Genomic DNA, 56,082 nt, shown 5'->3' on the forward strand with positions numbered 1-56,082 from the left:
AAGACTTCGATGCGCGGGAAGCGGCCTGCGGTGTTGCCGGGCAGCGTCCAGGAGACATCGACCACGCCGTCCTTGGCCTGGTCGTACAGCTGCACCGGGGTGCCGCCCAGCTGCATGGCCGGGTAGCCCTCGAACTTGATGCGGCCGCCCGACTCTTTCTCGACCTTTTCCATCCACGGCTTGTGCATGGTCAGCCACACGTTGGACTGCGGCGCCATGAAGGTGTGGAACTTGAGGGTGACGGCTTGCTGGGCGAGGCCGCTCAGCGAGGAACCGCCGAGGGCCGCGGCGGCGCCGGATTTGAGCAGGGTACGACGTTGGATCATTTGAATCTCCTAGGCTGCAAAGTAAAACGCAAAAGCGTCCGCCGCAGGTCCGGGGCTTTCCCCTAAGAGGCCCTGCTACTTGATGAATCCCACCAGCCAGAGCGGGATGATGGGGAAGAAGAGGAACAGCATGGTCCGGAGGACGTCGCTGATCAGGAAAGGCATGACCCCGCGGTACGTCTCGCCCATGGGAACGTCCTTGGCCATGCCATTGACGATGTAGACGTTCAGCCCGACCGGCGGTGCGATCAGGCCGAAGCCCACGGTCATGAGCACCATGATGCCGAACCAGATGGCCGTCAGGTCCTTGGACATGCCGAAGTCGAGCGCCATGATCATCGGGAAGAAGATCGGGATGGTCAGCAGCAGCATCGACAGCTCGTCCATCACCGCGCCCAGCAGCACGTAGAACAGCAGGATGGCGACGACGACGATGAGTGGCGACAGGCCCCAGCTGCCCACCACGGCGGCCAGCTGGTTGGGCACCTGCGTCAGTGCCAGCGCGGCGTTCATCAGGTCGGCGCCGAGGAAGATCAGGAAGATCATGGCGGCGCTGGTCGCGGTGCCGTAGAAGCACTCCTTGAATTTATCGATCGTCATCTCGCCCTTCAGGAGCGCGGTGAGGAAAGTTGTTGCCGCACCCACCGCCGCACCCTCCGTCGGCGTGAAGAAACCGCCGTAGATGCCGCCGAAGACCAGCAGGAAGATGACCGCGATGGGCGCCACGCCGGCGATGGCGCGCGCCGTGAGCGGCGGCGGCGCGTCCTCGACTTCCGGCGCATGCCCCGGGGAAACACGGACGTAGATGGCCACGGCCAGCATGTACCCGAACATCGCAATGATGCCGGGCACGATGGCCGCGGCGAAGAGCTTGCTGATGTTCTGCTCGGTCAGGATGGCGTAGATGACCAGCACGATCGAGGGCGGCAGCTGGATGCCCAGGGTGCCGCCCGCGGCGAGCGTCCCGGTCGCGATGCGTCCCGAATAGCCATGCTTGCGCATTTCCGGCAAGGCGACGCTCGTGATGGTCGCGGCCGTTGCGACGGACGACCCGCTGATGGCGCCGAAGGCCGCGCAGGCCAGCAGCGAGGCCATCGCCAGGCCGCCCTTGAAGCGGCCGAGCACCGCCGCGGCGAATTCGAACAGTGCCTTGCTGATGCCGCCCTTGGTAGCGAAATGCCCCATCAGGATGAAGAGCGGGATCACCGACAGGTCGTAGTTCGCGAACCGCGCGAAAGCCTGCGTGTTGAGAAAGTTCGAGAACGGCAACCAGCCCGTCTGCGTCACATAGCCGATGGCGCCGGCGGCAAACATGCTCACCGCGATCGGGATGCGGATGGCCATGCAGGCCAGCATGATCCCGAAGATCAGGCCCGTGAGCCCCAATGAGCTCATATGGCCGCCTCGGGTTCTTCCGCGCCGCCGAAGCCGAACACGGCTTGGTACAGCGAGATCACGCCTGCCAGGATGAACGGCGGAACCATCGTGGCGTAGACCACCCATTCGGGGAAGCCCATGATCTGCGTTTCAGAATTCGAGGAGTAGCTGTTCAGGCCGCCCAGGGTGGTGCGCCAGGCCAGCAGCGCGAAGATCGCGGCGAGAAGAAGGCAGCCGAAGCGGTCCAGCTTGTCGTTGACCGAGGGCCGCAAGCCCGCGGTGAAGAAGTCGACGATGATGTTGCCGCGCCGCAGCTGGCACAGCGGCATGAACAGCGCGATGGCGGCGCCCGCCGCAACGGCGGTGAGCTCGAACGCGCCGACGATGGACACGCCCACCGTGTTGCGCCCGATCAGGCTGCCGCATGTCATGAGCGTGATGCCCGTCAGCAGCACGCCGGCCAGGATGGCGCAGAACCTGGCCAGTGCATCCAATATCCGCAAGCGGCGCTCCTTCGTTGTTTTGTTTCTCTGGTGCGCGCGAACCCGGGGTCACGCAGCCTGGATTTTCACCGAAAGCGTGCCGAGGCCGCCGACCCCACCAACCAGGGTGTCGCCGGCCACGACGGCGGCCACGCCCTCGGGGGTCCCGCTATAGATCAGGTCGCCGGGCTGCAGTTCCCAGGCGGCCGACAGGTGTTCGATGGTCTCGCCGATGTTCCAGATCAACTTGGACACGTTGCTGCGTTGCCGGTCCGAGCCGTTCACCTGCACCCAGATGTCGGCATTGGCGACGTCACCGGCCTGGGCCACGGGCGTGATCGGGCCGATCGGCGCCGACTCGTCGAAAGCCTTGCCGATGCACCAGGGGCGGCCCTGCTTCTTCATCTCGCCTTGCAGGTCGCGGCGCGTCATGTCGAGGCCGACGGCATATCCGAAGATGTGCTTGTGGGCGTCCGCGGCCTGGATGTTCCTGCCGCCCGTCCCAATGGCCACGACGAGTTCGATCTCGTGGTGCAGGTCCTTGGTGAGGCTCGGGTAGCGCATCGTCCCGGTTTCACCGGCGTTCACCACCACGACGGCGTCGGCCGGCTTCATGAAGAAGAACGGCGGCTCGCGCCCGGTGAAACCCATCTCCTTGGCATGCTCCACGTAGTTGCGCCCGACGCAATAGATGCGGTGCACCGGGAACCGCTCGGCGCGGCCGGTGACGGGCACGCTGGCGGCGGGCGCTGGGGGGAAAACGTAGCTCATGACAACCTTTCTTCGCGGTGGATGCCCAGCGCCTGGTGCACCGGACGGTCTGAAAAACTGAACAGCACGCAGCCCCGCGCGGAAGTGAGGCGCGCAGTGTGCCATGAGGGAATCACGAAATGATCGCGCGGGCCGAAGCGGAACGCATAGCTGTTATCACCATGTTCGATGGCCACTTCGCCTTCCCCCTCGACCACGCTGTACACGGCGCCGTCGGTCTGGCGGAAACCCTTTCCGTGGAAACCCGCAGGCAAGCGCTGCATGAAGGTGGCGATGGTCGGCATCGGCCAGCCGCCGGTGAGCGGGTTCACGTAGCGCAGCTTGACGCCATCCCAGGCGTCCACGGGCGCGTGGCGCTCCAGTTGCTCCAGCGCCTCGCGGCTGCGGTCGTAGGGGTAGCTGAAGATCGGCGAGGTGGCGCCGAAGGGCGGCTCGTGCCGCACGGGGACCATGTTGTGGCCATAGCGCGCGAGGCTCGTCCCTTCTGGCCGGCTCACGTCCTGCGAGCGGGCGGCTCCGTTCTCCGCGAAACCGGCGTCGAAGAAGCGGACCATGGGGATGTCGAGCCCATCCAGCCAGACCACGGGGCCATCGGCCTCGCTCCCGTGATCGTGCCAGGTCCAGCTGGGCGTGATGATGAAATCTCCCGGGCGCATGGTCGTGCGCTCGCCGTCCACCGCGGTGTAGGCGCCCGAACCCTCGACGATGAAGCGCAGGGCGCTCTGCGTGTGGCGGTGGCTGGGGGCCACCTCGCGCGGGAGGATCAGCTGCAGGCCCGCGTAAAGGGATTGCGTGACGGCGGACTGGCCGCGCAGCGACGGGTTTTCGAGAATCAGGACGCGGCGCACGGCTTCCTCGGCCGTGATCGCTTCCCCGGCGCGCATCAGGAACGGCCGGACGTCCTCGTACTTCCACAGTGCCGGTACGCACGGAGTGCCGGGTTGGGGCGGTACCAGGGCATGCAGCACCTCCCACAAGGGCGTCAGGTGGTGCGGCGCCATGTCGCGATACAGCTGCTGGCGCAGCAGGGTGGCGGGGTGGGGTGCGTTCACAAGATCTCCTACCAGCTGCGGCCCAGATAGGCGCCGCCTTGTTCCAGCCGCGCCTGCAAGGCGGTCACGTCGACCTTGGCCGCGGCCACATCCGAAGCGATGGCCAAATGCGCGGCTTCGCCCGCCGCCTGGCCCATGACGAAGCAGGCGCCCGTGACGCGCGCAGCCGACTGCGCCTCATGGCTCATGGAGGCGCAGCGGCCGGCCACCCAGACGTTGTCGAGTCCGACCGGCACGGTCATGCGGTAGGGGAGGTGGTTGAAGCCGCGGCTCTCGGGGATCTTCGGCCAGCGGAATTCCACGTCGCCCTTCATGTGCAGTTCGAGCGGCCAGCCGTTGACGCCGATCGTGTCGTCGAAGCTGGCGCAGTCCAGCACGTCGGACTCGGTCAGCTCGTAGTGGCCGCGAACGCGTCGCGTCTCGCGGATGCCGACCTGCGGCGCGATGTCGACGATGTAGCTCTGCTCGAAGCCGGGCACCTCGCGCAGGAAGCCGGCCACGCTGGCGATCTGGCGGCGGCCGAGCACCTCGGCTTCGCTCAGCTCCAGGGCATCGGTCCCGTCCATCGCATTGCCGTCGCGGTTGGCGAGCTGCGTCAGGTTCACCCGCCATTCGATGCCGCTTTTCTGCGGCCGCACGATGGGCGTCTTGCGGGGAAACTGGTAGCGGCCTTCGGCCTCGGCCCGCAGCATCAATTGCGGAATCACTTCCCAGGCCTTGCCGGCGCGCGCTGGATCGATGCCGTTCAGGCGGAACATCGTCGAGGGGTAGAGCATGTTGCCTTGCCCATCGCCTTTGGCATAGGGCACGCCGGCCCAGGCCGCGAGGTCGCCGTCCCCGGAGGCGTCGATGAAGGTGCGACCCAGCACGGCACGCCGGCCCGACTTGGTTTCCACCAGCAGCGCGGCCACGCGCTCTGGCGAGGCCATCACGACGCCGGCGGCGAGCGCATGGAACAGGATCTCCACGCCTGCCGACAGCAGCAGGTCGTCGGCCGCGATCTTGTAGGCCGCCGTGTCGTAGGCCTGCGCCACCGTCTTGCCGAACAGGGCGTGCGGTTCGTTCAGCCCGCCCAGGTGCGCGATCCGTTCCAGCAGGCCGTCGGCCACGCCGTGCACCACCTGACGGATGTCGCCATGGACGTTCGCATGCAAGCCGCAGAAGTTGGTCACGCCAGCCGCGGTCCCCATGCCACCGAGGAAGCCGTAGCGTTCCACCAGCAGGGTCTTGCGTCCGGCGCGCGCTGCCGCCACGGCGGCGGCCATGCCGGCCGGCCCGCCGCCCAGCACCACCACCTCGTACTCGCCGTGGACTGGCGTCTCACGGCTGGGCTCGGTCAGGGTGCGCTGCATGGGGTGGTCTCGTCCGCGGAATTGATAAGCATACTTACGAATGACGATGCTGGCAAGCTCGGCCCGACGCTACACTGCCCGCATGGGGAAGAGCTACGATTTCCGGCATGCGCCCGGCCACCTGATCCGGCGCGCGCACCAGGTCGCGGTCGCCATCTTCATGGAAGAGACGAGCGACTTCGAAGTGACGCCGGTGCAGTTCGCGATCCTCAACACGCTGATCGAGGCGCCCGGGGAAGACCAGGTCACGCTGGCGCGCAATGTCGCATTCGATGCGGCCACGTTCGGCTCGGTGATCGCGCGGATCGAAAGCCGCGGCTGGGTGCGGCGCGAAGCCGACGCCGCCGACAAGCGGCGCAAGCTGCTGTGGGTCACGCCTGAGGGCGAGGAGGCGGCCCAGCGCATGAAGCGCGCCGTGGCCAAGGCGCAGAGCCGCATCCTCGGCCCGCTCGAGGCGGCAGAGCGGGAACAGTTGCTGCGGCTGCTGCAGCGCCTGGTGGACGGGCATGATCCGGCGCCGCCGGATGCCACGTGAGGCCTGGCTTCAGTCCGACTTGGTGACCAGCGTGAAGTGCTCCACCACCGGCGGGCTGGCGAAGAACGGCCCGATGATCGCGCGCCATTCGGCGAACAGCGGCCCCTGGCGGAAATCCACGGTGTGGTTCTCCAGCGTATCCCAGAAGATCTGCAGCACGTAGCGCTCGGGGGATTCGATGCCCTTGTTGACCTTGTAGCCGCGCATGCCCTTCGCGCGAACGGCCACGGTCGTGATGGCGCGCTGGATGGCTTCCTCGAAAGCGGCCTGCTGGCCGGGTGCGATGCGGATCTCGGCGATCTCCAGGATCATGTCTGCCCCTCAGTGTTGTGCGTCGGGCAAGTCTACCGTCAGGCCGTCCAGCTCGTCCGCCAGCGTGATCTGGCAGCTCAAGCGGCTCGTGGGGCGGCGCTCGGCCGCGGTGAATTCCAGCATGCCCGCTTCGTCGTCCTGGGGTGGCGGCAGCTGCGAAGCGAAGGGCTCACGCACATAGACATGGCAGGTCGCGCAGGTCATGAGGCCGCCGCAGTCGGCTTCGATGCCCGCCACGTTGGCGCTGACTGCCGCCTGCATCAGGCTGTCGCCGGTCTTGACCTCCAAGGTCGAAGTTGCGCCATTCGCGGCGACCAGGTGCACGGTGATCATCAAATCCTTCCGAAGTATTCGCGGCGCTGGAACTCGTCCTTGTCCTCGGCCTGCTCGAAGCGTATCTGCTCGGACTGCTTGAGGCGCGTGTAGTAGTCGATGAAATTGGCGCCGAACGCGGCGCAGAGGCGCTCGTCGGCGCGCAGCGCGGACAGAGCCTCACCCAGGCTCGTGGGCAGTTGCTCGCCCTCCCCGCCGTAAGGTGCTGCCGTCGCGGCGGGGGCGCGCAGGCCCCGGGCGACGCCGTCCAGGCCCGCATGGATCTGCGAGGCGAGATAGAGGTAGGGATTCGCCGCCGGCTCGCCGATGCGATTTTCGATGCGCGTCGCGCCGTCGCCGCATTCGCCGATCACGCGCAGCATCGCACCGCGGTTGTCGCGGCCCCACAGCACGGCTTGCGGCGCGAGTGCGTTCGGGCGGAAGCGGCCGTAGCCGTTGGCGGTCGGGGTGCAGAACACCGCCATGCCGCGGGCATGCGCCAGCAAGCCAGCCAGGAAGTGCTCGCCGGTTTCCGACAAGGTCGATTGCGCGTCCGCCGCCGTGCTGCCTGCAGCGGGCGTGTCACGGCGGAACACGTTGCGGCCGGACGCCGGGTCGACCAGCGACTGGTGCAGGTGCCAGCCGCTGGACATGATGTTGGGGAAGGGCGGGCGGCACATGAAGGTCGCGTGGTAGCCAGCGCGCCGGAGCGCCATCTTCACCGCGTTGCGGAACAGCACCATGTTGTCGGCGGCGGTCAACGCGTCCGTCGCCTCGAACACGGCTTCCACCTGGCTGGGCCCGAGCTCGATCTCCAGCGAGATCAGAGGCAGGCCCAGCGCCTGCGCGGTGTGCTGGACGATGCGCATCGGCTCCTCGGCCAGGTCATACCAGGCTTCCGCCAGCAGGTTGTAGCCGGGGTGCACCAGGCTCACGGCGGGGGGCGGCCCCGGCCACGCGGCTTGCAGGGGATCCAGTTGCGCCTGCGTGTCCTCGATGCGGTAGATGTGGAACTCGACCTCGAGCCCGCACTTCATCGCGAATCCCGCCTCGCCCAGCCGTTCCAGCGCGCGTTGCAGCACGCGGCGCGTGTCGAGCTCGACCGGCTTGCCATCCTGGAACCACGGCTGCGCGCGCAGCACGCCGGTGGACGGCGTCCATGGCAGCCGGCGGAAGCTGGCCGGGTCCGCCAGCAGCAGCAGGTTGTTGGCGAAGCCGAACCCAGGCAGCGTCGCGGTGCCTCCGGGCTCGAAGACCTTGAAGGCGGTGCGGTCCGAGGTGTCCTTCAGCATGAGCGTGCTGACCATGCCCACGCCTTCGCGCAATGCACCCACCACCGCCGATGCCACGAGGGTCTTGCCGCGCACGACGCCATGGGCGTCGCACCAGCCGATGCGCACGAGTTCCAGGCCGCTGGCTTCGATCTCCCGCGCCAGGTCGTGCAGCGCTTGCTCGCGCGCCGCGTCATGGATGCCGCAGCGCTCGGCGAATGAAGTCATTCCCCGGAATTCCCAGCCGTCGCGGTGGCGTCGGCCTCAACCTGCGCCCACTCCGCACCGGCCCGCTTGGCCTCGGCCTGCTCCAGCCACCATGTGCCCCAGGCCCCGGCGGGCGCGATGCCGTCGACGGTGTCGGGCCCGCGCATGGCGGCTGCCTGCGAGGCGTCCGCAACGCCCGGCGCCACGCCTCCGGCCTGCACCGTCTCGATCGCTTTCAGCAGCGTGCGCCGATTCGCCATGATCACCTTGTCGCTCGTCCCCAGGTGCTCGCGCGTGCGGTCCTGGATCGCACCCATGCTCTCCACCGCCCACTGGTCGTGCACGTTGATGTCTTCCTCGCCCATGCCGAGGTAGGTTTCGGTGCGCTGTTCCTCGGCGTTGAAACCCCAGTTGTTGTGGCGCCCGGACTTCGGGATGTAGTCGGGCAGCGAGATGAACTGCAGCCGCTGGTTGCGCATGGCTTCCTTGTCCACCGGACCGCCGAAGCTGGTGAACACCGAATACCAATAGGTGCGGGTGTCGTCCACCGGCACGTGCATCTGCGTGATGGTCAGCGTCTCCGACAGCGGGATCACGAAGGTGTGCGGGAAGATCGCCTGCGTCACGCGCACGTGTGTCAGCGCCGGCGTCATCGGCCGCAGCGCCGTCAGCTGCACGCCCCAGGGCTTGGGCTCGAAGCTGATGTCAGGCTGGTGGAACTCGCGCATGATCCGCGTCATCGGCCAGCGCTCGCCGTCGAACTCGCCGGCGCTGGCGCTGCGGAACTGCTTGCCGGCCGCGTTGTCGCCGATGGCGTCCAGCGCCGCATCGTTCAGGAAGCGATGCAGGAAGGACGGGTGGGCCGGGTCGATGCCCACCTCGAAGGCCTGCAGCCAGTTGGCGTTCCACAGCCCCTTGAAGGCGAAGGTGTGGGTCGAGGGCGCGGCGAAGCAGTCGAATTCCGGAAAGGGCGGTGCCTGGCCCTCGTCGCCGAACCAGCCGAAGAGGATCCCGCTTTTTTCCAGCACCTGATAGCTGCGCTGGCGAACGCGTTCGCACAGCTTGCTGCCCGTGGGCTCCGCCGGCGTTTCCAGGCAGCGGCCGGTCGCATCGAACTTCCAGCCGTGAAAAGGGCAGCGCAGGCCGTCGCCCTCGTGCCGGCCGAAGGAGAGATCTGCACCCCGGTGCGGGCAGTCCTTGTCGAGCAGGCCCCAGCGTCCCTCGGCATCCTTGAAGAGAACCAGGTCCTGTCCTAGCACGCGCAACGCCTTGACCGGCCGCTGCGCCATGCGCGGGTCGAGCTTCGGGTCGAATTCGTCGACCAATGCGACCGGCTGCCAGTAACTGCGCAACACGGCGCCACATGGCGTGCCCGGGCCGGTGCGGGTGAGGAGCTCGTTCTGGTCTGCTTTCATGGCGTTCCTAAAACGGTATACCGTTATTGAGATTCAGTGTACAGTGGGCGGCATGAGCTTGCAAGAAACCGTCTTGATGCAGTTGCGCGACCTGATCCTGCGCGGTGAATTCGAGCCGGGCCAACGCCTGGCGGAGCAGCAACTGGCGGAACGGCTGGGCGCGTCGCGCACCCCCGTGCGCGCCGCGCTGGTCACGCTCGAGCAGGAAGGCCTGGTGCAGGTCAACGAGACGGGCGGGTACGTCGTGCGGCAGTTCACGGCACAGGAAGTCGCCGACGCCATTGCCGTGCGTGGGCATCTCGAGGGGATGGCGGCCCGGCTGGTCGCTGAACACGGCGTGTCGCGTCAACTGGAAGGTGCGCTGCGCGCCTGCCTGCAGGAGGGCGACGAGGCGCTGGCCGCGAATCCGCTCACCTACGAGAGCTACGCGAAGTACGCGGGCGCGAACGACCGCTTCCATGCGCTGGTGCTCGAGGCCTGTGGCAACCGCGCCCTGCAACGCGCCGTGACGCTGAACGACAAGCTGCCGTTCGCGCCGGCTTCGGCCATGCTCCCCATGCAATCGGCGCTGGAGCAGGACCGCGAGTGGATGCATTACGCCCACCGCCAGCACCACATGCTGTTCGACGCGCTGAAGCGGGGCGAAGGCGCCCGGGCACAATCCCTCGCCAATGAACACACCGAGGTGGCCCAGATGAACATGCGGATGGCGCTGGAACGGCGCGCGGAGACCGAGCAGGTGATGCCTGCGCTGCGCCTGGTGGTCGGGCGTTGAGCGGCGAAGCGCCCACCACGTTCACCCCCGCCGGCGTTCGCCGCGGCTTCCTGCAAGCCCAGCCGCTCGCGCCGGGCGCGTTCATCTACGGCATGGTGTTCGGCGTGCTGGCCAGCGAGCGCGGACTGGCCTGGCTGGAGGCGCTGCTGATGAGCGTCTTCGTCTATTCCGGCAGCGCGCAGCTGGCGGCGCTGCAGGGCTGGAGCAATTCGCCCGCGATCGCGCCACTCGTGGCCACCGTTCTGCTGATCAACGCGCGCTACGTTCTTTATAGCGCCTCGATCCAGCCCTGGCTGTCCGGCGCCACGCGCCCGCAGGCGCTGGGCACCTTGTTCTTTCTTGGCGACGGCAACTGGGCGCTGGCCATGCGCGAATACCACGCAGGCTATCGCGATGCGGGCTTCGTGCTGGGATCCGGTGTCGCGATGGCGCTGCCCTGGGTGCTGGGCACGCTGGGTGGTCACGTGCTGGGGCACAGCGTGCCGAATCCCGCGACCTTCGGGCTCGATTTCATGCTGGTGGCTTTCGCGGCGGCCATCGGGGTGGGCGTGTGGCGGGGCAAGGGCGACATCGCGCCCGCGCTCGTCGCGGTTCTGGCCGCGCTCGTGTTGCACCGTTGGGTGCCGGGCGGCTGGTACATCGTCGGCGCGGGGCTGGCCGCGGGCCTCGTCGGAGCCATGCGCCATGAAGATTGACACGGTGTTCCTGGTCGCAGTGGCGGCCATGGCGCTGGCTTCCTACGCATGCCGCGTCGGTGGCTATGTGCTGATGGGATACATCCCGATCACGCCCAGGGTGCAGGCGGCGTTGAAGGCGATCCCGCTCGGCGTGATGATCGGCATCGTCACGCCTTCGGTCGCGGCCGGCCGCGTGCCGGAGATCGCCGGACTCGCCGCGGTGGTCGCCGCGATGAAGCTCACGCGCAACGACCTGGTGGCGGCGCTGGGCGGTGCCGCCATCGTTGCGCTTTGTCGCTGGGCGGGGCTCTAGCGATCCAGGGCGTGCCGCAACTGTGCGGCACACATCTGCACGGCGACGTTCGCTTCGTCCAGCACCCGGCCCATGGTGATGAAGCCGTGAATCTGCCGCTCGAAGTTGACCAGCGTCGAGCGGCTGCCCGCCTCGGTGAGCTTTTGCGCGTAAGCCAGTCCCTCGTCGCGCAGCGGGTCGTAGCCGGCGATCAGCACGAACGCCGGTGGCAGGCCCGCGTGGTTCTCGTGCAGGAGGGGGGATGCGCGCCAGTCCAGCTGGTGGCCGGCATCCGCCAGGTAGTGGCCGCGGAAGTACGCGATGGTTTCCTGCGTCAGCAGGTAGCCCTGGCCGTTGGTGGTGTGGGAAGGCGCCACGCAGCGCCAGTCGGTGCCCGGATAGATCAGCAGCTGGAAGGCGATCGGCAGGTCACCCGCATCGCGCGCCGCGAGGGTGACGACCGCCGCCAGGTTGCCGCCCGCGCTGTCGCCGCCCACCGCGAGGCGCGCGGCGTCGATCTTCAAGGCGCCGGCGTTGTCCCGCACCCAGCGGGTGGCGGCGATGCAGTCATCGGGGGCGGCGGGAAAGGGCTGCTCGGGTCCCATGCGGTAATCGACGGCGATCACGGCGCAGCCTGACAGGTTGCAGAGCTCGCGGCACAGCGTGTCGTGGGTGTCCAGGTCGCCGATCACGAAGCCGCCGCCGTGGTAATAGACGAGGGCGGGCAGCAAGTCCGTGGCGGAGCTACCGAGCGGGCGGTAGGCGCGCAGCGGGATGGGGCCGCCAGTGCCGCGCGCTTCCAGGTCGCGCACGTCGGCCACCCGCGGCGGATCGGGCTGGGTGAAAAAGCGGCGTTCGCGATAGAACTTGCGCGCGTCCGCGGGCGAGAGCGTGTGCGTCGGCGGAAGCTTGCGCTCTTCGATGAGGCGCAGCAGCGCCTGGGCCTGGGGATGGAGCATGTGCGCTTGCCTCTTCTAGGAGCCTGACAGTGTAGGCGCGGCAGCGTGCAGCCGCTGTCGCGCGGGTTTATGCTTGGCAGATGAAGCTGTACAACTACTTTCGCTCCTCCGCGTCCTTCCGCGTGCGCATCGCGCTCGAGCTGAAGGGTCTGCCCTACGACTATGTGCCGGTGCACCTGGTGAAGGGCGAGCACAAGCAGGACAAGTACGCGGCGGTTTCGACGTCGGGCCTCGTGCCCACGCTGGAGACCGATGGCGGGGAACGTCTCGGCCAGTCGCTGGCCATCATCGAATACCTGGACGAGACGCACCCGCAGCCGCCGCTGCTGCCCAGCGAAGCAACCGAACGTGCGCACGTGCGCGCCCTGGCGCAACTGATTGCCTGCGAGATCCATCCGCTGAACAACCTGCGCGTGCTCAAGTACCTGGTGCACGAACTGAAGGTGGAAGAGGAAGCCAAGAACACCTGGTACCGCCATTGGGTGCGCAGCGGGCTGGAACTGTTCGAGCGCGAGTTGACGCGGTTGCCCTCCGGCACCTACTGTTTCGGTGACACGCCGACCCTGGCGGATTGCTGCCTCGTGCCGCAGATCTTCAATGGCCAGCGGTTCAAGGTCGATTTCAGCGGTCTGCCGCGCACCATGGCCGCGTTCGATGCGTGCATGGGGCTAGACGCGTTCCAGAAGGCCCAGCCTTCGAACTGCCCCGACAACGAGGGCTGAATTGCTCACGCCAGACTGGCCCCTGATCCCCGGTGTGCGGGCAGCTTGCAGCCTGCGGACGGGCGGCACCTCCAAGCCGCCGTATGACAGCCTCAACCTTGGTGACCACGTGGGTGATGACCCGGAGGCCGTCGCGGAGAACCGCAGGCGTTTCGCGGCCGCGCTCAGTGCCCGGCCGGTGTTCCTGAAGCAGGTGCACGGCTGGAACGTGGCGCGCCTGAATCTGGAATCGGTGGACGGCACGGAAGCGGATGCCTGCATCACGACGCAGCGCGGCATCGCCTGCACGATCATGGTGGCCGATTGCCTGCCGGTTCTTTTCGCGGATCGCGGCGGCAAGGCGGTCGGCGCTGCCCATGCGGGTTGGCGAGGCTTGGCGGGGCAGGGTGGCCAGGGCGTGCTCGAGGCCCTGTGGACGGCCTACTGGCCGCTGGTCGCGCCGTCCGCGACCGAAGCAGCGTCGGTGACGCAAGTGTGGCTGGGGCCTTGCATCGGCCCGGAGGGGTTCGAAGTCGGGCCCGAGGTGCGCGACACCTTCGTTGCCTCGGACGCGGGCAGCGTTGAAATGTTCCGGCCCGGCACCGGAGGCAAGTGGTTCGCCGACCTCGCCGGCCTGGGCCGGCGCCGGCTGGAGCGCCTCGGCATCGCCGCGATCTACGGAAACGACAGCGCGCCCGGCTGGTGCACGGTCTCGAACCCTTCAAGGTTCTTTTCGCACCGGCGCGACCGCGTCAGCGGGCGTTTCGCCGCCAGTGTCTGGCTCGCGTGAGACCGCCGGCGTCTCCGCCGCCTCACGGGCTTCGCGCCTGCGCCGGCGCGCCGGCCGGCCCATCAGGTACACGACAAGCGCCACGGGACCGACGCCATAGAGTACAAAGGTGACGATGGCGCCAAGCACAGACCCCCGCGCGTGCGTCGCTTCCGCCACGGCCATCATGAGCGCGACGTACATCCATGCGATGACGATCAGGTACAAGCCGTGCCCTTGAATTCGATGTTGCACTGCAGCATTTTTGGTGGGATACTTCGGGGAAACCCGAATAAGACAGCAGGAGACAAGCATGAATTCTGACGCCAACTGGCTGGGCCAGGCGCAGCAGTTCCAAGGGGAACTGACGCAGCGCTGGCAGCAAGCCCTTCAATCGTTCCAGCAGGCCGGCGAAGGCGCAGGTGCCTTGCCGGGCCTGGGCTTCGCGCCCGACAAGCTGAAGGCGCTGCAGGAGGCCTACGTGCGCGAGGCCACCGAACTCTGGAACCAGGGCCTCACGGGCAACCCCCTCTCGGGCGACAAGCGTTTCGCCAACGACGCCTGGTCGCGCAATCCGGTCGCTGCGTTTTCGGCCGCGGTCTATCTCCTCAACGCGCGTACCTTGCTCGGCCTGGCCGAAGCCACCGACGCGGACCCGAAGACCAAGGCCCGCCTGCGCTTCGCCGTGGAGCAATGGATGGCCGCGTCCGCGCCAAGCAATTTCATGGCGCTGAACGCCGAGGCACAGCAGAAAGCGATCGAGTCCAAGGGCGAGAGCATCGCGAAGGGCATGCAGAACCTGCTGGCGGACATCCAGCAGGGCCACGTCTCGATGACTGACGAAAGCGCTTTCGAAGTCGGCAGGAACGTGGCGACGACGGAAGGCGCGGTGGTGTTCGAGAACGAGCTGTTCCAGCTGATCGAATACAAGCCGCTCACGAAGCAGGTGCACGAGCGGCCGTTCCTCTTCATCCCGCCTTGCATCAACAAGTTCTACATCCTGGACCTGCAGCCGGAGAACTCGCTGATCCGCTACGTGGTGGAGCAGGGGCACCGCACTTTCGTCGTGAGCTGGCGCAACCCGGACGCGTCGCTGGATGGCAAGACCTGGGACGACTACATCGAGGACGCCGCCATCAAGGCGATCTCGGTGGTGCAGGACATCACGGGCGCACGGCAGATCAACGCGCTGGGTTTCTGTGTCGGCGGCACGATCCTCGGGACGGCGCTCTCGGTACTGGCCGCGCGCGGCGAGAAGCCGGTGGCGTCCGCCACTTTCCTCACCGCCTTGCTCGACTTCGGCGACACCGGCATCCTGGACCTCTTCATCGACGAGAACTTCGTCAAATTCCGCGAGATGCAGATGGGCCAGGGGGGCATGCTCAAGGGCCAGGAGCTCGCGTCCACCTTCAGCTTCCTGCGCCCGAACGACCTGGTGTGGAACTACGTGGTCGGCAACTACCTCAAGGGCGAGACACCGCCGCCGTTCGACCTGCTCTACTGGAACAGCGACTCGACCAACCTGCCGGGGCCCATGTACGCCTGGTACCTGCGCAACACGTACCTCGAGAACAACCTCATCAAGCCGGGCAAGTGCACGGTCGCCGGGCAAAAGGTCGACCTTGGCAAGCTGGACCTGCCGGTGTACATCTACGGCTCGCGCGAGGACCATATCGTTCCGATCACCGGCGCCTACGGTTCGACCAGGCACCTGCCCGGCAAGAAGCGCTTCGTGATGGGTGCCTCCGGGCACATCGCGGGCGTGATCAACCCGCCGGCGAAGAACAAGCGGTCCTACTGGACCAACGACAAGCTGCCCAAGAGCCATGAGGAATGGCTCAAGGGCGCGAAGGAACATCCCGGCAGCTGGTGGCCCGACTGGGCCGCCTGGCTGAAGGGGCACGCGGGCAAGCAGGTGGCTGCGCCCAAGAGCTACGGCAAGGGAGTCAAATACAAGGCCATCGAGGCCGCGCCCGGCCGGTACGTCAAAGTGAAAGCCTGAAGGGCTTTCATCCCCGCCGCAGAGCCTGCCCCCGCGTAGGCGGGGGCGGGGACCCAGTTTCATCTTCAGGAGAGACATTCATGGAAGACATCGTCATCGTTTCCGCCGTGCGTACCGCAGTCGGCAAGTTCGGCGGCTCGCTCGCCAAGATCCCCGCCACCGAGCTGGGCGCCATCGTGATCAAGGAAGCGCTCGCGCGCGCCAAGGTCGACCCGTCACAGGTCAGCGAAGTGATCATGGGCCAGGTGCTCACGGCGGGCTCCGGCCAGAACCCGGCGCGCCAGGCCACGCTGAAGGCCGGTCTGCCCAAGGAAGTGCCCGCGCTCACCATCAACGCCGTCTGCGGCTCCGGCCTCAAGGCCGTCATGCTCGCCGCGCAGGCGATTGCCTGGGGCGATGCGGAAATCGTTGTCGCCGGCGGCCAGGAAAACATGAGCGCCGCCCCGCACGTCCTGATGGGCTCGCGCGACGGCCAGCGCATGGGCGACTGGAAGATGCAGGACACCATGATCGTCGACGGCCTGTGGGATGTCTACAACCAGTACCACATGGGCGTGACGGCCGAGAACGTCGCCAAGGCGCACGACATCAGCCGTGACGCGCAGGACAAGCTGGCGCTCGGCAGCCAGACCAAAGCGGCCGCCGCGCAGGAAGCCGGCAAGTTCAAGGACGAGATCGTCGCCGTGAACATTCCCCAGAAGAAGGGCGACCCCATCGTCTTCAATGCCGACGAGTTCATCAACAAGAAGACCAATGCGGAAGCGCTGGCCGGGCTGCGCCCCGCGTTCGACAAGGCTGGCAGCGTGACGGCCGGCAACGCGTCCGGCCTGAACGACGGCGCCGCGGCGCTGGTGCTGATGAGCGCGAAGAAGGCGGCCGAACTCGGCCTGAAGCCGCTGGCACGCATCAAGTCCTTCGGCACGAGCGGCCTCGACCCGGCCACGATGGGCATGGGCCCCGTGCCGGCCACCAAGAAGGCGCTGGAGCGCGCGGGGTGGAAGGCCTCGGAGGTCGACCTGTTCGAGCTGAACGAAGCCTTCGCCGCGCAGGCCTGCGCGGTCAACAAGGAACTCGGCATCGATGCCGCCAAGGTGAACGTGAACGGTGGCGCGATCGCCATCGGGCACCCGATCGGTGCGTCCGGTGCGCGCATCCTGGTCACGCTGCTGCACGAGATGCAGCGGCGCGAGGCGAAGAAGGGCGTGGCCGCCCTGTGCATCGGTGGCGGCATGGGGGTTTCCCTTGCCGTCGAGCGTGTCTGACACGCGCACAATGGCCTGACAACAGCAACTGAAGAAGACAAGGAGAACCACATGGCCAAGAAAGTGGCATACGTCACCGGCGGAATGGGCGGCATCGGCACCGCCATCTGCCAGCGCCTGCACAAGGAAGGCTTCACTGTCATCGCGGGCTGCGGCCCGACGCGTGATTTCAACAAGTGGCTGGGCGAACAGAAGGCGCTGGGCTACGACTTCCACGCCTCGGTCGGCAATGTCGGCGACTGGGACTCCACCGTCGAGGCGTTCAGCAAGTCCAAGGCCGAGCACGGCAGCATCGACGTCCTGGTGAACAACGCCGGCATCACCCGGGACCGCATGTTCCTGAAGATGACCCGCGAAGACTGGGACGCGGTGATCGAGACCAACCTCAATTCCATGTTCAACGTGACCAAGCAGGTCGTGGGCGACATGGTCGAGAAGGGCTGGGGCCGCATCATCAACATCTCGTCCGTCAACGGCGAAAAGGGCCAGGCGGGGCAGACCAACTACTCGGCCGCCAAGGCCGGCATGCACGGCTTCACGATGGCGCTGGCGCAGGAACTCGCCAACAAGGGCGTGACGGTCAACACCGTGAGCCCGGGCTACATCGGCACCGACATGGTCAAGGCGATCCGCCAGGACGTGCTCGACAAGATCGTCGGCACCATCCCGGTCAAGCGCCTGGGCGAGCCGAGCGAGATCGCTTCCATCATCGCCTGGCTGGCGGGTGATGAGGCGGGCTACTCCACCGGCGCCGACTTCTCGGTGAACGGCGGCCTCCATATGGGTTAGGGCGCGCAGCGCCCCCTCAAGGACAAGGCCCGCTCCGCGGGCCTTGTTTTCGTCCGTTATGTTTCCAGGTCTTCGATCACCAGGTGCCGGTACTTCTGCCCGTACGACATGTTCGTGCCTTCGAGCAGGGCCATGACGCGATCGGATTCCTTCGCCGAGGGTGCGTGGATCATCAGGGCGAAGTGGCCCTGGCTCGCGAGTTCGGTGAACTTGCGGACGGTGTCCGCCTCGGTACCGGCCGACGGCAGCGGGATGTCGGCGTTGCCGACCGTGCGCGCGACCTCCTCCTGGAACATCTGCGGCGAGACCAGCGAGACCTCGCCCTCGTCGATACCGTCGTCGACGAGCTTCTGCATGGCATTGCGCGCGTCCTGCTCCCCGGGGAACATGAGGATCATGTAGCCGGTCGGGTAAAACACGCCGCGCATGGTCAGCATGCCGGGTTCGATGTGAAAAGGCTTCATTCTTTGGCTCCTTCCAGGGTGGCAGAGAGCATTCGAGCCCATACGGCCGGGCTTCGATGTCAGCGCCGTAGGCAACGGCGTGTAGGAGCGGGGCGCTGGGCCTTACAGTTCCAGGCGTGAACGACGAGACTTCTAACCCGTGGCGCCTTTCGGTGGCGCCGATGATGGACTGGACAGATCGGCATTGCCGCTACTTCCACCGCCTGCTGAGCAAGAGGGCCAGGCTCTATACGGAGATGGTGACCACCGGGGCCTTGCTGCACGGCAACGTGCCGCGCCACCTGGATTTCGATGCCGCGGAGCACCCGGTAGCGCTGCAGCTCGGCGGCAGTGAACCGGCCGACCTCGCGAAATGCGCGCGGCTGGGCGTGGAGTGGGGCTACGACGAGATCAACCTCAACTGCGGCTGCCCCAGCGAACGGGTGCAGCGCGGCGCCTTCGGGGCCTGCCTGATGGCGGAGCCGGCGTTGGTGGCGGACTGCGTCAAGGCCATGGCCGATGCGGTCAACGTGCCGGTGACGGTGAAGCACCGGATCGGCATCGACAAGGGCGAGAGCTACGAATTCGTGCGCGATTTCGTCGGCACGGTGGCCGAGGCTGGCTGCCGGGTCTTCATCGTGCACGCGCGCAATGCCTGGCTCAAAGGCTTGTCGCCCAAGGAGAACCGCGAAGTGCCCCCGTTGCGCTACGCCATGGTCCACCGGTTGAAGCAGGAGTTCCCGGATCTGGTCATCTCCATCAATGGCGGCATCACCAGCGATGCGCAGCTCGCCGAACAGCTGCAGCACGTCGACGGCGTGATGCTGGGGCGTGAGGCGTACCACCATCCCTGGTGGCTGGCAGGGTGGGACGCGCTGTGCGGGGATGAGCCACCACCGCGCAGCCGCGAGGAAGTGGAGGCCGCCATGGTCGGGTACATGGAACGCCAGGCGTCCTCGGGCACGCCTTGGCACTCGGTGGCCCGGCACATGATGGGCTTGTACAACGGCCTGCCGGGCGCGCGGCGCTGGCGCCAGGTCTGGAGCGACCACCGTCTCAAGGACCGGCCGCCGCGCGAAGTGATGGCGCTCGCCCACGAAAAGCTTTAAACTTAAAATATCCAGGTCTGGAGCAACAAGCGAACGGAGCGCGCATGGATATCGTCTGCATCGGCGGCGGCCCGGCGGGCCTCTACTTCGCCCTGCTCATGAAGAAGCAGGACCCTTCGCATCGCGTGCGGGTGGTGGAGCGGAACAAGCCCTACGACACCTTCGGCTGGGGAGTCGTGTTCTCGGACCAGACGCTGGGCAACCTCCAGCAGGCCGATCCGGAATCGGCCGGCGAGATCCTCGGCGCGTTCAACCACTGGGACGACATCGAGGTCCACATCCGCGGGCGCAAATTCCGCTCGGGCGGGCATGGCTTCTGCGGCATCGGCCGCAAGCGGCTGCTGAACATCCTGCAACGGCGTTGCGAGGCCCTGGGCGTGGAACTGGTGTTCGAAGCCGACGTGCAGGACGACCAGGCTTATGCCGAAGCGGACCTGATCATTGCGAGCGACGGCCTGAACAGCCGCATCCGCACGAAGTACGCGTCGACCTTCCAGCCCGACATCGACCTGCGGACCTGCCGCTTCGTCTGGCTGGGCACCCACAAGCGTTTCGAAGCGTTCACCTTCGCATTCGAGGAAACAGAGCACGGCTGGTTCCAGGCGCACGCCTACCAGTTCGACGACGAAACCTCGACCTTCATCGTGGAAACGCCGGAGGAGGTGTGGAAGAAGGCGGGGCTCGACACGATGGAGAAGGAAGACGCGATCGCGTTTTGCGAGAAGCTCTTTGCCAGTCACCTGGACGGCAACCCGCTGATGTCGAACTCTGCGCACTTGCGCGGTTCTGCCCAATGGATCCGGTTTCCGCGCGTCGTCTGCAAGACCTGGGTTCGCGACGAAGGCGGACCGCCCATCGTGCTGATGGGTGATGCGGCGCATACGGCTCATTTCTCGGTGGGCTCGGGGACGAAGCTGGCGCTGGAGGATTCGATCGAGCTCGCGCGCTGCATCAGTCAATCGCCGCGCGACCTCCGGGCGGCCCTGCAACGCTATGAGGCCGTCCGCAGCATCGAGGTGCTGAAAATCCAGAACGCCGCGCGCAATTCGACCGAGTGGTTCGAGAACGTGACGCGCTACGTGAACCTCCCTCCCGAGCAATTCGCCTATTCACTGCTCACGCGCAGCCAGCGCATCAGCCATGAGAACCTGCGGCTGCGTGACCGCGGTTACGTGGAAGACTACGAGGACTGGATGGCTGAACGCGCGGGCCAGCCGCGGCCGCCGGAGCGCCAGCCGATCCCGCCGATGTTCACGCCGTTCACGCTGCGTGAAGTCACGCTGAAGAACCGCGTGGTGGTGTCGCCGATGGCGCAGTATTCCTGCGCCGACGGCCTGCCGGCCGACTATCACCTGGTCCACCTCGGTGCCCGTGCCATGGGTGGGGCCGGCTTGGTCTTCGCCGAGATGACCTGCCCCACGCCCGACGCGCGCATCACCCCCGGCTGCCCGGGTCTCTGGAACACGCAGCAGCGCGACGGCTGGAAGCGCATCGTGGATTTCATCCACGCCAGCACCGAAGCGAAGGTCGCGATGCAGTTGGGCCACGCCGGTGCCAAGGGTTCCACCCGCGTCCCCTGGGAGGGCGAAGACCAGCCGCTGGCATCCGGCAACTGGCCGCTCATTTCGGCGTCGCCTCAGCAATACCTGGACGGCGTCAGCGACTGGTCGCGCGCCATGACGCGGCAGGACATGGAGCGCGTGCGCGACGACTTCGTCCGCAGCACCGTCCTGGCGGCCGAGGCCGGCTTCGACTGGCTCGAACTGCACTGCGCGCATGGCTACCTTCTTTCCAGCTTCATTTCGCCGCTGACCAATCAGCGGACCGATGAATACGGCGGCTCGCTGGAGAACCGTCTGCGCTACCCGCTGGAAGTCTTCGCGGGCATGCGCGCCGCCTGGCCCGATCACTTGCCGATGTCGGTGCGGATCTCGGCGCACGACTGGGTGGATGGCGGGATCACGCCCGACGACGCCGTGGCCATCGCACGCGCCTTCAAGGCAGCGGGCGCCGACCTGATCGATTGTTCGTCGGGCCAGGTCAGCAAGAAGCAGCAGCCGGTGTATGGGCGGATGTACCAGACCCCGTTTGCGGATCGCATCCGCAACGAAGCGGGAATCGCCACCATGGCGGTGGGTGCGATCTCCGAAGCCGATCACGTGAACAGCATCATCGCCGCGGGCCGGGCCGACCTGTGCGCCGTTGCGCGCCCGCATCTGGCCAACCCCGCCTGGTCGTTGCTCGAGGCGGCGAAGATCGGCTACGGAGACGTGCAGTGGCCCGTGCAGTACCTTTCGGGCAAGAACCAGCTCGAACGCAACCTCGAGCGAGAGCGGGCCATGCAGCCCCAGGAGACCAAGATTGAACGATTCAACTGAGCGCCTGGACCCGGCGCTGGCCGCGGGCAATCGCCAGCAACTCGCCGGCTACCGCGCGCAGCACTTTCTCTGGGAGGTGGAGCAGGGTGTGGCGACGGTCACCCTGAACCGCCCCGACCGCAAGAACCCGCTGACCTTCGACTCGTACGCCGAACTGCGCGACCTGTTCGGCCGGTTGAAGTACGCCACCGACGTGCATGCCGTGGTCGTCACGGGTGCCGGCGGTAACTTCTGCTCGGGCGGCGACGTGCACGAGATCATCGGGCCCCTGGTCAAGCTGAAGGCGCCTGAGCTGCTGATGTTCACCCGCATGACGGGCGACCTGGTGAAGGCGATGCGCGCCTGCCCGCAACCCATCGTGGCCGCCATCGACGGCATCTGCGCCGGCGCCGGCGCCATCGTCGCCATGGCCTCGGACCTGCGCTTCGGCACGGCGCGCAGCAAGACGGCATTTCTCTTCAACCGCGTCGGCCTGGCCGGCTGCGACATGGGCGCATGCGCCATGCTGCCGCGCATCGTCGGCCAAGGGCGTGCGAGCGAGCTGCTCTACACCGGCCGCGCGCTGGGTGGCGAAGAGGGCGAGCGCTGGGGCTTCTTCAACCGGCTCTGCGCGCCCGAGGCCGTGCTGGCCGATGCGCAGGCGATGGCCCGCGATCTGGCAAGCGGCCCCACCTTTGCCAACGGCATCACCAAGACCATGCTCCACCAGGAGTGGGCCATGACGATCGAACAGGCGATCGAAGCCGAGGCGCAAGCCCAGGCGATCTGCATGCTCACCGAGGATTTCAACCGCGCTTACGAGGCGTTCGTGGCCAAGCGCAAGCCGGCCTTCGAAGGGAATTGAGATGCGTGACCTGAGCCACCTCGACTGGCCGTTCTTCGAGGAGCAGCACGGCCATCTCGCCGCCGAACTCGACGAATGGGCGAGCACCCACGTTGCCCATCTGCATGGCCCGGATGTCGACAGCGCCTGCCGGCAGCTGGTGCGCGAACTCGGGCGCGGGGGCTGGTTGCGCCACGCCGTGGGCGGCAGCCAGGGCCACCAGGACGTGATCGACACGCGCGCCATCTGCCTGATCCGCGAGACGCTGGCGCGGCACAACGGCCTGGCCGACTTCGCGTTCGCGATGCAGGGGCTAGGCTCCGGTGCGATCAGCCTGCAAGGGTCGCAGCAGCAGAAGGAACGCTACCTGGGCCGCGTCGCCGAGGGCGACGCCATCGCCGCCTTCGCGCTGTCGGAACCCGATGCGGGTTCCGACGTCGCCAACCTGCAGTGCGCGGCGCATGTCGAGGGCGACCACGTGATCCTGGAAGGCGAGAAGACCTGGATCTCCAATGGCGGCATCGCGGATTTCTATGTCGTGTTCTGCCGCACCGGCGAAGCGCCGGGACCGCGCGGCATCTCCGCCTTCATCGTCGATGCCGACACCCCAGGCTTCGAGATCGCCGAGCGCATCGAGGTGATCGCGCCGCATCCGCTCGCGCGCCTGCGCTTCCAGAACTGCCGCATCCCGCTGGCCAACCGGATCGGCGCCGCGGGCGAAGGCTTCAAGGTGGCGATGCGCACGCTCGACGTGTTCCGCACGTCGGTGGCCGCGGCCGCCCTGGGCTTCGCCCGGCGCGCGCTCGACGAGGCACTGGTCCGCACGACCACGCGCAAGATGTTCAACCAGACGCTGGCGGATTTCCAGCTGACGCAGGCAAAGCTGGCGCAGATGGCGACGACCATCGACAGCTCGGCCCTGCTGGTCTACCGCGCGGCCTGGCAGCGCGACCAGGGGCGCAACGTCACCAAGGAGGCCGCGATGGCCAAGATGGTGGCGACCGAGGGTGCGCAGCAGGTGATCGACGCCGCCGTGCAGATGTTCGGTGGACTGGGCGTGAGGAGCGGTGAAATGGTGGAGCAGCTGTACCGGGAGATCCGGTCGCTTCGCATCTACGAAGGAGCAACCGAAGTGCAGCAACTGATCATCGCGCGCGAAATGTTGAAGGAGGTGCGTGGATGAGCGCCGCCCGGCCGCCCGAAGGCGCTCGCACCGAAGTGCGCAGCACGGAGGTTTCTTCTATCCCCGGTTCTCCCCACCAGGCCATCCTGCCGGAAGGCTGGCCGCGTCCCAAAGGCTATGCCAACGGGGTGCTGGCCCAGGGCCGCACGCTCGCCATCGCCGGCATGATCGGCTGGGACCCGCAATGCGTGTTCCACACCGACGATTTCGGCGGCCAGGCCCGCCAGGCCCTGCAGAACATCGCCGACGTGCTCAAGGCCGCGGGTGGCGATGCTTCGCACATCGTGCGCATGACCTGGTACGTCACCGACAAGCGCGCGTACCTGGCCGCGAGCCGTGAGATCGGCCAGGCCTATCGCGAGATCATCGGGAACTACACGGTGGCGATGACCGCGGTGCAGGTGAGCGCGCTGATCGAGGACCGGGCGAAAGTGGAAATCGAGGTGACTGCCGTCCTGCCGGGATAGCTCGCGTCCCCTACGAAGCCGCTTCCGCGAGCAGCCAGTCGCGGAAAGCCACCAGCGGCGGAAACTGCGCCTTCTCCGGTGCATAGCAGAGGTAGTAGGCGCGCCGCGTGGGCACGGGGATGTCCAAGGCGATCACGAGCGCGCCGCTTTTCAGTTCTTCCTCCACCAGCGTCCGCGCCACCAGTCCGATACCGATGCCGGCGGTGGCGGCCTGGATCATGTGCGCCACGTATTCGAACTGCGGCCCGTTCTGCATGGCGCGCAACGGCAGGGCCTGGGCCTGCCACCATTCACGCCAGGCTTGCGGCTGCGTCGCCACCTGCAAGAGCAGGTGGGCGGGAACGTCCTGCGCGGAGCGCAGCGGCTGCCGCCGCAGCAATCGCGGGCTGGCAATGACCACGCGCCGGTCTTCGACCAGCTCGTGCGACAACAGGCCGGGCCAATGCCCGTCGCCGATCCGGATGGCGACGTCCATGCCCGACAGGTCCATGTCGAAATCGGCGATGCGGGAATGCATGTGGACGAGCATGCCGGGGTGTAGCGCATAGAAGTTCGCCAGGCGCGGCAGCAGCCACTTGGAACCGAAAGTCGGCACGGTGGCGAGGTGCAGCGAACCCACGCCGGTCCGGAACGCCGCCACCTGCGCGGTGGCGCTGCGGATGCGCTCCAGCGCCGCCGCCGTCTCCTTCGCGTACATCGCGCCGATGTCGGTCAGTGCGATGCGCCGGCCCGCGCGGCGGAACAGTTCCACCTCCAGCAGGGACTCGAGCGCCTGGACTTGGCGGCTGACCGCGCTTTGCGTCAGCGACAGTTCCTCCCCCGCACGCGTGAAGCTCTGGTGGCGCGCGGCCGCCTCGAAAGCCTGCAGGAGCGACATCGAAGGCAGCAAGCGGTGCTGGTTCATTCGGAAAACTCATGCATAAGGCCAGGATTTTACGTTTGTCCCCCTTAATCGGCGGCCTTAAACTCACCAGAACATTCCCGCAACCTTCCTCCCGAGACACGCTGCCATGGCATCCAAAGCATCCTTCCAATGGGCCGACCCGCTGCTGCTGGACCAGCAGCTCACCGATGACGAGCGCGCCGTGCGCGATGCGGCGCAGGCGTACTGCCAGGAGAAGCTGCTGCCGCGCGTGACCGAAGCGTTCCGCAACGAGCACACCGACCTGGCCATCTTCCGCGAGATGGGGGAACTCGGCCTGCTGGGTGCGACCATCCCCGAGCAATACGGCGGGGCCGGCCTCAACTACGTTTGCTACGGCCTGATCGCGCGCGAGGTCGAGCGGGTCGATTCGGGCTACCGTTCCATGAACAGCGTGCAGTCGTCGCTGGTGATGGTGCCGATCCACGAGTTCGGCAACGAACAGACGAAGCAGAAATACCTGCCCAAGCTCGCCACGGGCGAGTGGATCGGCTGCTTCGGCCTCACCGAGCCGAACCACGGCTCCGACCCCGGCAGCATGGTCACCCGCGCCCGCAAGGTCGATGGCGGCTACAAGCTGACCGGCAGCAAGATGTGGATCACCAACAGCCCCGTGGCCGACGTGTTCGTGGTCTGGGCCAAGGACGACGAAGGTGCCATCCGCGGCTTCGTGCTGGAAAAAGGCTGGAAGGGCCTCTCTGCCCCCAAGATCACCGGCAAGGTAGGGCTGCGCGCTTCCATCACCGGCGAGATCGTCATGGAAGACGTGTTCTGCCCGGAAGAGAACGCATTCCCCGAAGTGCGCGGCCTGAAGGGCCCGTTCACCTGCCTCAACTCCGCGCGCTACGGCATCGCCTGGGGCGCGCTGGGCGCGGCCGAAGACTGCTGGTTCCGCGCGCGCCAGTACGTCCTGGACCGCAAGCAGTTCGGCAAGCCGCTGGCCGCCAACCAGCTGGTGCAGAAGAAGCTGGCCGACATGCAGACCGAAATCACGCTCGGTTTGCAAGGCTGCCTGCGCCTGGGCCGCATGAAGGACGAGGGCACGGCGTCGGTGGAGATCACCTCCATCATGAAACGCAACTCCTGCGGCAAGGCGTTGGACATCGCGCGCGTCGCGCGCGACATGCTGGGCGGCAACGGCATCAGCGACGAGTTCGGCGTCGCCCGCCACCTGGTGAACCTGGAAGTCGTGAACACCTACGAGGGCACGCACGACATCCATGCCCTGATCCTGGGTCGGGCCATGACGGGGATCGCCGCGTTTTGACCGGCGCGGGCGGCCTGCGCCTGCTCGAAGACCGGATCTGGGCAGAACTCGCGCAAGCCCCACGCGACCGGGAGCATGGGTGGCGCACGCCGGTCCTGGCGACAGTCGCTGCCGATGGTGCACCCTCGGCCCGCACCGTGGTACTGCGCGATGCGGATGCCGATGCTCGTACCCTGGCGATCTTCACCGATGTGCGCAGCCCCAAAGTCGGAGAGATCGCCGCCGAGCCGCGCGCGAGTCTGGTGTTCTGGAGTGATTCGCTGCAGTGGCAATTGCGGGTGGCCGCCAGGGTGGTCGTGCAGCGCGAGGGTGTGGCGGTTGCGCTGGCCTGGGACCGCATCAGCCGCTCTGCGGGCGCGCGCGAGTATCTGTCACATGCAGCGCCCGGGGCATTCCTGCACGCCGAGGCGCCCCCCGCCATCGAAGGCCATCATTTCGCCATTCTTCGTGCGCACGTCCTCGCGATGGACTCGCTCGAACTGCACAGTGACGGACCGCACCGGCGCGTCCAATTCACGCGGGATGCGGCCAGTGAGCGTGTGCCCTGAGCCGTGCGCGGGCATGCATTCAAGATGGCCTCCATCGGAGTGAGTCCGGCGCCCGCGCACTTCTGGCCCGCCCGCAGGCGCTCAGGCCGCCAGCAGCATCGCCTCAGGCGTGTCGTTGATGGTGGTGCGGCGCAGTTCGCGCCGTTCCATCACGTCGTAGCGCCGGCCGCGGTGCAGGGTGGCGCGGTTGTCCCAGATCACCAGGTCACCCACCTGCCACTCATGCACGTAGACGCGCTCGCGCTGCGTGGCATGTTCCAGCAGATCCTGCAGGAACATCCGGGATTCGGCCGTCGGCCAACCCAGGATCTGCCGCGCATGCACGCCGACGAACAGCACCTTGCGCCCCGAGCCCGGGTGCGTGTCCACCAGCGGCCACACCGCGGGCGGAATTTCCTTCTTCTGTTCGTCGGTGTACGCGTCATCGCCCAGCAGCAGCCGCGTGTGGAGCGCGAAGTGTTCGGCCTTCAGGTCCTGGATCTCGGCCTTGCTGCGTTCGTCCAGCGCGTCGTAGGCAGCGCGCAGGTCGGCGAACTCGGTGTTGCCGCCCCAGCTGGGCTTGATCACGCAATGCAGCATCGAGTAGGCCGCGCGCGGGTTCATGAACGAGCTGTCGCTGTGCCACAGCTGGTTGGCGAAGTTCGACAGGTTCTTGGGCGAATCGCGCCTGGCCACGTTGCCTTGCGCGTCCACGTTCGAGATGTCGATCAGCCGCTCGTCTTCGAGCCGTTCCGGCCGCTTGAAGACGCGCTTCAGGCCAATGTCCAGCGGACCGAATGACTTCGCGAAATCGATCTGCTGCTGCGGCGTGAGCGGCTGGCCGCGCCACACCAGCACGGCGTATTCGTTCATCGCGGCATTGATGGCGCGCAGGTCGGCATCGGCGAGCGGGCGGGTCAGGTCGACGCCGCTGGCTTCGGCGCCGAACACGGGATGCAGGGGCTTCAGTTGCAGGGGCATGGCAATTCCCGTCTCATTCCTGTTCGATCTTGGCTTCGGTGACGACGCGGCCCCAGCGCTTCATTTCCGAGGCGATGAGTGCGTCGAACTGTTCGGGCTTCGAGGCGACGACCTGCAGGCCGTATTCCTGCGCGCGCGCCTGGATGTCGGGGCTGGCCAGCGCCTTGGCGGTGTCGGCCTGGATCTTCTGCAGCACCGGCTTCGGCGTGCCGGCGGGCGCGACGAACCCGAGCAGGGCGCCGACGTTGAAGCCAGGCACCGTTTCGGCCACGGTCGGGTAGTTGTGGCCGGCCACGCGCTTGTCGCCCAGGGTGGCGATGATCTTCATCTTGCCGGCCTGCACGAACGGCAGGATCGAGAGGAAAGGATCGACGACGACGTCCAGCCGCCCGCCGAGCAATTCGGTGTGCGCGGGCGCGCTGCCCTTCATGCCGACGTGCTGCATTTCGAATCCGGCTTCGCGCTTCAACAACTCGGCGCCGAGGTGCGTCGTGCTGCCGGCGCCGGGGGTGCCGTAGTTCAGCTTGCCGGGATTCTTCTTCGCATAGGCGATCAGCTCCGGCAGCGTGTTGAAAGGCGCGTCGGCCCGCGCGACCATCGCCAGCTGCATGTTGAACAGCTGCGTGACGCCGGAGAGGTCCTTCAGCGTGTCGTAGGGCAGCTTCTTGCGCAGGGTGGGGTTCACCGCCAGCGAGGAATTCACCATGCCGATGGTGAGCCCGTCCGGGGCGGACTTGGCGACGTAGTCGGCTCCGATGGCCGTGCCGGCGCCGGGCTTGTATTCGATCAACACCGGCTGGCCCCAGGTTTCCTGCAGCTTCTGCGCCAACTGGCGCCCGACTGTGTCGGTGGGCCCGCCCGGCGGGAAGGGGATGATGATCTTGACCGGGCCCTTGGGGAACTCCTGTGCGGCGGCAGGTGCGGCGGCTGCCAGCGCGAAGGCGCCAGCGAGGAGGGCGGTGCAGAGTTTGCGGAAGGTCAAGATGTCTCCAAAAATAAAACAGCGTTCCAGGATTCTAGCTGCGGGCTGGCATAAAATGAAACACTGTTCTACTAAAAGGGGATCCCGTTGACTGAGGGCACGGCGGCAAGCAAGGACGAAGTCAGCGCGCTGGCCCGCGGCCTGGCCTTGCTGAAGGCGATCGCGGATGCGGCGCAACCCCAATCGAACCGGGACCTGGCGGACAGCACCGGCATCCCGAAGGCGACCGTGTCCCGGCTGACTGCCACGCTGCAAGCTTCCGGCCTGCTGCGCCAGTCGCCGGACAGCGATCGCTTCGCCCTGGGGCCGGCCGCGCTGCAACTGGGCAACGCCTACCTGCGCACCTTCGACTTCCGCCAGCAGGCCCGCCTGCACCTGGCGGAACTGGCGGAACTGGCCGGGGCGAACGTGCACCTGGGCGTGCGCGATGGCCTCGACATCCTGTTGATCGACACCCTGCGCCCACGCTCCGCACTCATCCTGTCGCGCATGGATGTGGGGTCACGGCTGTCTATCCCGACCTCCGCCGCGGGTCGCGCTTACTTGGCGTCTCTTCCGGCGCCTGAACGCGAAGCGCTTCTCGGAGAGATCCGCCAAGTCAGTGGCAAGCGCTGGAATACTGTCCGCCACCGTCTGGAGGCGGCGTTCGACGAACATGCGCGCGGTGGGTACTGCAGTTCGTTCGGCGAATGGCATCCCGACATCCACGCGCTCGGATTCAGCCTCCGCGGCGCGCGCGGCGAGATGTACGGCGTGAGCGTGGGTGGGCCCGCCTACATGCTGCCGCGCGAGATGCTGCTGGAAAAGGTGGCGCCTCGATTGCAGCAGGTTCGGCGCGACATCGAGCACGAGGCGGGGCTCGGCCGCGCAAACGCCTAAGCTGCGCGGCGCTCGGCCAACAGCGCCTGGATCGCCGCCTCGGTGCGCGCGTAGTCGCCTTCGCCGAAGTGCTGGTAGCGGATCCGGCCACGCGCATCCACCAGGTAGTGGGCCGGCCAGTACTGGTTGCCGTACGCCTTCCACGTCGCATAGCGGTTGTCCTGGGCCACGGCGTGCTTCACGCCGAAGCGGCGGATGGCCGCCTCGACGTTCGCCGTGGAGCGTTCGAAGGCGAACTCCGGCGTGTGCACGCCCACCGTCACCAGCCCGGCCGCTCTGTAGGTTTCCGCCCAGCGATTGACATGGGGCAGGGTGCGGATGCAGTTGATGCACGAGTACGTCCAGAAGTCGACGAGCACCACGCGGCCGCGCAGGCTTTCCATTTGCAGCGGCGGCGAGTTCAGCCAGCGCTCGATGCCGGTGAATTCCGGTGCGCTGCCGAGGTCGTGCAGGCCGGGAGCTGCGGGCGGTGCACCGAGCGCATGGGAAGCGCCCGCTGCAAGAAGACCGCCCAGGAGGGCGCGGCGATGGATCGTTGAATGCGTTGACATGGTCAGAGTCCCAATGGGCCTTGTGGATAGAACTGCGAAACCCAGACGGTGATCCACCCGTCCAGCTGGAAGAAGGTGGCGACCGCGACAGCGATGACGATGGCACCGAACACCTGCTGCATCCGGTGCGCGTGGCGCGCCAGTTGCCGCACCCGCGTGGACGCGACCTGCCCGCCATAGGCGATCGCCAGCATCGGAACCGCCGCGCCCACGGAATAGCAGGCGAGCAGCAGCGCCGCGCGCGCCGTGTCGGGCTCGGTGGCGATCAGGGTGAGGATCGATGCCAGCACCGGCCCGGCGCACGGGGTCCAGACGGCCCCCAGCGACAGCCCCAGGAGGAAGCCGCCGAAGTTGCCGTTGCCGGCGTGGTCGCCCACGGACGCCACTCGGTTGAGGACACCGCTGGCACGCATTGCCAGCCACTGACCTGGCGCTGGCCACAGCATGAACACGCCGAACAGCAGCAGCATCGCGGTGGCCGCGTGGCGCAGGGCTTCCTGCGACACCGGCAGCACCCGCGTGACCGAGCCGAACACCAGGCTGGCCACGCAGAAGGCCGAGGCGAAGCCCAGCGCGATGAACAGCGGCCGCGTCGCCTTGCGCTGTCCCACGGAGGCGCCCAGCACCACCGGCAGCATCGGCAGCACGCAGGGGGCCGCCACCGTCAGCGCGCCGGCGGCCAAGGCCAGCAGGGGCGAGGTCATCGTGCGGCCTCGGGCGCGGTGGGCCGGCGCCACACCTGCGTCTTGCCGAACAGCGGCAGGCCAATGTAGCCGCGCACCAGCAGCTGGTCGGGGGCTTCAGCGCGGAGTGTCGCGCTGTAGGTCTTGCCGTTCTCTCGGTTGTAGATGCGGCCCTGGAACTCGCCGTCACCCGCCGGCTGGAGCCCGGAGAGGATTTCCATGCCGAGCGCGGGGCGCGCGTCGGCCGGCGTCATCTCCGCGCCCGGTCCGCTCATCGAGCGATTGGCGAGCACGCGCACGACCTTGCCGCAAAGCGCGGCGCCGCAAGGCGTGATCTCCACCTCAAGGTTGCCGCTTTCCGTGATCCAGCGGCCTTGCGGCGCGGCGGGCTGCTGGGCCTGGGTCAGCGGGCTCGCGGCGACCAGCGCGGCAAGTACAAGAAGGGGCGCGAGACGGTTGGCTTGCATGCGTTTCTCCATCGGTGGTTGGGGTGAACGCATTGCAAGCGACGGGCGTATCCCGCATGTGTCACGGACCGGCCGATTTGTCCGCACGCATGTCGGCAGCGGGCCCAGACATGTTGGGATACATGGTGGCGGCCCCGGCGTCTGCCCATGCGGTACAAACCTGCATGGACCCTGTGGACCACATCCTGGTCGTCGACGACGATGCCGGCATCCGCGAACTGGTGACCCAGTACCTGCGCAAGCAAGGCCTGGACGCCACCGCTGCCGCCAACGGGGTCGAGATGCGCCAGGTGCTGGCCACGCGGCGGATCGACCTGCTCGTGCTGGACCTGATGCTGCCCGGCGAGGACGGCATCGCGCTGTGCCGCGAGCTGCGCAGTCCCGGCGCGCCCCCGTTGCCCATCCTGATGCTGACCGCGCGCGGCGACGAGGCGGACCGCATCCTGGGCCTGGAGCTGGGCGCCGACGATTACCTCACCAAGCCGTTCGCCGCGCGGGAATTGCTGGCCCGCATCCGGGCCGTGCTGCGGCGCACGCGCATGCTGCCGCCCAACCTGGCCGTGGCGGAGCCGGCGCGGGAAGTGCGCTTCGGCGACTGGCGCCTGGACACCACGGCGCGCCACCTGCTGGATGGCGAGGGCGCCGTCGTCGCCTTGTCGGGCGCGGAGTACCGGTTGCTGCGCGTGCTGCTGCGCCATCCCCAGCGCGTGCTGACGCGCGACCAGCTGCTGCAACTCACCCAGGGACGCGATGCCGATGTGTTCGATCGCTCGATCGACCTGCTGGTGAGCCGCCTGCGCCAACGGCTGCGCGACGTGGCGCGCGAGGCCCGTTACATCAAGACCGTGCGCAACGAAGGCTATGTGTTCTGCGCGGATGTGGCCGGCGACGCCGGGGCGCCCTGATGCCGCGCTGGCTGCCCTGGCCGGGGTCGCTCGTGGGGCGGGTCGGGCTGATCCTGTTCGTCGCGCTGGCGCTGGCGCACGTGCTGTCCTTCGGGCTGGTCGTGGTGGAGCGCGGGCTCGCCATGCGCGGGATGATGCTGTCCTACCTGGCCAGCGACGTGGCCAGTTCGGTGGCGATGCTCGAGCGCTTGCCTGCGGCCGATCGCGCGGCGTGGCTGCCGCGGCTCGCACGGCCCAACTACCGCTTCGTGCTCGAACCCGCCGCAGGCGCGCCCGTGTCGTCCGCGCAGGCGGAAGCAGCGGGCGATGCTGTCGCCGCCGCGCTGGTGCCGCCGCGGCCGGTCCTGGCGAGCGAAACGGCGGAGGGGGGTGTCCGCCTCCGACTCCTGCTGGACGACGGCACGCCACTGGGCGTCGAGCTGGGCGCGCCCCGCTTGCAAGTCTCGCCATGGGCGGTGGGCGTCTTGCTGCTGCAGCTCGGATTGCTGGCGATGCTGAGCTGGTTGGCCGTGCGGGTGGCCACCAAGCCGCTGCGCGTGCTGGCCGACGCAGCGGACAACCATGACCCTGCACGCCAGGGCCAGCCCGTCCCCATCGAAGGGCCGACCGAGGTGACGCGCGCGGCCACCGCCTTCAACACGATGCAGGAGCGCATCCGCGGCCACCTGGACGAACGCATGCGCATCCTGGCCGCCGTGTCGCACGACCTGCAGACGCCGATCACCCGCCTGCGGCTGCGCGCTGACCTGCTGGACGACGCGGTGCTGCGCGACAAGCTGCATGGCGACCTGGCCGAGATGCAGGCGCTGGTGGGCGAAGGACTGGCGTATGCGCGTTCCGCCCATGCGGCCAGCGAGCCTGAGCACGTCGTCGATCTCGGCGCGTTGCTCGACAGCATCGCGTGCGACTACACCGACGCCGGTCAGGCTGTCCAGTTGCAGCCCGTCCCGGCCGGCATGGTGCGCACCCGTCCGCAGGCGCTGCGCCGGATCATCTGCAACCTGGTCGACAACGCGCTCAAATTCGCGGGTTCCGCGGAAATCGAGGTGGACGGCGACCCGGCGCGTGGCGTGACGATCCGCGTGCTGGATCGCGGGCCGGGCATCGCGGCCGGGGAGCTCCAGGCCGTGATTCAGCCGTTCTACCGGGTGGAGAACTCGCGCAGCCGCGTGACCGGCGGCACCGGGCTGGGCCTGGCGATCGCGCAGCAGCTGGCGGAGTCGTTGGGTGCCCGGTTGACGCTGGCAGCGCGCGACGGCGGCGGCCTGGAAGCCACACTGGCTTTGCCGCCAGGCGGAACAGCTCCTAGCGTTTCAGCGCATTGACAGCGCTCCCCCCGTCCCGCACGATTTGCCGCGAGCGTGGCCGCGCTGTTGCATGCCGCGCGCGAAAAATGGAGACAAACGTATGACCGGCTTCTTGTCGCGTGCGGTGGTGGGCTTGTCCGCCCTGCTGTTCGCCAGCTTCTCCCTTGCCCAGAACCTTTCCATCGCCACCGGCGGCACCGGCGGGGTCTACTACCCCATGGGCGGCGGCCTGGCCGCGGTGCTGTCCAAGCACGTGCCGGGCATGCAGGCCACGGCCGAAGTCACCGGTGGCTCGGTCGACAACCTCAAGCTCATCGGCAGCGAGAAGCCCTACGTGGGCTTCACCATGGCCGACGCCGGCCTGGACGCGCTGAAGGGCGAAGACAAGTTCAAGGGCAACAAGGTGCCGGTGCGCACGCTGATGGTCCTGTACCCGAACCGCATGCATGTGGTGACGGTCGAAGGCAAGGGCATCACCAAGATGTCGGACCTGAAGGGCAAGAACGTTTCGACCGGCTCCCCAGGCAGCGCGACCGAAGTCATGGCCTTCCGCATCATCGAAGCGGCGGGGCTCGACAAGGACAAAGACATGAAGCGGGAACGCCTGGGCGTTGCTGAATCCGTCAATGCGTTGAAGGACAACAAGATCGACGCCTTCTTCTGGGTGGGCGGTCTGCCCACGGCGGCCGTCACCGACCTGGCCAACACGCCCGGCACCAAGATCAAGATGATCGACCACGCGGAAGTGGTGGCCAAGATGAACCAGAAGTACGGCCAGCTCTACGTCGAGGACACGATCCCCAAGGCGGTCTACAAAGGCATGGACACCGACAACAAGCAGGCCACCGTGATGAACCTGCTAGTGGTGCACGAGAAGATGGACGAGAAGACGGCGTACAACATCGTCAAGACGATCTTCGACAAGAAGGCCGACCTGGTGGCGGTGCACAAGGAGGCCGAGAACTTCAAGCTCGAGAACCAGAAGGCTTCCGCCTCGCCGATGCCCTGGCACCCCGGCGCGGTGAAGTACTTCGCCGAAAAGGGCATCAAGCTCAACTGAGCAGCCTTCTCGCCAGCCCCGCCGACCGGCGGGGTTTGTCTTTTTGCGCGCCCCGATTCCAAGGACGACGATGGCTGAACAGGCTGCGGTGGTGACGGACGAGGCCCTCGCCAGGGCACAGGACTTCATCGAGGAGGAGGAGGGCGCGGCGAACCGGCTCGCCGGCTGGCGTGCGGCCTGCCTGACGGTGCTGGCGGTCGGCGTCTCGCTGTTCCACCTTTACGCCGCCTATTCCATCGTGCCGACGCAGACGCTGCGTCCGGTGCACGTGGCGATGGTGCTGGTGCTGACGTTCCTGCTGTTCCCCATTGCCAAGCGGTACCGGCACCGCATCATGTGGTGGGACTTCGCTTTCGCGCTGCTGTCGGTCGCCGTGGTGGCCTACATGCTGTGGGGCGGGGAAGACTTCACCGACCGCAACACGTCGCCGCTGCGCTGGGACATCGTGTTCGGGGTGGCGCTGGTGTTCCTGGTGCTGGAGGCGATGCGCCGCACCGCGGGCTGGGTCATGCCGGTGGTCACCACGTGCTTCATCCTCTATGCGCTGTTGGGTGCTTACCTGCCTTCGCCATGGACGCACAAGGGCTACGAAGTAGGCCGGCTGGTCGGCCACCTGTACATGACGCTGGAAGGCATCTTCGGCGTGGCCGTCGACGTCGCGTCGTCGCTGATCATCCTGTTCACCATCTTCGGCGCCTTCCTGCAGTACTCGGGCGCGGGCAAGTTCTACATCGACTTCTCGTTCTCGGCGATGGGTGGGAAGCCGACGGGCGCGGGGCGCACGGTGGTGCTGGCTTCATTCCTCCTGGGCGGGCCGTCGGGCTCCGGTGTCGCCACCACGGTCACGTTAGGCTCCGTCGCCTGGCCCATGCTGGCCAAGGCAGGCTATGAACGCAACGCGGCGGGAGGCCTGCTGGCGGCCGGCGGCCTGGGAGCCATCATCTCGCCGCCGGTGCTCGGCGCCGCCGCGTTCCTGATCGCCGAGTTCCTGAAGATCTCGTACCTCGACGTCCTGCTGATGGCGGTGATCCCCACGCTGCTGTTCTATCTGGCGCTGTTCCTGATGGTGGAAATCGATGCGCGCAAGTACGACATGGGCCGCACGGTGTTCGCGCAGGCCGTGCCGCTGTGGCAGCTGACGAAGCGCTACTGGTTCCACTTCCTGTCGCTGGTCTCCATCATCGTCTTCATGATGTGGGGCTTCTCGCCCGTGCTGTCGGTGTTCTATGCGACGCTCGTGACGCTGGTGACGAGCTTCATCCGAGCAGAGTGCGCATTGGTTCCGCGCGAGGTGTTCCGGGGCGAAGGCCCCATCCTGAAGAAGCTGTGGAGTTCGAACCTGGTGAAGGCGCTGGAGGCGGGTACCACGGGCGTGCTCGGTGTGGCCGCCACCTGCGCCGGCGCCGGGATCATCGTCGGCGTCGTCACGCTGACCGGCCTCGGGCTGAAGTTCAGCTCCATCGTGATCGACCTCGCTGGTGGCTCGCTGTTGCTGACGGCGATCTACACCTCGCTGGTGGTGTGGATCGTGGGCTTGGCCGTCCCGGTGACCGCGTCGTACATCATCTGCGCCGTGATCGCGGCGCCCGCGCTGATCAAGCTGGGCGTCCCGGACTTCGCGGCGCACATGTTCATCTTCTATTACGCCGTGCTGTCGGAGGTGTCGCCGCCGACGGCGCTGTCACCGTTCGCCGCTTCGGCCATCACAGGGGGCGATCCGTACAAGACCACCCTGCAATGCTGGAAGTACACGGTGCCGGCATTCCTCGTGCCTTTCATGTTCGTGCTCGATCCCAGCGGGCAAGGGCTGCTGCTGATGGGGTCGACCAAGGCGCTGGCCAAGGCGAACTGGTGGGCGATCGCGGAAGTGGCGGCGACGGCGGCGCTGGGCGTCGCTGCGCTGGCGGCTGGGTTCCAGGGCTGGGCGCTCAAGCGCACGAACGTGATCGAGCGCTCGATGCTGCTCGTGGCCGGTTTCGCGCTGGTCTACCCGTCGCTCATTTCCGACGTCCTGGGCATCGGCCTGGTGGCCGGCGCTTTGGCGCTGCAGTATTTCCGAGCGAGGCCGGTGGCGGTCTAGCGTCGGCCGGGCCGGTCAGACCGAGCCGAGGAACTCGATCAACAAGCGGTTGAGGGCCTCGGGCTGCTCCTGCTGCACCCAGTGCCCCGCGCCCGGCACCAGGTGGCATCCGCGAAGGTCGGCGCAAGCCGTGGCCTGCATCGCTTCGAAATCACCAGGTCGCTGGTAGACACCCCAATCGCTCGCGCCGGCGATGAAGCAAGCCGGGACGTCGATGCGGCGCCCCGCGTACAACAGCAGTTGCGCCTGGTGGGCCGGGTGGCCGGCACTGCGGTACCACTGCAGCCCACCCTGGAAGCCGGTGCGGCCGAACTCGCCGGCGTACACCGCCAGCTCGGCCTCGGGCAGCCAGGCGCAGGCCGCGACCTGTTGCGGTGACGGCATGTGCGGCGCCACCGTGGCGGCCATGCCCCGGTCCGCCTGCATCACGTAGTACTCGGGCAGCTTCGCCAGCTCGGCGGCGGTCATCGCCGCGAGCGGATCGATGCGGTTCCCCGGCCAGTCGGCACTCTTCACGTGGTAGTAGGCACGCAGGAAGGCGTGCAGGCCCTGGGGGCCGGAGCGCATGTCGGCGTCGGCCTCGCGCGTGGCGTAGAAGCGCTGGTAGTGCAGGCGCGGCGGCGTGAGAGCCGCCAATTGATCGTGGAGCGCCGACAGCGCCGGCATGGCCGTTGACTCCGTGGGCCAGCTCGGCACGCCACCGAAGGGCGCGCTCATGAGCGCCACCGACTTGAACACGTCCGGGCGTGTGACGGCACACCACGCGGCCACCGGTGAACCGAAGTCATGCCCGACCACCGCATGCACTTGCTGGATGCCCAGCGCCGACAACAAGGCCAGCTGGTCGCGCACCAGGTTGAAGAAGTGGTAACTGCCCAGGTCCCCGTCATAAGCGCCGTCCCACCCCGTGGTGCGCCCATACCCGCGCTGGTCGGGCGCGATGGCGTGGAACCCGGCATCGGCCAGTGCCGGCAAGACCTTGCGCCAGCTGTAGGCCAGCTCCGGAAAGCCGTGCAGCAACAGCACCACCGGCCGCGGGCCGGCGTCGAAGCCGGCTTCGAGCACATGCATGGTGAGGCCGTTGACGGCGGCAATGCGGCGTGAGCGGACCGTGGGGGGCAGAGCCGGCAGGTCGGACATGAGGTGGGCCAGAGCTAAGCCGCCGCTTCCAGCCCGTTGCTGAAGTGCTCCTGCATCCGCTGCACGGCGGCCGCCGCATCGCGCCGCACCAGCGCATCCATCACCGCCCGGTGCTCCGCCAGCGATTCCTCGATCCGCCCTGACTTCAGCAGCGAGTTGTGGCGATTGAGCTTCATCACCTTGCGCAGGTCCGCCACCATCTGGTTGCGCCATTTGTTGCCGGCGATCTCCAGCAGCAGCATGTGGAAGCGCTCGTTGATGGCGAAGAACTTGTCGCGATGCTTCACCGCGGCTTCCAGTTCGGTATGCAGGGTCTTGAGCGAGCGTAGCTGTGCATCGCTGGCCTTCTGCGCCACCACGCCGGCCGCGTCGCTTTCCAGCAGCGAGAGCAGGTGATAGACCTCAGCCAGGTCCTGTTCCGAGACTTCGGTGACATACGCGCCGCGCCGCACCTTCATCGTGACCAGGCCCTCGGCCGCCAGCACCTTCAGCGCTTCACGCAGGGGCGTGCGGCTGATGCCGTATTCCTCGGCCAGTTTCAGCTCGTCGATCCAGCTGCCGGGCTCGAGTTCACGCCGGAAGATCCGCTGGCGCAACAGCTCCGCCACCTCCTGGTAGAGGGCACGGGGGGCCAGCGAGACAGCGGACATGGCGGGATTCTAGGGCTTCAGAAATACTTTATCAATAATTATGAATGCAGTAAACTCACGGCAGCACTGGAAAACCCGTATGAGCACGCCCACGCCTGAAATCAAGCCCGCCTCCCTGGAAGACTGGAACAAGGCGGCCGCCAAGTCGGCCCCTGGCGGGAAAGTCGATGGCCTGAACTGGGTCACGCCCGACGGCATCACGGTCAAGCCGCTCTATACCGCCGCCGACCTGCAGGGCCTGCCCAACATCGACAGCCTGCCCGGCTTCCCGCCCTACCTGCGCGGACCGCAAGCCACGATGTACGCGGCGCGGCCCTGGACCATCCGCCAGTACGCGGGCTTCTCCACCGCCGAAGAATCGAACGCTTTCTACCGCAAGGGCCTGGCCGGCGGCGGGCAGGGCGTGAGCGTGGCCTTCGACCTGGCCACGCACCGCGGCTATGACAGCGACCATCCGCGAGTGACGGGCGACGTCGGCAAGGCCGGCGTGGCCATCGACTCCGTGGAGGACATGAAGATCCTGTTCGACGGCATTCCGCTCGACAAGGTCTCCGTGTCGATGACGATGAACGGCGCGGTGTTGCCGGTGCTGGCCGGCTATGTGGTCGCAGCCGAAGAGCAGGGCGTGGCGCAGGACAAGCTGTCCGGGACCATCCAGAACGACATCCTCAAGGAGTTCATGGTCCGCAACACCTACATCTACCCGCCGGAACCGTCCATGCGGATCGTGGGCGACATCATCGAGCACACGGCGAAGAACATGCCGAAGTTCAACTCGATCTCGATCTCGGGCTACCACATGCAGGAGGCCGGCGCCAACCAGGCGCTGGAACTGGCCTTCACGCTGGCGGATGGCAAGGAGTATGTGAAGACGGCCACCGTCAAGGGCCTCGACGTGGACGAGTTCGCCGGCCGCCTGAGCTTCTTCTGGGCGATCGGGATGAATTTCTACCTCGAGATCGCCAAGATGCGGGCGGCGCGCATGCTGTGGCACCGCATCATGACGGGCTTCGGCGCGAAGAATCCCAAGAGCCTGATGTTGCGCACGCACTGCCAGACGTCCGGCTGGTCGCTTACCGAGCAGGACCCGTACAACAACGTCGTCCGCACAACGATCGAAGCGATGGCCGCGGTGTTCGGCGGCACGCAGTCGCTGCACACCAATTCCTTCGACGAGGCCATCGCCTTGCCGACGGAATTCTCAGCCCGCATCGCTCGCAACACGCAGCTGATCATTCAGGAAGAGACGCACATCCCCAACGTCATCGATCCGTGGGCCGGCAGTTTCATGATGGAGAAGCTGACGCAGGACATGGCCGATGCGGCCTGGAAGATCGTCGAGGAAGTCGAGGCCATGGGCGGGATGACGCGCGCGGTCGATTCCGGCTGGGCCAAGCTGAAGATCGAGGCGGCGGCGGCAGAGAAGCAGGCCCGCATCGACTCGGGCAAGGACGTGATCGTCGGGGTCAACAAGTACCGGCTGGAGAAGGAAGACCCGCTGGAGATCCGCGACGTCGACAACGTCAAGGTGCGCGAGCAGCAGATCGCACGGCTGCAGAAGACTCGCGCGGCGCGCGACGGGCAGGCGGTGCATGCGGCGCTGGAAGCGCTGACCGAGGCGGCACGTACGGGCCACGGCAACCTGCTCGACCTGAGCATCCGCGCGGTGCGCCTGCGCGCCACGGTGGGCGAAGTGAGTGACGCGCTCGAAAAAGTCTTCGGGCGCCATCGCGCCGATACACAAAAGGTGACCGGTGTGTACGCAGCTGCCTATGACTCGGCCGAGGGCTGGGAGAAACTCCAGAAGGAAATTGTCGATTTCGCTGAGAAGCAGGGCCGCCGGCCGCGCGTGATGATCGCGAAGCTGGGGCAGGACGGGCACGACCGCGGCGCCAAGGTGGTGGCCACGGCGTACGCCGACCTGGGCTTCGACGTGGACATGGGGCCGCTGTTCCAGACGCCGGAGGAATGCGCGCGGCAGGCGATCGAGAACGACGTGCATGCCGTGGGTGTGAGCACGCTGGCCGCCGGCCACAAGACACTGGTGCCCGCGATCATCGCGGAACTGCGCAAGCAGGGCGCGGACGACATCATCGTGTTCGTCGGCGGCGTCGTGCCGCAACAGGATTACGAGTTCCTGTACGAAGCGGGCGTGAAGGGCATCTACGGGCCGGGGACGCCGATTCCGGCCAGTGCGAAGGATGTGCTGGAGCAGATCCGGAAGGCGGTCTCGGCGTGAATGCGGGCGGGGACTTTCTCCCTCCCCCTCTGGGGGAGGGACGGGGTGGGGGCTCGCGCGCCTGGATGGTTGTCACAGGCGCGTGCCCCCCTCCCAACCTCCTCCCGGAGGGGGGAGGAGGAACAGCCGCATGAGCGCCCAGCAAATCCTCGGTGAGCCCGGTGCCATCCAGCGCCGCGCCATCGCCAAGGCCATCACCCTCCTCGAATCCACGCGCCCGGACCATCGCGCGCAGGCCGACGAACTGCTCACGCAGCTCCTGCCGCACACCGGCAAGTCCTTTCGCCTCGGCATCAGCGGCGTCCCCGGCGTCGGCAAGAGCACCTTCATCGAGGCGCTGGGCCTGCACCTGATCGCGCAAGGCCACCGCGTCGCGGTGCTCGCCGTCGATCCATCATCCAGCGTGTCCGGCGGCTCCATCCTGGGGGACAAGACGCGCATGGAGCACCTCTCGGTGCACGAGAAAGCGTACATCCGTCCCAGCCCCGCCAGCGGCACGCTGGGCGGTGTCGCTGCGCAGACGCGTGAGGCGATGCTGGTCTGCGAAGCGGCGGGCTACGACGTCGTCATCGTCGAGACGGTCGGGGTGGGCCAGAGCGAGATCGCCGTGGCCGGCATGACGGACATGTTCGTGCTGATGCAGCTGCCGAACGCCGGCGACGACCTGCAGGCCATCAAGAAGGGCGTGATGGAACTGGCGGACCTGGTGGTCATCAACAAGGCCGACATCGACCCCGACGCGGCGACGCGCGCGCAGGCGCAGATCACGAGCGCGCTGCGCATCCTGGGCCAGCATGGGCGCATGGAGCATGCCTTTCACAACGATGCGGTCTGGCACCCGGAAGTGGTCCAGCTCTCGGCATTGAAGGCGACCGGGGTGCAGGCCTTCTGGCAGACGGTGGCGCGCTTTCGCGAACTGCAGACGCGCACCGGTGCCTTCGCCGCGCGGCGCCAGCATCAGGCGCTCCAGTGGATGTGGGAGCGGGTCGAGGCCGGCCTGAAGCAGGCTTTCCGGCAGAACGCGGCCGTGAACGGCATGCTGCCGGACACGATCAGGCAGGTGGAGCAGGGCGCGCTTGCGCCTTCGACGGCGGCGCGCCAACTGCTCGCGGCCATGAACGAATCACGGAGAACGAACGATGCATGACATCCTGGAACAACTGGAGAAGAAGCGCGACGCCGCCCGCCTGGGCGGGGGCACCAAACGCATCGAGGCGCAGCACAAGAAGGGCAAGCTGACCGCGCGCGAGCGCCTCGAGCTGTTGCTGGACGAGGGCACGTTCGAGGAATGGGACATGTTCGTCGAGCACCGCTGCACCGACTTCGGCATGGAGAACAACAAGGTGCCGGGCGACGGCGTGGTCACCGGCTACGGCATGATCAATGGCCGCCTGGTCTTCGTCTTCAGCCAGGACTTCACGGTGTTCGGCGGCGCCTTGAGCGAAGCGCACGCCGAGAAGATCTGCAAGGTGATGGACCAGGCGATGAAAGTCGGGGCGCCGGTCATCGGGCTCAACGATTCCGGCGGCGCGCGGATCCAGGAAGGGGTCGCATCGCTGGGCGGCTACGCCGACGTGTTCCAGCGCAACGTGATGGCCTCGGGCGTGGTTCCTCAGATCAGCATGATCATGGGCCCCTGTGCCGGTGGCGCGGTGTACTCGCCGGCCATGACCGACTTCATCTTCATGGTGAAGGACTCGAGCTACATGTTCGTCACCGGCCCCGAGGTGGTGAAGACCGTGACGCATGAGGAAGTGACGGCCGAGGAACTGGGCGGCGCCGTCACGCACACCAGCCGAAGCGGCGTGGCCGACCTCGCGTTCGAGAACGACGTGGAGGCGCTGATCATGCTCCGCCGCCTCTACAACTACCTGCCGCTGAACAACCGCGAGAAGCCGCCGGTGCGGCCCAGCCACGACCCGGCGGATCGCATGGACCTGAGCCTGGACACGCTGGTGCCCGACAACGCCAACAAGCCCTACGACATGAAGGAGCTGATCACCAAGACGGTGGATGACGGCGACTTCTTCGAGCTGCAGCCGGAGTACGCCAAGAACATCATCATCGGCTTCGCCCGCATGGAGGGGCAGACCGTCGGCATCGTCGCCAACCAGCCGCTGGTGCTGGCCGGCTGCCTGGACATCCGCAGCAGCATCAAGGCCGCGCGGTTCGTCCGCTTCTGCGACGCTTTCAACATCCCGGTGGTGACCTTCGTCGACGTGCCCGGCTTCATGCCCGGCACCAGCCAGGAATACGGTGGCATCATCAAGCACGGCGCCAAGCTGCTCTATGCGTATGCGGAGTGCACGGTGCCGAAGATCACCGTCATCACCCGCAAGGCCTACGGCGGCGCCTACGACGTGATGAGCTCCAAGCACCTGCGCGGCGACGTCAACTTCGCCTGGCCGAATGCCGAGATCGCGGTGATGGGCGCGAAGGGGGCGGTCGAGATCATTTTCCGCGAGGACAAGGGCGATCCGGCCAAGCTGGCGGCTCGCGAAGCCGAATACAAGGCGCGTTTCGCGAACCCGTTCGTGGCCAGCGCGCGCGGCTACATCGACGACGTGATCCTGCCGCACGAAACCCGCAAACGCATCTGCCGCTCGCTGGTGATGCTGCGCGACAAGAAGCTCGAGAACCCGTGGCGCAAGCACGGGAACATTCCTCTCTGAGCGGCGAGGAGACATGACCATGTTCACCAAAATCCTGATCGCCAACCGCGGCGAGATCGCCTGCCGCGTGATCCTCACAGCCCGCAAGATGGGCATCAAGACCGTCGCCGTCTATTCCGATGCCGACCGCGACGCGCGCCACGTGGCGCTTGCCGACGAGGCAGTGCACATTGGTGCGCCACCCTCACGGGAAAGCTACCTCTCGGCCGACAAGATCATCGCCGCCTGCAAGCAGACCGGCGCGCAGGCTGTGCACCCCGGCTACGGCTTCCTGTCGGAGAACGAGGGCTTCGCCAGGCGTGTCGAAGAGGAAGGCATCACCTTCATCGGCCCCAAGCACTATTCCATCGCGGCCATGGGCGACAAGATCGCCTCCAAGAAATTGGCCAACGAGGCGAAGGTCAACACGATTCCAGGCTGGAACGAAGCGATCGAGACGGCGGAGCAGGCCGTGTCCATCGCCAGGGACATCGGCTATCCGGTGATGATCAAGGCGTCCGCCGGTGGCGGTGGCAAGGGCCTGCGCGTGGCCTTCAACGACAAGGAGGCTTTCGAAGGCTTCACCTCGTGCCGCAACGAGGCGCGCAACAGCTTTGGCGATGACCGCGTCTTCATCGAGAAGTTCGTGGAGGAGCCGCGCCACATCGAGATCCAGGTGCTGGGCGACTCCCAGGGCAACTGCATCTACCTGAATGAGCGCGAGTGCTCGATCCAGCGGCGCCACCAGAAGGTGATCGAGGAAGCGCCGTCGCCCTTCATCAGCGAAGCCACTCGCAAGGCGATGGGGGAGCAAGCGGTAGCGCTCGCCAAGGCCGTGCGCTATGAAAGCGCGGGCACCGTGGAGTTCGTGGTCGGCAAGGACCAGAGCTTCTACTTCCTGGAGATGAACACGCGCCTGCAGGTCGAGCACCCGGTGACCGAGTGCATCACCGGCCTCGACCTGGTGGAGCTGATGATTCGCGTCGCGGCCGGTGAGAAGCTGCCCCTGACGCAAGCCGACGTGAAGCGCGACGGCTGGGCCATCGAGTGCCGCATCAACGCGGAAGACCCTTTCCGCGGCTTCCTGCCCTCCACCGGCCGCCTGGTGCGCTTCCAGCCGCCCAAGGCCAGCATGTGGGCGTCCGACACCGAGCACCTGCAAGGCGTGCGCATTGACACGGGCGTGGGCGAGGGCGGCGAGATCCCGATGTTTTACGACTCGATGATCGCCAAACTCATCGTGCACGGCACCGACCGCAACGATGCCATCGCGAAGATGCGCGAAGCGCTCAACGGTTTCGTGATCCGCGGCGTGTCGAGCAACATCCCGTTCCAGGCGGCCCTGCTGGCGCACCCGAAGTTCATCTCGGGCGACTTCAACACCGGCTTCATCGCCGAACACTACGCCAAGGGCTTCCAGGCGAGCGATGTCGTTCATGACGATCCGGATTTCCTGGCTGCCCTGGCCGGCTTCATCAATCGACGCGCATTGCAGCGTTCCGCCGGCGTGAGCGGCCAGATGCGTGGCCACGAGTTCAAGGTCGGCGAGGAGTTTGTCGTCGTTGCGCTCGGCGCCGAAGGCGCGCGCCAGAGCCAGCCCGTGAAAGTGACGGATTTCCAGGCGCAGTCCGGCTCCAGCGTCGTCGAGACCAACGGCAAGCGCTATGGTTTTTGCAGCAACTGGCACCTGGGCGGCGCCCGCATCCGCGGCACGGTCGACGGAAAGGCGTTCACCGCGCAGGTGGAGCGCGGCGTCGCCAAGAATCCGCTGGCGCTGCGAATCACGCACAACGGCGCGCGGCTCGACGCCATGGTGCTGACGCCCCGAACGGCCGAACTGCACCAGCTGATGCCCTACAAGGCGCCGCCGGACATGAGCCGGTTCCTGCTGTCGCCCATGCCGGGCCTTCTGGTGGACGTCGCCGTGCAGCCGGGCCAGAAGGTGCAGGCAGGCGAGCGGCTCGCGGTCATCGAGGCCATGAAGATGGAGAACGTGCTGTTCGCCGCGGCCGACGGCGTCGTGGGCAAGGTGCTGGCGGCGAAAGGCGAGTCGCTGGCCGTGGATCAACCGATCGTGGAGTTCGAATGATGAGCGCCGCACGGCCGTTCAAGGTGCTGGGCATCCAGCAGATTGCCATCGGAGGCCCGGACAAGCTGAAACTGCAGAAACTCTGGATCGACCTGTTCGGCCTGGAGGTCACCGGCACGTTCAAGAGCGAGCGCGAGAACGTGGACGAGGACATCTGCGCGATCGGCAGCGGCCCCTTCAAGGTCGAAGTCGACCTGATGCAGCCGCTGGACCCGGAGAAGAAGCCCGCCGTGCACACGACGCCGTTGAACCACGTGGGCCTGTGGATCGACGACCTGCCCGCCGCGGTGAAGTGGCTGGGCGAGCAGGGCCTGCGTTTCGCGCCCGGCGGCATCCGCACTGGCGCCGCCGGCTTCGACATCTGCTTCGTGCATCCCAAGGGAAGCGAAGAATTCCCCGTGGGTGGCGAAGGCGTGCTGATCGAACTCGTGCAGGCGCCGCCCGACGTGGTGCGGGCCTTCGCGTCCCTCGCCGCTAACCCGCGGTAGAACGCACCAGCCACGACTCCAGCGCGGCGCGCGTCGCTTCCCAGCAAGCCGGCATGGTGTCCAGTAGTTCGTGGGCGCCGCGCTCGGCACGGCCCGCCATCTCCGACAAGGCCGATGCGCCGACGTTGGCCGCGGATCCCTTCAACGCATGCGCTTCCTTGGCGAGCATCGCCATGTTTTCCTGCGCCTTGGCGTACTGCATCGCGGCGATGTGCGCGGGTGCCTGTTCGATCAGCAGGCCGATGGCATCGCGGATGACGCTCAGCTCGGGATCGAACTCCTTCAACTCGGCCAGCCGCGTCTCGTCGATCCAGCCCTCCGGCGGCGTTGCCAAGACCGCTGCCGGCTCGACCGGTACCGGAATGGCGGTTGTTGTTCCCCCCACCGTGGTCCAGCGCAGCAGCGCCTGGGTCAATTGCGCCACCTGCAACGGCTTGGTCAGGTAGTCGTTCATGCCGGCCGCGGTGCAGCGGTCGCGGTCCTCGCTGGAGGCATCCGCCGTGAGCGCGATGATCGGCGGCGCCGACGCACCGAGCAGGCGCTGGATCTGGGCCGTCGCTTCCAGGCCGTCCATGTTGGGCATGTGCAGGTCCATCAGCACCGCGCCGAAAGGTTGGCCCGACCGAACCGCGGCGGCCGTTGCCTCGACGGCCTCGCGGCCGTCGACAGCGCTGGCCGTGTCGTAGCCGAGCCTCGCCAGGATCGCCGCCGCTACCTTGACGTTCACCGCGTTGTCGTCGGCGATCAGGATCCGGATGCCATTGCGCACGTCCGCCTTTTCCGCGACCGGTTTTTCCACCGGCGCGCCGGACAGGCAGCGGGCCAGGGCGTCGAACAACTGGTTCTGCCGCGCCGGCTTCAGAAGGCGCACGTTGAACAGCGAGCTGCCCACCGACAGGCCGGGCAGGAAACCGGAACTCAAGAGCACCAGCGGCAGCTTGGCGCCCCAGGCCTGCTCGCGGATGTTCCGGGCCAGCTCGACGCCGTCCATGCCCGGCATGTGCATGTCGGTGATGACGACGTCGGGCGGTTCGTTCTGCGCCAGCATTTCCAGCGCGATCGCACCCGAGGTGGCGCTCGCCACCAGCATGCCCCATTGGCGCAACTGGCGCGTGAGCACCCGCACGTTCACCGGGTGGTCGTCGACCACCAGCGCACGCTGGCCGTGCAGCGACGCCGCGTCCAGGGGCGCGATGGCCGGCGGCAGTTCCGCCAGCGGCGCGCGGACGGTGAAGCTGAAGACCGAGCCTTTGCCGAGTTCGCTGCGGACGCGGATCTCCCCGCCCATCAGCTCCACCAGCCGCTTGCAGATGGCCAGGCCCAGGCCGGTGCCGCCGTACTTGCGGGTGGTCGAGGCATCCACCTGCGTGAAAGCTTCGAACAGGGCGTCGACCCGGTCGGCCGGGATGCCGATGCCGGTGTCCTGGATGTTGAACTCCAGCAGGGCTTCACCGTTCTCGTCGGGCGGCGCCGCCAGCCTCGCATGGACCGAGACCTCGCCCTTCTCGGTGAACTTCACGGCGTTGTTCACCAGGTTGATGATGACCTGGCGCAGCCGCGTCACGTCGCCCAGCACCGCGGCCGGCGGGCCGCCCGAGGCGACGTCCGGCACATCGATGATCAGCTCGATGCCTTTCTCGCGCGCGCGGGGCGCGGCGATGTCGCACGCGTCCTCCAGCACGTTGCGCACGCTGAGGGCCTCGCGTTCCAGGTCGAACTTGCCGGATTCGATCTTGGAGAAGTCCAGGATGTCGTTGATGACCGCGAGCAGCTGGTCGCTGGAGAGCCGGATCGTCTGCAGGAAGTCGCGCTGTTCCGCGTCCAGCGAGGTCTCCGCCAGCAGGGCGGTCATGCCGACCACGCCGTTGAGCGGCGTCCGGATCTCATGGCTCATGGTCGCCAGGAAGGCGGCCTTGGCACGCACCGCCTCCTCGGCGGCCTCGCGGGCGCGCACGAGTTCGGATTCCCGGGCCCGCACTTCCTCTTCCGCCGTGCGCGCGCGCACGCTTTCGCTTTCGGCCTGCAGCTTTTCCTCGCGCAGGCGAACAGCCACCCGGTTGAACGCCAGCACCACGTCGCCCATCTCGTCCCGGGTTTCGATGCTGACCGCCTCGCCTTCGTGCTGGCCCAGCATGCGCTCGGACGCATCGCGCAGCAGCGACACCGTGCGCATCACGCCCGCGTAGAAGGCCATGAGCAGGTAGAGCACGACGGCGAGGACCGCGGCGACGAAGGCCATGACGGCGTACATGCGGTTCTCGAAACCCACGATCCGCTGGCGCAGCAGCGTCTCGAGTTCGGCCGATTCCCTTTCCGTGACGGCGTAGTTCGCCGCCTGCGCGCGGGCCAGCTGCTGGTCGGCGAGCGCCAGGTTGTTGGAGGTCGGCGAGGCGGCGAGGCCGCGCAACGCGGCGACCGCGTCGCTCATCGCGGCGTCATAGGCTTGCACGGCCTGGGCCAGCCGCAGCTTGAGCCCGCCGGTCTTCTCCTGGACGAAAGCCGTCTCCGCGCCGTAGCGCGTGCGGGCCAGGTTCGATTCGATGAGTCCGGCCAGGCGGATGAGGTCGATCCCGCTGGAATCGGGGCGGAAGGCATGCTTCTGCGTCAGCAGTCGGGCCTGCAGCAGCAGGTCCGCCGCGTCGGGCAGCTTCAACAGCACGGCTTCCATCAGGTAATAGGAATCGAGATCCGGATCGAGGATCAGGTTCGAGCTGTCCCCCACGTGCGCCGTCAGCGCCAGGATGTCGTCCTGCAGCTTGGCGTGCAGCACGTCCGTCTTCTCCACCGGCAGCAGCGCCACGCGCAATGCCAGGAAGCGGGCGTTCTCCTTCACGACGGCCAGCTTGGCGGCCGACTCCAGTTCACGCCCGAAGCGCTGCTCCACCGTGTCGAGCCTGGTGACGGCCCCCTGGATCGCCGCCTGCAGGCGGATCAGTTCCGGCCGCTCCTCGGACTTGCCGGCCGCGTAAGCCGAAGCGGCGAGGCGGCTGCGGGCGACCTCCTCCTGCAGCGCGCGCAGGGGCCGCAGGTAGTGCGCTCCCGCGATTTCCTTGCGGGCGAAGCGCACCGAGTTGTTGATCTCGCCCACCAGCAAGTAGAGAGTGAGTCCCAGCGGCAGTGCGAACAGCAGAAAGATCAGCAGGAATTTCTGCGGATACGTCAACCGGTCCATCAGCCGGCGCGCCGGACGCAGGATGGGGCCGTCGCCCTTGGACTGGGGCAGGAACCTCTGGGTCGTCACTGGGGAATCTCCTCGTACGGCATCAGCGTAACAGGTTGTCACCGAGCGCGGCGCTGACGTGAAACTGACGCTGTGCGGGATTCCACGGAGAGCCTTGCTTGCCAAGCCCGGCTTAGACTGGTTCGGGGACTACCGTCCCACAGACCCGGCGCCCGGATTTTCCCGTGGCCAGCGGGCCAGGCAAGGAGACCAGCTTTGCAGTCGACGGATATTGCCAACCCGGCCTACTTTCACAAGGTCGTGGATTGCCAGTGGGCCTGCCCCGCGCACACCCCGGTTCCCGAATACATCCGATTGATCGCGCAGGGCCGCTACGGCGACGCCTACATGGTCAACTGGGTGTCGAACGTCTTCCCGGGCATCCTGGGGCGAACGTGCGACAGGCCCTGCGAGCCGGCCTGCCGGCGCGGCCGCGTCGAGGAGAACAATGGCGCGGATCCGGAACCGGTGGCCATCTGCCGGTTGAAGCGCGTCGCGGCCGACAACAAGGAAGACGTGCGCAATCGCATGCCCTCCGTCGCGCCGAGCAATGGCCGGCGGATCGCCTGCATCGGGGCGGGGCCGGCCTCGCTGACGGTGGCGCGCGATCTCGCGCCGCTGGGTTACCAGGTCACGGTGTTCGACGGCGAGGCGCGGCCCGGCGGTTTCATGTGGAGCCAGATCCCGCGCTTCCGGCTGCCGGAGACGGTGATCGAGGAGGAAACGGGCTACATCCTGGACCTGGGCGTGAAGTTCGTGGCCGGCCAGCGCATCGAGTCGATGAAGGCGTTGATGGCCGAGGGCTACGACGCCATCTTCGTGGGCTGCGGCGCGCCGCGCGGGCGCAACCTGGAGATTCCGGGCCGGGAAGAGGCGGCCGCGAAAATCCACATCGGCATCGACTGGTTGGCATCGGTGTCGTTCGGCCACATCACTTCCATCGGCCAGCGGGTCATCGTGCTGGGTGGCGGCAACACGGCGATGGACTGCTGCCGCTCGGCGCGGCGCCTGGGCGGCACCGATGTGAAAGTCATCGTGCGCAGCGGCTTCGACGAGATGAAGGCATCGCCCTGGGAGAAGGAAGATGCCATGCACGAAGGCATCCCGTTCCTCAACTTCCATGTGCCGAAGGCCTTCATCCACGAGGGGGGCCAGCTCAAGGGCATGACCTTCGACGTCGTGCGGGCGGAGTACGACGCGCAGGGCAAGCGCAGCCTGGTGTCCACCGGCGAACCCGAAGTGTTCGTGGAGTGCGACGAAGTGCTGATCGCCGTCGGCCAGGAGAACGCCTTCCCCTGGATCGAACGCGACAGCGGGATTGCCTTCGACAAGTGGGGGCTGCCGGTGCTGCGGCCCGAGACCTTCCAGTCCACGGTGGAGAACGTCTTCTTCGGAGGTGACTCCGCGTTCGGGCCCAAGAACATCATCACGGCCGTTGCCCATGGCCATGAAGCCGCGGTGTCGATCGACCTCCTGCTGAATGGCGGGAACCCCGCCGCGCGGCCGGGGCCGATCGTGAACCTGATGTCGCAGAAGATGGGCATCCACGAGTGGAGCTACGACAACGACACGTCGAACGACCTGCGCTACAAGGTGCCGTGGGCCAAGGCGGAGATCGCGCTGGCCAGCATCAAGGTCGAAGTGGAGTTGGGATTCGACGCAGCGACCGCCTTCAAGGAGGCGCAGCGCTGCCTCAACTGCGACGTGCAGACGGTGTTCAACCACACGGCCTGCATCGAGTGCGACGCCTGCGTGGACATCTGCCCGATGGACTGCATCACCTTCACGGCCGATGGCGAGGAACCGGAGTTGCGCAAGCGCTTGCAGGCTCCGGCGCTGAATCTCGCGCAGGACCTGTACGTGGCGGGCGGCTTGAAGACCGGCCGCGTCATGGTGAAGGACGAAGACGTCTGCCTGCATTGCGGCCTGTGCGCCGAGCGCTGCCCCACCGGCGCGTGGGACATGCAGAAGTTCCTGCTGAATACGGCGAAAGCCGGCAATGCCTGCCACGACAAGGCGCCGGCGCGCAGGATGCCCGTGAAGGAGGCCGCGCTGTGAACCGCATCGAGGCCGTCAACGACTTCGTCGTCAAGTTCGCCAACGTCAACGGCTCGGGCTCGGCCTCGGCCAACGAGCTGTTCGCCAAGGCGATCCTGCGCATGGGGGTGCCGGTCAGCCCCCGCAACATCTTCCCCAGCAACATCCAGGGCCTGCCGACCTGGTACGAAGTCCGCGTCAACGAGAAGGGCTACCTGGGGCGCCGCGGCGGCGTCGACATGATGGTGGCCATGAACCCGCAGACCTGGGATGCGGACGTGGCGGAGATCGCGCCCGGCGGCTACCTGTTCTACGACAGCACGCGCCCGTTGCCGCCGGCCAAGTTCCGGCAGGACGTGCATGTGATCGGGATGCCGCTGACGGAGATCTGCAACGCGGTGTATTCGGACCCGCGGCAGCGCCAGCTGTTCAAGAACATCGTCTACGTGGGCGCCTTGTCGGTCCTGCTGGAGATCGACCCGGCCGTGATCGAGAAGCTGTTCGGCGAGCAGTACAAGGGCAAGGAGAAGCTGCTGGCGTCCAACGTGCAGGCGCTGCAGCTGGGCCGCGAGTTTGCGCAGGAGCACCTGCAGTGGCCGCTGGGCATCCGCGTGCGGCGCGCGGACAGGGTTGGCGACCAGATCTTCGTCGACGGCAATGCGGCCGCGGCGCTGGGCTGCGTCTATGGCGGGGCCACCGTCGCCGCCTGGTACCCGATCACGCCTTCGTCGTCGGTGGCCGAGGCCTTCCAGAAGTACTGCGGCAAATACCGCGTGGACCCGGAGACCGGCCAGAACCGCTATGCGATCGTGCAGGCGGAAGACGAGATCGCTTCCATCGGCATGGTGGTGGGCGCGGGCTGGAACGGCGCGCGCGCCTTCACCGCCACTTCCGGCCCCGGCGTGTCGCTGATGACGGAGTTCATCGGCCTGGCTTTCTTCGCCGAGATCCCCATCACGATCATCAACGTGCAACGGGGCGGCCCCTCCACCGGGATGCCGACCCGCACGCAGCAGGCGGACGTCCTCTCCTGCGCCTATGCATCTCATGGAGACACCAAGCACGTGCTGCTGTTCCCGGAAGACCCGCACGAATGCTTCGAGCAGGCGGCGCAGGCGCTGGACCTGGCCGACCGGTTGCAGACGCCGGTGTTCCTGATGACCGATCTCGACATCGGCATGAACCAGCGCCTGTGCCAGCCGTTCGTCTGGAAGGACAACGCTGCGTTCGACCGGGGCAAGGTCATGACCGCGGAGGAACTCGAGGCGGGCAAGGACTTCGGCCGCTACAAGGACGTGGACGGCGACGGCATCCCATGGCGCACGCTGCCGGGAACCCACGCGACCAAGGGGTCCTACTTCACCCGTGGCACGACGCGCGATCCGTATGCCCGCTACTCCGAGCGCGGGCAGGACTATCTCTACAACATGGAACGCCTGCAGCGGAAGTTCCAGACGGCGGCCACGCTGGTGCCGCAGCCGGTGTTCCGCAAGGCGGACACCCAGACGCCCTGGGGCGTCATCTACTTCGGTTCGACCAGCCCTTCGATGCAGGAGGCGCTGGATGTGCTGGGTGAGCAGGGCATTCACGTGAACGCGATGCGGCTGCGTGCCTTCCCGTTCCCGGCTTCGGTCGCCGACTTCATCGCGCGCCATGAAAAAGTGTTCGTCGTCGAGCAGAACCGCGACGCCCAGATGCGCAGCCTGCTGGTGAACGAACTCGAGATCGATCCGGCCCGGCTGGTGAAAGTGCTGCACTACGACGGCACGCCGATCACGGCGCGCTTCATCACGGCCGCCATCACCGCGCAAGTGCAAAAGAGCAGGGAACACGTCGCATGACCTACATCGCCAAGCCCAAACTGCGGCACCCCTCGCTGGAGACCAACAAGGTCGGGTACACGCGGCGCGACTACGAAGGCAAGGTGTCGACGCTGTGCGCCGGCTGCGGGCACGACTCCATCTCGGCCGCCATCGTCCAGGCTTGCTGGGAGCTGGACATCGAGCCGCACCGCGTCGCCAAGCTGTCGGGCATCGGCTGCAGCTCCAAGACGCCGGACTACTTCCTGGGCGCTTCGCACGGCTTCAACACAGTGCACGGCCGGATGCCGTCGGTGCTGACCGGCGCCAACCTGGCCAACCGCGATCTGTTGTACCTCGGTGTTTCCGGCGACGGCGACTCCGCGTCCATCGGCTTGGGCCAGTTCGCCCACGCCATGCGGCGCGGCGTGCGCATGGCCTACATCGTGGAGAACAATGGCGTTTATGGGCTGACCAAGGGCCAGTTCTCGGCCACCGCCGACAGCGGCTCCAAAAGCAAGAAGGGCGTGATCAACAGCGACAGCCCGGTCGACCTGGTCGCGATGGCCCTGCAGCTGGGCGCCACCTACGTGGGCCGCGGCTTCTCCGGCAACAAGCAGCAACTGGTGCCCCTGATCAAGGGCGCGATGGCGCACGGCGGGGCGGCGTTCATCGACGTCATCAGCCCTTGCGTGGCTTTCAACAATCACCCGGGCAGCACGAAAAGCTACGACTACGTGCGCGAGCACAACGAAGCCGTCAGCCGGATCGACTTCATCACCGAACGCAGCGAGATCACGGCCGAGATCGCGCCCGGCGAAGTGGTCGACGTCCGCCAGCACGACGGTTCGCTGCTGCGCCTGCGCAGCCTGCACCCGGAGTACGACGCGACCGACCGCTACGGCGCGATGGCGTACATGCAAGCCCACCAGCAGCGCGGCGAAGTCCTCACGGGCCTGTTGTATGTGGACCCGCTGGCAACCGACTTGCACACCGCGATGAATACGAGCGGTCGGGCCCTGAACGCCCTGGAAGTCGCCGATTTGTGCCCGGGGCTTGCGGCTTTGGACAAGATCAACGCATCATTGCGTTGACAGGCCCCCCAAGGAGTTCGCCATGGCTGAGCGCACCGTCTTCCAATCCATGCCCAAGAAGCACGTGATCAGCCTGGGGGCTCAGGCCACCGTCTGGGAGGCCGCCTGCGTCATGACGCGGGCCAACTGCGGCAGCGTGCTGGTGCTGGAGCCGCCCGACAAGCTACTGGGGATCGTCACCGAGCGTGACTTGATGACCCGGGTGCTGGCCAAGGCGCTCGATCCCCAGAAGACGCACCTGGCGGAAGTCATGACCGCAAACCCCATGTGCGTGCCGCCCGAAACCAAAGTGGCGGACGCCGTGCTGATCATGCTCGAACGCGGCTTCCGGCATCTCCCGGTGGTCTCTGGTTCCAGGATCCTGGGTGTCTTTTCCGCCCGGGATGCCTTGCCCCGCGAGATCGGCACGGCCATGACCCAGGCCGAATTCAACGAGCAGGTGAACGACGCGCTGGGCTAGGCCCAACGCGTCGAAGACCCTCCGCTCAGGGGACATACCTGACTGCGCCGCCGGAGAGGTAGTAGGCGCCGGTGCCCGACTGCAGGCTGCGCTCGCCGGCCAGTTCGGACAACGGGACGTACGTCGATCCGAAGGTTGCCGCATCGAACCAGGTCGCGACGGCCAGTGGGCGTTGCACCAGCGTGCCGGCGGCCGTGTCGATCGTGAAGCGGGCCAGGCCCTGCGCACTCGTACGGAAGCTGGTATCGGTGAGGCGAACGGGCAGCGCGACGCGGACCTCGTGGCCTTGCGTGAGCAGGTTGATTCCGTGGCGCGAATGGTCGAGCGCACTGCTGCTGCCGGCTTCGCCGAGCTTGCGGCTGGTGAGCAGGCGAGGCGTGGACGGCGTGCTCACATCGAACAGCGACACCTGGAGGCCCGTGACCCGCCCTTCCGCCGTCGCTTCCCGGCCGATCCCCAGCAACTTGCCGTTGGCGAGCGGGTACAGGTAGTCGGAGTAGCCTGGCACCTCCAGCTCGCCCACCGCGCGTGGGTCGGCGGGGTTGGACAGGTCGAGGACGTAGAGCGGGTCGACGCGCCTGAAGGTCACCACATAGGCCTGCGGTCCCGCGAAGTGCACGGCATAGACCTGCTCGCCGGGCCGGCCGAGTGCCGCCGGGCGCTGGGCATTGGGCAGGGTGGAGACCACCTGCAGGCTCCTGTCACTCGCGTTTTCGCGCAGAACGGTGAGGGTCGCGGGCGAGGCGGCCGTCGGCTGTGACGCCGCGCCGATCGGGCCGAACCAGCCCTGGTCGCCGGTGAAGCTCAGGACGCGGAGGTCACCATTGAATTCGCTCAGGCGATAGGGCCGTTTCTCGGCATCCCAGCCGAGGTGACCGGCGAGTTCGCCCGATGCGCGATAAGTGACGCTGGTGCCTTGCAGGGCGAACTTGTGGACGTCGGTGCGGGAACCCGGCGGGAAGATGGCCCGAGTCGCGTCCGCGGTGGTGTAGTAGGTGCGCGAGCTGGCCAGGTAGACATTGGTGGGGGACATGTAGAGCGTCTCGACACCGCCCACGAAGCAGCGGCTGGCGCGCGGCGTGCCGTTCGTTCCCAGGTCGAAAGCGGTGATCGTGGTGAGCTGCAGGTGCAGCGACTTGTTGGCGGGCTGGATCAGGCAGTCGCCGGCGTTCACCAGGGGTTGCGCGGCGCCGCCGTCCACGCGCACCTGGGGCAGCAGCTCCGCCTCCGTCAGGGGCGCCAGCTTGGCGTCCACCTGCTCGCGCGAGGCGTTCGCGGGGAGGGCGTAGCGTGCGATGTCGGGTGCGAACGTCGTCACCACGTACAGCACGTTGCCGATCATGCGGCTGCCAACCAGCACGCCGTCGATCTCCACGGTCCGCGGCGCCGAGAGCCCGCCGTCGGCGGCCGTCGTGAACAAGTCGAGGCCGACGCGGCGCTCGGATCCGGTCGGGCTGGGCATCAGGGCCAGCGTGACCGGCTGTACGCTGAACGCGACCGCGTCGTAGACCGGCTTGCGGCTCAGCACCGCGAGGCGCGAGGCGCCGGGGGCCACGTACATGC

At 67.2% G+C, this 56,082-nt stretch carries 52 protein-coding genes and 1 pseudogene (1 of these 53 only partly in view); 30 read left to right on the plus strand and 23 right to left on the minus strand.

The window, feature by feature from the left end; translation table 11 throughout:
• The 6 genes and pseudogenes from FN976_RS25190 to FN976_RS25215 all read right to left on the minus strand — a co-directional run.
• Window positions 1-326, minus strand: a pseudogene (locus FN976_RS25190) (C4-dicarboxylate ABC transporter); the annotation flags it as partial.
• A gap of 75 nt (window positions 327-401) precedes the next feature.
• Window positions 402-1,721 (minus strand): TRAP transporter large permease, encoded by a 1,320-nt coding sequence (locus tag FN976_RS25195; RefSeq protein WP_145896144.1) that lies wholly within the window; start codon window positions 1,719-1,721, stop codon window positions 402-404.
• Window positions 1,718-2,206, minus strand: a complete 489-nt coding sequence (locus tag FN976_RS25200; protein ID WP_145896146.1) for a TRAP transporter small permease — start codon at window positions 2,204-2,206, stop codon at window positions 1,718-1,720. The genes FN976_RS25195 and FN976_RS25200 overlap by 4 nt, the downstream gene beginning before the upstream one ends.
• A gap of 48 nt (window positions 2,207-2,254) precedes the next feature.
• Window positions 2,255-2,956: a fumarylacetoacetate hydrolase family protein gene (locus FN976_RS25205; protein WP_145896148.1), complete on the minus strand. Its 702-nt coding sequence runs from the start codon at window positions 2,954-2,956 to the stop codon at window positions 2,255-2,257.
• The gene (gene gtdA, locus FN976_RS25210; protein WP_145896150.1) at window positions 2,953-4,008 is read right to left on the minus strand and encodes a gentisate 1,2-dioxygenase; all 1,056 of its coding nucleotides are present in this window, start codon (window positions 4,006-4,008) and stop codon (window positions 2,953-2,955) included. The genes FN976_RS25205 and gtdA overlap by 4 nt, the downstream gene beginning before the upstream one ends.
• Before the next feature lie 8 nt (window positions 4,009-4,016).
• Window positions 4,017-5,360, minus strand: coding sequence for an FAD-dependent oxidoreductase (locus FN976_RS25215; protein WP_145896152.1), 1,344 nt, complete (start codon window positions 5,358-5,360; stop codon window positions 4,017-4,019).
• A gap of 82 nt (window positions 5,361-5,442) precedes the next feature.
• Here FN976_RS25215 and FN976_RS25220 point away from each other — a divergent pair, with 82 nt between their 5' ends.
• The gene (locus tag FN976_RS25220; RefSeq protein WP_145896154.1) at window positions 5,443-5,895 is read left to right on the plus strand and encodes a MarR family winged helix-turn-helix transcriptional regulator; all 453 of its coding nucleotides are present in this window, start codon (window positions 5,443-5,445) and stop codon (window positions 5,893-5,895) included.
• A 9-nt stretch (window positions 5,896-5,904) separates the two neighbouring features.
• On the opposite strand, the gene FN976_RS25225 is transcribed toward FN976_RS25220, so the two are convergent.
• Genes FN976_RS25225 through FN976_RS25240 form a run of 4 tightly spaced genes read right to left on the minus strand, consistent with a single transcriptional unit; the run spans window position 5,905 to window position 9,412 of the window.
• Window positions 5,905-6,207 (minus strand): antibiotic biosynthesis monooxygenase family protein, encoded by a 303-nt coding sequence (locus FN976_RS25225; protein ID WP_145896156.1) that lies wholly within the window; start codon window positions 6,205-6,207, stop codon window positions 5,905-5,907.
• A 9-nt stretch (window positions 6,208-6,216) separates the two neighbouring features.
• The gene (locus FN976_RS25230; RefSeq protein ID WP_145896158.1) at window positions 6,217-6,540 is read right to left on the minus strand and encodes a 2Fe-2S iron-sulfur cluster-binding protein; all 324 of its coding nucleotides are present in this window, start codon (window positions 6,538-6,540) and stop codon (window positions 6,217-6,219) included.
• Window positions 6,540-8,018 carry a glutamine synthetase family protein gene (locus FN976_RS25235; protein ID WP_145896159.1) on the minus strand — a complete coding sequence of 493 codons (1,479 nt, stop codon included), beginning with the start codon at window positions 8,016-8,018 and terminating at the stop codon, window positions 6,540-6,542. Before FN976_RS25235 ends, FN976_RS25230 begins: the two co-directional genes overlap by 1 nt.
• A complete protein-coding gene (locus FN976_RS25240) occupies window positions 8,015-9,412 on the minus strand; it encodes a Rieske 2Fe-2S domain-containing protein (RefSeq protein ID WP_145896162.1) in 1,398 nt (465 codons plus the stop codon). Before FN976_RS25240 ends, FN976_RS25235 begins: the two co-directional genes overlap by 4 nt.
• Window positions 9,413-9,464: 52 nt before the next feature.
• On the opposite strand from FN976_RS25240, the gene FN976_RS25245 reads away from it, so the two are divergent.
• The 3 genes from FN976_RS25245 to FN976_RS25255 are packed head-to-tail and all read left to right on the plus strand — an operon-like array spanning window position 9,465 to window position 11,177.
• Complete coding sequence (locus tag FN976_RS25245; RefSeq protein ID WP_145896164.1) at window positions 9,465-10,187, plus strand: GntR family transcriptional regulator; 723 nt, start codon at window positions 9,465-9,467, stop codon at window positions 10,185-10,187.
• Window positions 10,184-10,882, plus strand: coding sequence for an AzlC family ABC transporter permease (locus tag FN976_RS25250; RefSeq protein WP_255440838.1), 699 nt, complete (start codon window positions 10,184-10,186; stop codon window positions 10,880-10,882). Before FN976_RS25245 ends, FN976_RS25250 begins: the two co-directional genes overlap by 4 nt.
• On the plus strand, window positions 10,872-11,177 hold the full coding sequence (locus FN976_RS25255) for an AzlD family protein (protein ID WP_145896166.1): 306 nt from the start codon (window positions 10,872-10,874) through the stop codon (window positions 11,175-11,177). The genes FN976_RS25250 and FN976_RS25255 overlap by 11 nt, the downstream gene beginning before the upstream one ends.
• On the opposite strand, the gene FN976_RS25260 is transcribed toward FN976_RS25255, so the two are convergent.
• Window positions 11,174-12,115, minus strand: coding sequence for an alpha/beta hydrolase (locus FN976_RS25260; protein WP_145896168.1), 942 nt, complete (start codon window positions 12,113-12,115; stop codon window positions 11,174-11,176). The two genes, FN976_RS25255 and FN976_RS25260, sit on opposite strands and share 4 nt — an antisense overlap.
• Before the next feature lie 80 nt (window positions 12,116-12,195).
• Here FN976_RS25260 and maiA point away from each other — a divergent pair, with 80 nt between their 5' ends.
• Both maiA and pgeF read left to right on the plus strand, forming a co-directional pair.
• Window positions 12,196-12,837 (plus strand): maleylacetoacetate isomerase, encoded by a 642-nt coding sequence (maiA, locus tag FN976_RS25265; protein ID WP_145896170.1) that lies wholly within the window; start codon window positions 12,196-12,198, stop codon window positions 12,835-12,837.
• A 1-nt stretch (window position 12,838) separates the two neighbouring features.
• Entirely contained in the window at window positions 12,839-13,606 is a 768-nt protein-coding gene (gene pgeF, locus FN976_RS25270; protein ID WP_145896172.1) for a peptidoglycan editing factor PgeF, read from the plus strand.
• Here pgeF and FN976_RS25275 read toward each other — a convergent pair.
• Entirely contained in the window at window positions 13,538-13,813 is a 276-nt protein-coding gene (locus FN976_RS25275) for a hypothetical protein (RefSeq protein ID WP_186511183.1), read from the minus strand. The two genes, pgeF and FN976_RS25275, sit on opposite strands and share 69 nt — an antisense overlap.
• Window positions 13,814-13,898: 85 nt before the next feature.
• Here FN976_RS25275 and phaC point away from each other — a divergent pair, with 85 nt between their 5' ends.
• The 3 genes from phaC to phbB all read left to right on the plus strand — a co-directional run bounded on the left by phaC (window position 13,899) and on the right by phbB (window position 17,638).
• The gene (phaC, locus tag FN976_RS25280) at window positions 13,899-15,587 is read left to right on the plus strand and encodes a class I poly(R)-hydroxyalkanoic acid synthase (protein WP_145896174.1); all 1,689 of its coding nucleotides are present in this window, start codon (window positions 13,899-13,901) and stop codon (window positions 15,585-15,587) included.
• Window positions 15,588-15,667: 80 nt separating this feature from the next.
• Window positions 15,668-16,849, plus strand: a complete 1,182-nt coding sequence (locus FN976_RS25285) for an acetyl-CoA C-acetyltransferase (RefSeq protein ID WP_145896176.1) — start codon at window positions 15,668-15,670, stop codon at window positions 16,847-16,849.
• Between the two features lie 51 nt (window positions 16,850-16,900).
• Entirely contained in the window at window positions 16,901-17,638 is a 738-nt protein-coding gene (gene phbB, locus FN976_RS25290; protein ID WP_145896178.1) for an acetoacetyl-CoA reductase, read from the plus strand.
• A 56-nt stretch (window positions 17,639-17,694) separates the two neighbouring features.
• On the opposite strand, the gene FN976_RS25295 is transcribed toward phbB, so the two are convergent.
• Window positions 17,695-18,102, minus strand: a complete 408-nt coding sequence (locus tag FN976_RS25295; RefSeq protein WP_145896180.1) for an RNA-binding protein — start codon at window positions 18,100-18,102, stop codon at window positions 17,695-17,697.
• A 116-nt stretch (window positions 18,103-18,218) separates the two neighbouring features.
• Between FN976_RS25295 and dusA the strand changes: the two genes are divergently transcribed.
• From dusA to FN976_RS25320, 5 genes are read left to right on the plus strand one after another with little or no spacing between them, the layout of a single operon-like run.
• Window positions 18,219-19,190, plus strand: coding sequence for a tRNA dihydrouridine(20/20a) synthase DusA (dusA, locus tag FN976_RS25300; RefSeq protein WP_255440839.1), 972 nt, complete (start codon window positions 18,219-18,221; stop codon window positions 19,188-19,190).
• Between the two features lie 44 nt (window positions 19,191-19,234).
• Window positions 19,235-21,568 carry a bifunctional salicylyl-CoA 5-hydroxylase/oxidoreductase gene (locus FN976_RS25305; protein ID WP_145896182.1) on the plus strand — a complete coding sequence of 778 codons (2,334 nt, stop codon included), beginning with the start codon at window positions 19,235-19,237 and terminating at the stop codon, window positions 21,566-21,568.
• The gene (locus tag FN976_RS25310) at window positions 21,552-22,412 is read left to right on the plus strand and encodes an enoyl-CoA hydratase family protein (protein ID WP_145896184.1); all 861 of its coding nucleotides are present in this window, start codon (window positions 21,552-21,554) and stop codon (window positions 22,410-22,412) included. Before FN976_RS25305 ends, FN976_RS25310 begins: the two co-directional genes overlap by 17 nt.
• A gap of 1 nt (window position 22,413) precedes the next feature.
• Window positions 22,414-23,574, plus strand: coding sequence for an acyl-CoA dehydrogenase family protein (locus FN976_RS25315; RefSeq protein WP_145896186.1), 1,161 nt, complete (start codon window positions 22,414-22,416; stop codon window positions 23,572-23,574).
• A complete protein-coding gene (locus FN976_RS25320) occupies window positions 23,571-24,041 on the plus strand; it encodes a RidA family protein (protein WP_145896188.1) in 471 nt (156 codons plus the stop codon). The genes FN976_RS25315 and FN976_RS25320 overlap by 4 nt, the downstream gene beginning before the upstream one ends.
• A gap of 10 nt (window positions 24,042-24,051) precedes the next feature.
• On the opposite strand, the gene FN976_RS25325 is transcribed toward FN976_RS25320, so the two are convergent.
• Complete coding sequence (locus FN976_RS25325) at window positions 24,052-24,945, minus strand: LysR substrate-binding domain-containing protein (protein WP_145896190.1); 894 nt, start codon at window positions 24,943-24,945, stop codon at window positions 24,052-24,054.
• A gap of 106 nt (window positions 24,946-25,051) precedes the next feature.
• Here FN976_RS25325 and FN976_RS25330 point away from each other — a divergent pair, with 106 nt between their 5' ends.
• Window positions 25,052-26,230, plus strand: coding sequence for an acyl-CoA dehydrogenase (locus FN976_RS25330; RefSeq protein ID WP_145896192.1), 1,179 nt, complete (start codon window positions 25,052-25,054; stop codon window positions 26,228-26,230).
• The gene (locus FN976_RS25335; protein ID WP_145896194.1) at window positions 26,227-26,778 is read left to right on the plus strand and encodes a pyridoxamine 5'-phosphate oxidase family protein; all 552 of its coding nucleotides are present in this window, start codon (window positions 26,227-26,229) and stop codon (window positions 26,776-26,778) included. The genes FN976_RS25330 and FN976_RS25335 overlap by 4 nt, the downstream gene beginning before the upstream one ends.
• Window positions 26,779-26,859: 81 nt before the next feature.
• Here the strand turns inward: FN976_RS25335 and FN976_RS25340 are convergent, their stop codons facing one another.
• The gene (locus tag FN976_RS25340) at window positions 26,860-27,738 is read right to left on the minus strand and encodes a TauD/TfdA dioxygenase family protein (RefSeq protein ID WP_145896196.1); all 879 of its coding nucleotides are present in this window, start codon (window positions 27,736-27,738) and stop codon (window positions 26,860-26,862) included.
• A gap of 13 nt (window positions 27,739-27,751) precedes the next feature.
• Window positions 27,752-28,720, minus strand: a complete 969-nt coding sequence (locus tag FN976_RS25345) for a tripartite tricarboxylate transporter substrate binding protein (RefSeq protein ID WP_186511185.1) — start codon at window positions 28,718-28,720, stop codon at window positions 27,752-27,754.
• A gap of 87 nt (window positions 28,721-28,807) precedes the next feature.
• Between FN976_RS25345 and FN976_RS25350 the strand changes: the two genes are divergently transcribed.
• A complete protein-coding gene (locus FN976_RS25350; protein ID WP_145896198.1) occupies window positions 28,808-29,599 on the plus strand; it encodes an IclR family transcriptional regulator in 792 nt (263 codons plus the stop codon).
• On the opposite strand, the gene FN976_RS25355 is transcribed toward FN976_RS25350, so the two are convergent.
• From FN976_RS25355 to FN976_RS25365, 3 genes are read right to left on the minus strand one after another with little or no spacing between them, the layout of a single operon-like run.
• Window positions 29,596-30,150 carry a thioredoxin family protein gene (locus FN976_RS25355; RefSeq protein WP_145896200.1) on the minus strand — a complete coding sequence of 185 codons (555 nt, stop codon included), beginning with the start codon at window positions 30,148-30,150 and terminating at the stop codon, window positions 29,596-29,598. The genes FN976_RS25350 and FN976_RS25355 overlap by 4 nt on opposite strands.
• Before the next feature lie 2 nt (window positions 30,151-30,152).
• The gene (locus FN976_RS25360; protein WP_145896202.1) at window positions 30,153-30,854 is read right to left on the minus strand and encodes a cytochrome c biogenesis CcdA family protein; all 702 of its coding nucleotides are present in this window, start codon (window positions 30,852-30,854) and stop codon (window positions 30,153-30,155) included.
• Entirely contained in the window at window positions 30,851-31,300 is a 450-nt protein-coding gene (locus tag FN976_RS25365; RefSeq protein ID WP_145896204.1) for a DUF2147 domain-containing protein, read from the minus strand. Before FN976_RS25365 ends, FN976_RS25360 begins: the two co-directional genes overlap by 4 nt.
• Before the next feature lie 164 nt (window positions 31,301-31,464).
• Between FN976_RS25365 and FN976_RS25370 the strand changes: the two genes are divergently transcribed.
• The 4 genes from FN976_RS25370 (at window position 31,465) to FN976_RS25385 (ending at window position 36,652) form a co-directional block, all read left to right on the plus strand.
• Window positions 31,465-32,205: a response regulator gene (locus FN976_RS25370; RefSeq protein ID WP_145896206.1), complete on the plus strand. Its 741-nt coding sequence runs from the start codon at window positions 31,465-31,467 to the stop codon at window positions 32,203-32,205.
• On the plus strand, window positions 32,205-33,530 hold the full coding sequence (locus FN976_RS25375) for a sensor histidine kinase (RefSeq protein WP_145896208.1): 1,326 nt from the start codon (window positions 32,205-32,207) through the stop codon (window positions 33,528-33,530). Before FN976_RS25370 ends, FN976_RS25375 begins: the two co-directional genes overlap by 1 nt.
• Window positions 33,531-33,612: 82 nt before the next feature.
• A complete protein-coding gene (locus tag FN976_RS25380; RefSeq protein ID WP_145896209.1) occupies window positions 33,613-34,572 on the plus strand; it encodes a TAXI family TRAP transporter solute-binding subunit in 960 nt (319 codons plus the stop codon).
• Window positions 34,573-34,642: 70 nt separating this feature from the next.
• Window positions 34,643-36,652, plus strand: coding sequence for a TRAP transporter permease (locus FN976_RS25385; RefSeq protein WP_145896211.1), 2,010 nt, complete (start codon window positions 34,643-34,645; stop codon window positions 36,650-36,652).
• 15 nt (window positions 36,653-36,667) lie between these two features.
• Here FN976_RS25385 and FN976_RS25390 read toward each other — a convergent pair whose 3' ends face one another.
• Window positions 36,668-37,792: an alpha/beta hydrolase gene (locus tag FN976_RS25390; protein WP_145896213.1), complete on the minus strand. Its 1,125-nt coding sequence runs from the start codon at window positions 37,790-37,792 to the stop codon at window positions 36,668-36,670.
• A 14-nt stretch (window positions 37,793-37,806) separates the two neighbouring features.
• A complete protein-coding gene (locus tag FN976_RS25395) occupies window positions 37,807-38,442 on the minus strand; it encodes a GntR family transcriptional regulator (RefSeq protein WP_145896215.1) in 636 nt (211 codons plus the stop codon).
• Between the two features lie 79 nt (window positions 38,443-38,521).
• Here FN976_RS25395 and scpA point away from each other — a divergent pair, with 79 nt between their 5' ends.
• The 5 genes from scpA to FN976_RS25420 all read left to right on the plus strand — a co-directional run bounded on the left by scpA (window position 38,522) and on the right by FN976_RS25420 (window position 45,909).
• Window positions 38,522-40,681, plus strand: a complete 2,160-nt coding sequence (scpA, locus tag FN976_RS25400) for a methylmalonyl-CoA mutase (RefSeq protein WP_145896216.1) — start codon at window positions 38,522-38,524, stop codon at window positions 40,679-40,681.
• 130 nt (window positions 40,682-40,811) lie between these two features.
• The gene (meaB, locus tag FN976_RS25405; protein WP_145896218.1) at window positions 40,812-41,828 is read left to right on the plus strand and encodes a methylmalonyl Co-A mutase-associated GTPase MeaB; all 1,017 of its coding nucleotides are present in this window, start codon (window positions 40,812-40,814) and stop codon (window positions 41,826-41,828) included.
• The gene (locus tag FN976_RS25410; protein ID WP_145896220.1) at window positions 41,821-43,353 is read left to right on the plus strand and encodes an acyl-CoA carboxylase subunit beta; all 1,533 of its coding nucleotides are present in this window, start codon (window positions 41,821-41,823) and stop codon (window positions 43,351-43,353) included. The genes meaB and FN976_RS25410 overlap by 8 nt, the downstream gene beginning before the upstream one ends.
• A 19-nt stretch (window positions 43,354-43,372) precedes the next feature.
• Window positions 43,373-45,421 (plus strand): acetyl-CoA carboxylase biotin carboxylase subunit, encoded by a 2,049-nt coding sequence (locus tag FN976_RS25415; protein ID WP_145896222.1) that lies wholly within the window; start codon window positions 43,373-43,375, stop codon window positions 45,419-45,421.
• Window positions 45,418-45,909: a VOC family protein gene (locus tag FN976_RS25420; protein WP_145896224.1), complete on the plus strand. Its 492-nt coding sequence runs from the start codon at window positions 45,418-45,420 to the stop codon at window positions 45,907-45,909. Before FN976_RS25415 ends, FN976_RS25420 begins: the two co-directional genes overlap by 4 nt.
• On the opposite strand, the gene FN976_RS25425 is transcribed toward FN976_RS25420, so the two are convergent.
• On the minus strand, window positions 45,896-49,150 hold the full coding sequence (locus tag FN976_RS25425; RefSeq protein ID WP_145896226.1) for a hybrid sensor histidine kinase/response regulator: 3,255 nt from the start codon (window positions 49,148-49,150) through the stop codon (window positions 45,896-45,898). The genes FN976_RS25420 and FN976_RS25425 overlap by 14 nt on opposite strands.
• Before the next feature lie 195 nt (window positions 49,151-49,345).
• Between FN976_RS25425 and FN976_RS25430 the strand changes: the two genes are divergently transcribed.
• From FN976_RS25430 to FN976_RS25445, 4 genes are read left to right on the plus strand one after another with little or no spacing between them, the layout of a single operon-like run.
• Entirely contained in the window at window positions 49,346-51,187 is a 1,842-nt protein-coding gene (locus FN976_RS25430) for an FAD-dependent oxidoreductase (RefSeq protein ID WP_145896228.1), read from the plus strand.
• A complete protein-coding gene (locus tag FN976_RS25435; RefSeq protein ID WP_145896230.1) occupies window positions 51,184-53,007 on the plus strand; it encodes a 2-oxoacid:acceptor oxidoreductase subunit alpha in 1,824 nt (607 codons plus the stop codon). The genes FN976_RS25430 and FN976_RS25435 overlap by 4 nt, the downstream gene beginning before the upstream one ends.
• Entirely contained in the window at window positions 53,004-54,059 is a 1,056-nt protein-coding gene (locus tag FN976_RS25440) for a 2-oxoacid:ferredoxin oxidoreductase subunit beta (RefSeq protein WP_145896233.1), read from the plus strand. The genes FN976_RS25435 and FN976_RS25440 overlap by 4 nt, the downstream gene beginning before the upstream one ends.
• Before the next feature lie 22 nt (window positions 54,060-54,081).
• Entirely contained in the window at window positions 54,082-54,519 is a 438-nt protein-coding gene (locus FN976_RS25445; protein ID WP_145896235.1) for a CBS domain-containing protein, read from the plus strand.
• 25 nt (window positions 54,520-54,544) lie between these two features.
• Here FN976_RS25445 and FN976_RS25450 read toward each other — a convergent pair whose 3' ends face one another.
• Window positions 54,545-56,082, minus strand: the 3' portion of a protein-coding gene (locus FN976_RS25450) for a beta-propeller domain-containing protein (protein WP_145896237.1). 565 nt of this gene lie beyond the right edge of the window; 1,538 of the gene's 2,103 nt are visible here — the last part of the coding sequence; the start codon falls outside the window, past its right edge; its stop codon occupies window positions 54,545-54,547.

This window comes from Caenimonas sedimenti (assembly GCF_007833165.1).
GTDB classification, from domain to species: domain Bacteria; phylum Pseudomonadota; class Gammaproteobacteria; order Burkholderiales; family Burkholderiaceae_C; genus Ramlibacter; species Ramlibacter sedimenti.

What these genes read in the sequence shown, in the direction of transcription:
- FN976_RS25195 (WP_145896144.1), bottom strand. Translation starts at nt 1,721, where the DNA reads ATGAGCTCATTGGGGCTCACGGGCCTGATCTTCGGGATCATGCTGGCC.
- FN976_RS25205 (WP_145896148.1), bottom strand. Translation starts at nt 2,956, where the DNA reads ATGAGCTACGTTTTCCCCCCAGCGCCCGCCGCCAGCGTGCCCGTCACC.
- FN976_RS25215 (WP_145896152.1), bottom strand. Translation starts at nt 5,360, where the DNA reads ATGCAGCGCACCCTGACCGAGCCCAGCCGTGAGACGCCAGTCCACGGC.
- FN976_RS25220 (WP_145896154.1), top strand. Translation starts at nt 5,443, where the DNA reads ATGGGGAAGAGCTACGATTTCCGGCATGCGCCCGGCCACCTGATCCGG.
- FN976_RS25225 (WP_145896156.1), bottom strand. Translation starts at nt 6,207, where the DNA reads ATGATCCTGGAGATCGCCGAGATCCGCATCGCACCCGGCCAGCAGGCC.
- FN976_RS25230 (WP_145896158.1), bottom strand. Translation starts at nt 6,540, where the DNA reads ATGATCACCGTGCACCTGGTCGCCGCGAATGGCGCAACTTCGACCTTG.
- FN976_RS25235 (WP_145896159.1), bottom strand. Translation starts at nt 8,018, where the DNA reads ATGACTTCATTCGCCGAGCGCTGCGGCATCCATGACGCGGCGCGCGAG.
- FN976_RS25240 (WP_145896162.1), bottom strand. Translation starts at nt 9,412, where the DNA reads ATGAAAGCAGACCAGAACGAGCTCCTCACCCGCACCGGCCCGGGCACG.
- FN976_RS25245 (WP_145896164.1), top strand. Translation starts at nt 9,465, where the DNA reads ATGAGCTTGCAAGAAACCGTCTTGATGCAGTTGCGCGACCTGATCCTG.
- FN976_RS25255 (WP_145896166.1), top strand. Translation starts at nt 10,872, where the DNA reads ATGAAGATTGACACGGTGTTCCTGGTCGCAGTGGCGGCCATGGCGCTG.
- FN976_RS25260 (WP_145896168.1), bottom strand. Translation starts at nt 12,115, where the DNA reads ATGCTCCATCCCCAGGCCCAGGCGCTGCTGCGCCTCATCGAAGAGCGC.
- maiA (WP_145896170.1), top strand. Translation starts at nt 12,196, where the DNA reads ATGAAGCTGTACAACTACTTTCGCTCCTCCGCGTCCTTCCGCGTGCGC.
- phaC (WP_145896174.1), top strand. Translation starts at nt 13,899, where the DNA reads ATGAATTCTGACGCCAACTGGCTGGGCCAGGCGCAGCAGTTCCAAGGG.
- FN976_RS25285 (WP_145896176.1), top strand. Translation starts at nt 15,668, where the DNA reads ATGGAAGACATCGTCATCGTTTCCGCCGTGCGTACCGCAGTCGGCAAG.
- phbB (WP_145896178.1), top strand. Translation starts at nt 16,901, where the DNA reads ATGGCCAAGAAAGTGGCATACGTCACCGGCGGAATGGGCGGCATCGGC.
- FN976_RS25295 (WP_145896180.1), bottom strand. Translation starts at nt 18,102, where the DNA reads ATGAAGCCTTTTCACATCGAACCCGGCATGCTGACCATGCGCGGCGTG.
- FN976_RS25305 (WP_145896182.1), top strand. Translation starts at nt 19,235, where the DNA reads ATGGATATCGTCTGCATCGGCGGCGGCCCGGCGGGCCTCTACTTCGCC.
- FN976_RS25315 (WP_145896186.1), top strand. Translation starts at nt 22,414, where the DNA reads ATGCGTGACCTGAGCCACCTCGACTGGCCGTTCTTCGAGGAGCAGCAC.
- FN976_RS25320 (WP_145896188.1), top strand. Translation starts at nt 23,571, where the DNA reads ATGAGCGCCGCCCGGCCGCCCGAAGGCGCTCGCACCGAAGTGCGCAGC.
- FN976_RS25325 (WP_145896190.1), bottom strand. Translation starts at nt 24,945, where the DNA reads ATGAACCAGCACCGCTTGCTGCCTTCGATGTCGCTCCTGCAGGCTTTC.
- FN976_RS25330 (WP_145896192.1), top strand. Translation starts at nt 25,052, where the DNA reads ATGGCATCCAAAGCATCCTTCCAATGGGCCGACCCGCTGCTGCTGGAC.
- FN976_RS25340 (WP_145896196.1), bottom strand. Translation starts at nt 27,738, where the DNA reads ATGCCCCTGCAACTGAAGCCCCTGCATCCCGTGTTCGGCGCCGAAGCC.
- FN976_RS25355 (WP_145896200.1), bottom strand. Translation starts at nt 30,150, where the DNA reads ATGTCAACGCATTCAACGATCCATCGCCGCGCCCTCCTGGGCGGTCTT.
- FN976_RS25360 (WP_145896202.1), bottom strand. Translation starts at nt 30,854, where the DNA reads ATGACCTCGCCCCTGCTGGCCTTGGCCGCCGGCGCGCTGACGGTGGCG.
- FN976_RS25365 (WP_145896204.1), bottom strand. Translation starts at nt 31,300, where the DNA reads ATGCAAGCCAACCGTCTCGCGCCCCTTCTTGTACTTGCCGCGCTGGTC.
- FN976_RS25370 (WP_145896206.1), top strand. Translation starts at nt 31,465, where the DNA reads ATGGACCCTGTGGACCACATCCTGGTCGTCGACGACGATGCCGGCATC.
- FN976_RS25375 (WP_145896208.1), top strand. Translation starts at nt 32,205, where the DNA reads ATGCCGCGCTGGCTGCCCTGGCCGGGGTCGCTCGTGGGGCGGGTCGGG.
- FN976_RS25380 (WP_145896209.1), top strand. Translation starts at nt 33,613, where the DNA reads ATGACCGGCTTCTTGTCGCGTGCGGTGGTGGGCTTGTCCGCCCTGCTG.
- FN976_RS25385 (WP_145896211.1), top strand. Translation starts at nt 34,643, where the DNA reads ATGGCTGAACAGGCTGCGGTGGTGACGGACGAGGCCCTCGCCAGGGCA.
- FN976_RS25390 (WP_145896213.1), bottom strand. Translation starts at nt 37,792, where the DNA reads ATGTCCGACCTGCCGGCTCTGCCCCCCACGGTCCGCTCACGCCGCATT.
- FN976_RS25395 (WP_145896215.1), bottom strand. Translation starts at nt 38,442, where the DNA reads ATGTCCGCTGTCTCGCTGGCCCCCCGTGCCCTCTACCAGGAGGTGGCG.
- scpA (WP_145896216.1), top strand. Translation starts at nt 38,522, where the DNA reads ATGAGCACGCCCACGCCTGAAATCAAGCCCGCCTCCCTGGAAGACTGG.
- meaB (WP_145896218.1), top strand. Translation starts at nt 40,812, where the DNA reads ATGAGCGCCCAGCAAATCCTCGGTGAGCCCGGTGCCATCCAGCGCCGC.
- FN976_RS25410 (WP_145896220.1), top strand. Translation starts at nt 41,821, where the DNA reads ATGCATGACATCCTGGAACAACTGGAGAAGAAGCGCGACGCCGCCCGC.
- FN976_RS25415 (WP_145896222.1), top strand. Translation starts at nt 43,373, where the DNA reads ATGTTCACCAAAATCCTGATCGCCAACCGCGGCGAGATCGCCTGCCGC.
- FN976_RS25420 (WP_145896224.1), top strand. Translation starts at nt 45,418, where the DNA reads ATGATGAGCGCCGCACGGCCGTTCAAGGTGCTGGGCATCCAGCAGATT.
- FN976_RS25440 (WP_145896233.1), top strand. Translation starts at nt 53,004, where the DNA reads ATGACCTACATCGCCAAGCCCAAACTGCGGCACCCCTCGCTGGAGACC.
- FN976_RS25445 (WP_145896235.1), top strand. Translation starts at nt 54,082, where the DNA reads ATGGCTGAGCGCACCGTCTTCCAATCCATGCCCAAGAAGCACGTGATC.